This window comes from Kordia jejudonensis, from assembly GCF_001005315.1.
GTDB lineage: Bacteria > Bacteroidota > Bacteroidia > Flavobacteriales > Flavobacteriaceae > Kordia > Kordia jejudonensis.
The window spans coordinates 57,672-115,342 of sequence record NZ_LBMG01000004.1 but is presented as its reverse complement, the minus strand read 5'-3'; the positions used below and the strand labels follow the sequence as shown (position 1 = coordinate 115,342).

The window sequence follows — 57,671 nt, the reverse complement described above, 5'->3', positions numbered from 1 at the left end:
GCATTGAAAATATTACTACGCTCAGATTTGTAACAATCCATAATAATGATGCTTTGAGTTCCTTAGCAGATTTAGGAAATTTAACATCAATACTAGATTTAGATATCAATGATAATGATGCATTAATTAACTTGGAAGGAATAGGACAACTGCAAGCGAGAAGTCTTATAGTTTCAAATAATGATGCCTTACAAAGCTTAAATGGTATTGAAAATATAACCATTTCTGGAATAAACAATTTTTCAATAATCAACATTGGTGTCAGACAATGGGAAGGAGATTGTGGTGGATATATTGACGGTCCAAACCCAAACTTGACAAATCTATGCGCATTAGATCCAGTATTAATTAATTCAAATTGGAACAATAATTACTGTGTGGTAATCGTGAATAATGCTTACAATCCATCTGGACAAGACATTCTTAACGGAAATTGCAGTCAATAATATTAAAATTGCTAGAATTAGAAAAAGAAAAAGCCTTTCTCAAGTTTGAGAAAGGCTTTTTTTAAATCATATTTTTTTGGCTTAAAGCGACAAATCAAAAGCATTAACAGCATCTGAAATTTCATATCCCAAACGCAAACCTTCTGTGCAATCCATTCGTAAATGAACACCTAGCGGCAAACGTGAAAATCCATTTTCAGCTGCCATTTGTGTAAAAGTTGTGTAGGCTCTTGGCGCTCCGAGAAACTCTGTTCTTCCTTCGTGAGAACGATCGATAAAATCTGTATTGTTTCCAAAATGATGAATAAAAATTCCCGCTGCAGCTGATGCAAACGTAGAATGTCCTGACGGATAACTTGGAAATGAAGGATTTGGCCAAGAAATATACGGATACAAATTGGTCTGAAACGCTGGATCAATAAACTCTTGAATGTACACACTTGGACGCATTACCATATATTCATACTTATCTGCCCAAGTAGAAACAGCGGCATCATTTAAAGAAAAACCTAATTTTAATAACAATACCAATGCATTTTCATGATCTACGTTGTATTGTTGTATCAACTGATTTGCAATAGAAATTTGTCTTCCAGGCGGACTCATCATCAATCCTTCCACATCGTTTGACCAAAATTCGGCAATCCACAAACTTTCTGTATCTGTTGTTCTAGAAGCTTCACTTGAAGTATACACTTCTTGCATTGCTGTGTAAAATTCACTGGAAGTATCTTCACTATATACCAAATTTGGTGGAACAGAAGAAGTCGCTGCCGAAGAAATCACGAACGTTCGTACAGACGACCAATATGGAAACAAGGCGCGTTCTGCATCATCACTATATGTCCAAAAACCATTGCCAACTGGTGGTTCATATGATAACGGTTGTGGACTTCCTATTTGTGCTTCAGCCGCAGTATCTGTTAAACTATATGATATAATTTGATCTGCCACATAATTTCCCCAATCGTTTGAGTTTAAAACAACTTCTGCACTCAAATTTGCAGAAAGTTCAAGTTCTTTTTGTTGACGCAAAATTTCTATTTTACTATCAATATCTGGTCGAACATTATACATAAAATGATCAATAGCTCTCGCATAACAAGCATTTAAAGCCAAACCTACATTTACATTTGCTTCGCGTTGTGTAAAATCAATATTCAATTCTGTATATCTATCCTTATTAGAAGTATAGCCCAACATATCATCTACACAAACTTCAAAAGCTGCCAAGTGAATGTACGCCAAAGCTCGTGTAGAAGCATTCGGGCGCATTCCTGTGGCATATCTGTCCAACTCACACCATAACTGATTCCAATCCAAAATTACTTGTGTATTTACATCGGTGGCAATTGGTGTTGTCGGTTGTTGTACTGTAACGTCTATTTGTTCATTAGAGCAAGAACTCCATAAAAATAGTGTACATATGAATACTAAAATTGTGCGAAAAGATAGGTTCATGATTGGTATTGCTTAAAATAGGCTCCCAAATTAGTTCATTTTTTAAAAATTCACACATAAAACCGAAAGAATACCACTAAAAAATTAATCCATAAAAAAAAGCCTGAACTCACGCTCAGGCTTTTACATATAAGTTATATATGAAAAATTACTTCGACCATTCTTTGATAGAGTCCTTGTTCATTTTTACGTAATCTGCATTTCCTGCTGCTTCTGCTAACGACATTGATTGCTTCGCAATTTTGATAGCGTCTGCTTTTTTACCCATTTTAGCGTAAATCAACGACTGTTGTCTTAAGTACCAAAATCTTGGTTGCTCGCTTGTCATTTCGATAGCTTTGTCAATCCACATTTTAGCTTTGTCCATATCTTTTCCTTCTTCTAAGAAATATCTAGCTGCTGAAAAATAATCTCCAGCTCCAGGACCAGCCATCACTTTTTCAATACTTGCAGTAGTTTTTCTATCTGTTGGCACAGCAAAAGGAACAATTACATATGTTTTGTCCCAGCTAAATGCTAAATCAGCACCACCATTTGATAAATTCTCAATACCAATCGTAAACGATTCTGTAGTATATGGCATTGTATTTACAGGTGCTTTTGCAGTAGCTACTACTTTAGATTCATCCCATTTTCTTGGTGTTCCCCAGTTACTAGTATCGTTATAAAGCATCACTTCCCAAGTTTGAGCTGTTGGCTTTACAAAAATTGCATACGAACCAGCTTTTACAGAAGTTCCGCCAATAGTAATATCATCATTAAATGTAATTTTAGTATTTGCATTAGCTCCAGTTCTCCATACTTCTCCAAAAGGAACTAAATCTCCAAATATTTTTCTTCCTTTCTTTGCAGGTCTTGAATATTCAACACTTACTTCTGTTAAACCAACAGTTTGTGTAAATTTTGCACTAGGGCTAGGTTGTGGCGTTTCAATTTGCGCTTGAACACTAATTCCAGCAGCTAAAAAACACGCTAAAAGTAATTTTTTCATCTTATTATTATTTTGATTTTATTGATTTGACGAAGTTACGTAGAAACCTTACGTGCAAATGTTAACAAATACTTAAAATAAGAAATACTACTTTTGGGACAACAACACAATTGTTATGAAAAATTACATCGCTGAGTTTTTAGGCACATTCACCATGGTTTTCTGCGGAACTGCCGCTATGGTAGTAAATGATATTACAGGCGTCATTACACATCCAGGAGTTGCCATTACTTGGGGATTAGTTGTGATGGGAATGATATACGCTTTTGCTGAAATTTCTGGAGCACACTTCAATCCTGCTGTAACAATTGCTTTTTCATATGCCAAAAAATTTCCTTGGCGAGAAGTGCCAAAATATATCCTTTCGCAATGTTTAGGTGCTATCTGCGCTAGTCTGCTCGTATATATGTTTTGGCCAGAAAGCGAAACACTTGGCGCTACCATTCCTTCTATCGTGGTTTGGAAAGCTTTCATTTTAGAATTTTTACTCACATTTTTCCTAATGTTGGTCATCATTAATGTGTCTACAGGAAGTAAAGAAACTGGAACAATGGCAGGAATTGCTATTGGTGGAATTGTACTGCTTGAAGCCATGTTTGCAGGTCCAATGACAAAAGCGTCTATGAATCCTGCTCGATCGCTCGGTCCTGCATTAGTTTCTGGTCAATTATCAGAGCTTTGGTTGTACATTTTAGCACCAATTTTAGGAGCCATTGTTGCCGTGGTAAGCTGTAAGTTAGTCAAAGATGAAAACTGCTGTGATACAGACTGTTAATCACTAAAAAACACTTTTTCTATTGCTTATTTTTAGTTCTTTAAGTTCTCTTTAAGAAAACTTTAACTATGCTTTCATTTTTTTTGTTTAACTAATAATTAAAATCATTAAACAAAAATTGTACTTTTACATAGTTTTAAAATATATATCATGGCAAAGAAAAAAAATATAACCTCAGATGCTATTGTTTCCTTCTATATGGATTACGTTTTAGCGCACGGAGAACAACCGAAAAATGTATATGCTTTTGCAAAAGACAACAATTTTGAAGAAGCTAAATTCTATGAGTTTTTTGCATCTTTTGATGCTATTGAAGAAGAAATATTTACCATTTTTGGTGCAAATACAATTGAATTACTTTCCAAAAGCGAAGAATTTGAAACTTTTGATGCTCGAAATAAATTATTGAGTTTCTATTTCACGTTTTTCGAACAACTTACTGCAAACAGAAGTTACGTTGTACATAGTCTAACAGGAGAAAAGAAACCATTACAAGCTATGAAACGTTTGAAAGGACTCAGACATGTATTTTCAACATTTGTGGAAAGTCTAGATGTAAAAACACTCGATTTAAATCAAGAACGTCTGGAACGTATTCAAAATAAAGCAATTAAAGAATCTGCTTGGGTTCAACTCATGTTAACCATGAAATTTTGGTTAGACGATACTTCAAAAAGTTTTGACAAAACAGATCAATACATTGAGAAGTCTGTAAATGCAAGTTTCGATTTAATTGACAACACACCATTAAAAAGTATAGTGGATTTCGGGAAATTCATTTTTAAAGAAAAACTAGACATCAGATCGTAATGAAGACAATTGATAAAATTCCTATTAGTAAAATCCAGCGTGCTGGGAAACTCGTCACGACTGGTGCAAAAGTTGGTGTAAACTACTTAAAATATTACGGAGACAAGCTGATAAATTCGGAAGAAAAAGCAAAAGAACGCTTAAACGAATCGAATGCAGAAGATATCTATGATGGACTGAAAAGTTTAAAAGGAAGTGCGTTAAAAGTTGCACAAATGTTGAGTATGGAAAAAAATATTTTACCACGTGCGTATGTGGAAAAATTTTCATTATCTCAGTTTTCTGTGCCGCCATTATCGCCGCCGTTAGTCATAAAAACATTTAAAAAATACTTTGGGAAAGCGCCCAACGAAATATTTGACAAATTCAATTCTACTTCTTTAAATGCTGCGAGCATTGGACAAGTACATATCGCCGAAAAGGATGGGAAAAAACTTGCTGTGAAAATTCAATATCCAGGAGTTGCGCAAAGCATCTCCTCAGACTTGGCACTTGTAAAACCAATTGCGATTCGCATGTTTAACATAACCGGCAAAGGATCTGATAAATACTTTAAAGAAGTAGAAGATAAGTTGATTGAAGAAACAAATTACTTACTCGAAATTGAGCAAAGTAAAGCGGTTTCAGAAGCATGTAAACACTTGCCAAACATCAAATTTCCAACGTACTATGATGAATATTCTTCGGAACGCATCATTACAATGGATTGGATGAATGGCGAGCATTTATCTGAATTTACAGACAAAAATACCGATCAGGAAAAGGCAAACTTGCTAGGACAAACGCTTTGGGACTTTTACATGTTTCAAATTCATGAATTCCGCAAAGTACACGCCGATCCGCATCCTGGAAACTTCTTGGTTTCTGAAGATTCAGAACTTATTGCGTTAGATTTTGGTTGTATGAAAGCGATTCCTGAGGATTTTTACACTCCTTATTTTGAATTGGCAAACAAGAAAACAATTGACAATCCTGAGTTATTTACTAAGAAATTGTATGAATTGGAAATTCTTCGCGAAGACGATTCAAAAGAAGAATTGGCCTTTTTCTCAGAAATGTTTCATGAATTGTTGAGTCTATTTACAACGCCTTTCAATTCTGAAATTTTTGACTTTTCAGACGAAGAGTTTTTTGGAAGAATCGCAGACATTGGTGAGCGTTATTCAAAAAATACACAATTGAGAAGCATGAACGGAAACAGAGGTTCTAAACATTTCATTTACATGAATCGAACTTTTTTCGGATTGTACAACCTATTGCACGATTTAAAAGCAAAAGACATCAAAATTAACAACTTTAAAAATTTCGCATGATTGCATTGACACGAACAGATATTGACAATATGGAAAAGCTATATCGCATAAATCTTATCAATAGCTGTTCTGGTTACAAATCTGCCAATCTAATTGGTACACAATCTGCTGATGGACAAACTAATGTTGCGGTTTTTAGTTCGGTAACACACTTGGGATCAAATCCACCAGTGTTGGGTTTCATCACACGTCCAACAGTTGTTCCGAGAGATACATATGAGAATATTAAAAAAACTGGTTTTTACACTATAAATCATATTTATCAAGACATTATAAGAGATGCACATCATACGTCGGCGAGCTATCCAAAAGAAATTTCTGAGTTCGATCAAACAAATTTAGAAACCAAATACAGAGATGATTTTCATGCACCTTTTGTAAAAGGTTCTCATGTCCAAATTGGAATGCGATATCTAGAAGAATACAATCTTGAAGTGAACGGAACCATTTTAGTGATTGGAGAAATTGTACAATTACACATAAATAACAACATATTAGAAGACGACGGTTTTATCAATCTAGCGAAAGCAAAAACCGCCACTATTAATGGACTTGATGCGTATGCTATTCCACAAGAACATGCACGCTATCCATATCAACGTCCCAAATCAACTTAAAAAATGAAAATCTTACTTACAGGAGCAACTGGGTATATTGGAAAACGGCTAATTCCGATTTTATTGGAATTGGGACATACTTTAGTGTGTAGTGTAAGAGACAAACAACGCGTTCCTGACGAAATATCAAATCATGAACGCATTGATATTATTGAAGTTGATTTTCTAAATCCGAAAAGTTTACACAACATTCCCAAAGATATTGATATTGCGTATTACCTAATTCATTCCATGTCGTCATCGTCAAAGTTTGAAAAAATGGAATATGATTGTGCAGTACATTTTAAAACGTACATGTCACAACAGACGAAAGTAAAACAAGTCATTTATTTGAGTGGTATTGTGAATGATCAACAACTTTCTAAACATTTATTGTCAAGACAAAAAGTAGAACATACGTTACAATCTGATGCGTACGCGTTTACTACGTTTAGAGCTGGAATTATTGTGGGAAGCGGAAGTGCCTCTTTTGAAATCATTCGAGATTTAACAGAAAAACTTCCAATTATGGTAGCGCCAAAATGGATTAAAACCAAATCGCAACCTATTGCCATAAGAAATGTATTGGAATACTTATCAAAAGCCATTGGGAACGAAAAAGTATATAACAAATCGTTTGATATTTTTGGTCCAGACACTTTAAGCTATCGTGAAATGATGTTGCAATTTGCAGAAGTTCGTGAGTTCAAAAGAACCATTATTTCTGTTCCTGTAATGACGCCAAAATTATCATCCTATTGGTTGTATTTTATCACTACAACATCTTACAAACTTGCGGTAAACTTAGTAGACAGCATGAAAGTTGAAGTCATTGGGAAACCAAGTGATATAAATGAAATATTAGACATTGAACCAATTTCATATAAAGAAGCTGTACAACTCGCCTTTGCGAAAATTGAGCAAAACGGAGTCATTTCCAGCTGGAAAGATTCCTTAATTAGTGGACACTTTCGTGAGAAAATTTCAACCTACATTAAAGTACCAGAATATGGTTGTTTTAAAGATATCAAATGTAGAAAAGTAATTGATGAAGAAGCTACGCTTGATAAAATTTGGGCAATTGGTGGTGTAAATGGTTGGTATTATGCTACGTTTCTATGGAAAATTCGTGGCTATTTAGATAAAATATTTGGTGGTATCGGATTGCGACGTGGACGTACGGACCAAACAAATCTTAATGCTGGAGATCCATTAGATTTTTGGCGTGTTTTGTATGCCAACAAAGAAGAAAAAAGATTACTACTCTTTGCAGAAATGCGATTGCCAGGCGAAGCTTGGTTAGAGTTCAAAATTGTCAATAAAGAATTGCATCAAAGTGCCATTTTTAGACCGAAAGGAATATTAGGTCGTATGTATTGGTACGCTGTTTTACCTTTTCACGGAATTATTTTTAATGGAATGATTAACAAATTGGTAGCAAAAAAATAACTATGGGAAACAAAATAGACATCAATGTTGTTCTGCTAAAGCGCGACTTACGACTTCAAGACAATGAAGCGATATACAATGCGTTGCAGTCAGGAAGAAAAACATTGCTCTTATATGTTTTTGAAGATGCATTGCTACATGATCCGCATTACAGTGAACGCCATTGGAATTTTATAAAAGAATCACTCGTAGATCTGAACAATTCATTAAAACCATACAATAGTAAAATACTTATAAAACAAGGGAACATCAACCGAGCAATACAAATTATACAAGAAACGTATAAAATAACACACGTATACTCACACCAAGAAACGGGAATAAAAATTACCTATGATCGTGATAAAATGCTGAAACGTTTTTTAGCGAATAATATGATTACTTGGGTTGAAAACATCAACAATGGTGTATTTAGAGGTTTGCAAGATCGTTCTGACTGGATTGAAAAGTGGGAAGATTTTATGTCAACTCCATTAGTACCTTTTGCGCCTAAAGAAGGACAATTATTTACAATTGAAGAAGTTGAAAAATTAGCTACCTTTTTTCATGTTCCAAGTTTAGAAACTGATCCAAACACACCTTTTCAAAAAGGAGGAACAACCATGGCGATGAAATATATGACTTCATTTTTTAAAGATCGTGGAAAAAACTATGCTAATCATATTTCAAAACCACTACTTTCTAGAAGAAGTTGCAGTCGTTTGTCTCCGTATTTGGCTTGGGGAAATTTATCCGTACGCCAAGTATTACAAGAAAATACGCGCTGTATTCAACAAAATATCCACAAAAAACAAATGGAAGCATTTGGCTCACGTTTGCGTTGGCAAGCACATTTTATCCAAAAATTTGAAATGGAGGACGAAATGGAGTTTTTGAGTTTAAACAAAGGATATCACAAACTCAAAAAACAAGTGTCGGAGCAATATATTGAAGCTTGGAAAAATGGCTTGACAGGTTTTCCATTGGTTGATGCTTGCATGCGTTGCCTAAAAGAAACAGGATATCTAAACTTTAGAATGCGCGCCTTAATTGTTTCATTCTTTACACACAATTTATGGCAACCGTGGCAAAAAGCTGCGATCATATTATCGCAATACTTTTTAGATTTTGAACCTGGGATTCATTTTCCGCAAATTCAAATGCAAGCTGGCGAAACAGGAATTAATATGTTACGCATGTACAATCCTATAAAAAATAGTATTACACATGACGCAGAAGGTATCTTTATTAAAAAATGGGTTCCTGAACTTGCCGAATTGGATACACATTTTGTACACGAGCCTTCAAAAATGACCTTTATGGAACAGCAAATGGCTGATTTCATAATTGGAAGAGATTATCCTGCGCCTATTGTAAATCTTCAAGAAACTAGAAAACGTGCGAGTGATATTTTATGGCACATGAAAGATGAAAATACAGTAATTGAAGAAAACTTTAGAATCTTAAAAAAACATACGCTAACAAATCGTAAAAAAAGTTCGTAATGATTGTCAAAACTACATACAAAGACAAGGAAACCGAAAAACTCATTGCTACACATTTAGGTGAAACGTTTCCATTACTAAAACGTATCAAACTCAAAGGAATTGGTTCGAAACGAATGATTGTTCATGATGTAAGTCCAAAATTGAAACAATATTTAAACACCGTTGATGATTTAAATTACGGAAATATTGAATTGCGACCAAAAGGAATCATCGTTCACATTCACAAAAAGCTTGAAAGCTATTCATGGATCATTCCTTATTATAAATTGAATATTTACACTTCATCATTCTTTAGTATTCATGCAGATGGTAATTTTATTCAATTCAAAAAAAATAAACTCTTCGTAGAAAATAAATCTTTTATCCAAAAGATGGTTTCTCAGAAAAATGAAATACTAAACACTACAGAATATTACGGATAATGCACGACTTAAATCCTAGACAAATAGACCGAATCATTGAAATGGCATGGGAAGATCGTACCACATTTGATGCCATCAAATTTCAATTTGGACTCAAAGAACAAGAAGTTATTGACTTAATGCGAAAAAACATGAAACGCTCCAGTTTCAAACTTTGGCGAAAGCGCGTTTCAGGCAGAAAAACAAAGCATGAAAAAAAACGTGATTTTTTGCAAGGACGCTTTAAGTGTTCACGACAAAGAAGTATAAATAACAACAAAATCTCCAAGCGTTAAACACACTATAATTTTTATTTATGGAAGTATAAAAATTTTTATACAACAAACTTTTATTTAAATTTTATTTTGTTTAACTTTATAAAGAATTTATTAAACAACAAAAAATATATGAAAACTGCTGACGTTTTAAATCACCTGAATGGCAATGACGTTTCTCTAAATGGTTTCAGTTATGAAGAAGTTGGAGACGAGCATTTACTTACAGGTATGGAAACTCCCATGCGTTCAGATGCTTTCCAAATCTCTGATGAAGAGAAGAAGCAAAAAATTGCGTATCATTTCTCTGAAATCATGGAAACTTTAGGATTAGACCTAACAGATGACTCATTACAAGGAACTCCTTCGCGAGTTGCTAAAATGTATATAGAAGAAATTTTCTCAGGATTAAATCCAAAAAATAAGCCAAAAGTTGCCTTGTTTGACAACAAGTATCAATACAACCAAATGCTAATTGAGAAAAACATCCAGTTTTATTCAAACTGTGAACACCATTTTGTTCCAATTATGGGAAAAGCGCATGTAGCTTACATCTCTTCCGGTAAAGTAATTGGACTATCGAAACTTAACAGAATTGTACAATATTACGCAAAACGACCTCAGGTTCAAGAACGACTTACGAATCAGATTGCTATGGAATTGCGTGAAATTTTACAAACTGAAGATGTTGCGGTAATTATTGATGCGAAACATTTGTGCGTTTCATCGAGAGGCGTAAAAGACGATTCGTCTACAACAATTACTTCCTATTATGGTGGAGTTTTTAATACTCCAGAAAAAATACAAGAATTACAAAATTTTTTAAACAATTAAATTATGGCACCTATTTTTTCAGACGTGATGACCTTTGAAAATACAAAGTTCATATCAAGAAGTGACAAGATTACAGCTTCACGCGAAGCAAAACGATTAATCTTAGGATTAAACGAAATTTACAAACAAAAGAAAGATCCTTCTATCATGGAAGTGATGAAAAGATTAACGACTTTGAAACGAAAGTACGAGAAGCGTTTAAAATAAATCATCCCCCAAACAATGCGCAATAGTACTAGAAGTGTTTGCTACTAGTACTATTGCGCATTACTTTATATAAAAAAATACGCTATACAAATGAAAAACATACTAGTTATTGGAGGCAGTAAAGGTATTGGTGCCGAAATCGTAAAAGCACAATTAGAACATCACAATGTTATCAACATAAGTCGTTCTAATCCAACTATTAGTGCTTCAAATTTTACACATTATACGTGTGATATTTTAACCGACGAATTACCTGATATTGAATCAATTGACGCCTTGGTATATTGTCCTGGAAGTATCAATTTAAAACCTATTTCACGGTTAAAAATTGAAGACTTTAAGAATGATTATGAAATCAACGTTATTGGTGCGGTGAAAGCAATTCAAAAATATTTACCCGTACTCAAAAACGGGAACAATCCGAATATTGTGCTATTTAGCACGGTTGCTACCAAACTAGGAATGCCGTTTCATGCAAGTATTTCTGCAGCAAAATCTGCAATTGAAGGATTGGTAAAATCATTAGCAGCAGAATTGGCTCCAACGGTTCGTGTCAATGCAATTGCACCGACAATTACAAATACTGACTTGGCGAGTAAGTTGTTACGAAATGATAAAATGATTGAAAACATCACTGAACGTCATCCTTTAAAGAAATTTTTAGAACCTAAAGAAGTCGCTGACATGGCTGATTTTTTAATTTCTGATAAATCGCGTTCTGTTTCAGGACAAATATTTACACTCGATTGTGGAATTGTAAGTCTAAAATTATAACAAATGAAATTTTTTCTACGCCTTTTACTATTCTTAATTGTAAATTTTGGTGCACTTGGTATCGGAAACATTTTAATGAATGACGGACCAACTTTACCATGGTATCAAAATTTGCAACAAGCGCCATGGACACCTCCAGGTTGGGTTTTTGGTTTAGCGTGGACAACAGTAATGATTTGTTTTTCCATTTATATGGCAAAATTGACAGAATTTAGAAAAGATACACAAATTGTTATTCTTTTCTCCATTCAGTTTGTGCTAAATGTAAGTTGGGGATACATCTTTTTTAACCAGCACTTTATTGCGTTGGGCATGTTGAATCTACTTTTACTTTTGTTATTAATTGCCTATATCACATTCAAATTTAAAAAAGAATTAAAAATATATACTTTATTTATACTGCCCTACTTAATATGGCTCATAGTAGCTACATCCTTGAACGGCTATATTTTACTTAACAATTAATTTATGATGCAAAAATTTAGCACAAAAGGAATTGTGTATCGATTACACAGCAAACAAAATTTTCCCATATCTCTTGAAGAGGCATGGGATTTTTTGTCGGATCCAAAGAATTTAAAAACCATTACTCCTGATTACATGAGTTTTGATATTCTAACAGAAGATATTGGCCCCATGTATCCAGGACAAATAATCCAATACATTGTCACTCCTATTTTAAACATAAAAACACATTGGGTCACCGAAATTACACATGTAAAACACCAACACTATTTTGTTGATGAACAACGTTTTGGACCTTATACGATGTGGCATCACAAGCATTTTATCAAAGAAATTCCTGGTGGTGTAGAAATGGAAGATATTATTGACTATAAAATTCCATTGGGTTTCATTGGAAGACTTTTTCATCCTATCATAGTGAAACCAAAATTGAAAGAAATATTTGAATACCGTACTAAAAAACTAACTGAACTATTTGGAACTTATGAAGGATAATTATGTAATTTTCTGGCACCGTAGAGATTTACGAATTGAAGATAATGTTGGATTATATAACGCATTAACTTCTGGTAAAAAAGTAATTCCTTTATTTATATTTGATAAAGATATTTTAGATAAATTACCTAAAGATGATGCACGTGTAAATTTCATTCATGAAGAATTACAAAAAATACATACTACATTACTAAAACACAATTCGTCTTTACTAGTAAAACATGGACATCCCATGGAAGTCATTAAAGAATTGGTCGCGGCGCATTCTATTTCTGCCATATACACCAATCATGATTATGAACCTTATGCAACGGCAAGAGATAAAGAAATCAGTATTTTTTTAGCTTCAAAAAATATTGAATTCAACACCTTTAAAGATCAAGTGATTTTTGAACGTGCTGAAGTGGTAAAAGCTGATGGGAAACCATATACTGTATATACGCCGTATTCAAAAAAATGGCTTTCTAACTTAACTGATGAAGATTTTAAGAGCATTGATTGCGCTTCACACTATGAAAATTTTGCAAAACTAACCTTTGATTTTCCATCATTAGAAACTATTGGTTTTACTGAATCGAGTGTCAAAGTACTTCCGCATCAGATGACCAAAACTATTATTGAAGAATACGAAGAAACACGAAACTTTCCAGCAATTGATGGTACTTCAAAACTGAGTCCACACTTACGTTTTGGAACGATTAGCGTACGGAAATGTGTGCAAGAAGGTCTTAAACCTGAAAACAATACATTCTTAAAAGAATTAATCTGGCGCGAGTTCTTTATGCAAATTCTGTGGCATTTTCCAACATCTGTAACACAAAATTTTAAATCTAAATACGATGGAATTCAATGGCGAAACAATGAAGAAGATTTCAAAGCTTGGTGCGAAGGAAAAACTGGCTATCCAATTGTAGATGCTGGTATGCGCGAATTGAATGAATCGGGATATATGCACAACAGAGTTCGTATGGTCACTGCAAGCTTTTTGTGCAAACACTTACTGATTGATTGGAGATGGGGAGAAGCTTATTTTGCTAAAAAATTACTTGATTTTGACTTGGCACAAAATGTTGGAAATTGGCAATGGGTTGCAGGTACAGGTTGCGATTCTTCTCCATATTTCAGAATTTTCAATCCAACATCGCAAGTTCAAAAATTTGATAAAGCACATACATACATCGAAAAATGGGTTCCAGATTATCAAGAGCTCACCTATCCTACTCCAATAGTAGAACACAAATTTGCAAGAGAACGTTGCTTAACTACTTATAAACAAGGGATTAACAATTAATCAAGGTGTTTTTTGTTTAACCTTTGCGCTACTTTAACAAACAATTAACACGATTTGTTTAATCTTTATTAAAAATGTCTAAACAAAAATATGTATATTTGTATCGATCGTTAAATAAAAAAATTGTTATGAAAAAGAAAACAACATCAATCTTAATGGCTATCGTAATTTCACTATTCACTTTAACTTCATGTAGTGATGATGACAACACAATAGCTGTTCAAAGCAACACCATTGCAGATTTCGTAGTAGCGAATTCTGATTACAGTTCATTATTAGTAGCTTTACAGCGTACTAATTTAACAACAGTATTAGCAGGAACAACTGAATACACAGTATTTGCTCCTAATAATGCTGCATTTGATGTCTTCTTAAGCGCAAACGGATTTGCTAGCTTAGATGACGTACCAACAGATGTATTAACACAAGTACTATTAAACCATGTTGTAGCAGGAACAAACAATGCCGCTTCGTTAAGCACAGGTTACATTGAAACACTTGCTGAAGAAGCAACTACAGGTAACAACCTTAATATGTATGTAAACACAACATCAGGTGTTATGTTAAACGGACAATCAATGGTAACTACTGCTGATATTTCTGTAGACAACGGAGTAATTCATGCCGTAAATAGTGTAATTGAATTACCAACTGTAGTAACATTTGCAACAGCAGATGCAACTTTTGGAATCTTAGTACAAGCGTTAACTAGAGAGAACTCGTTTACTTATGTAAGCACATTATCTTCAACAACTTCACCAGCTCCATTTACTGTATTTGCTCCAACAGATCAAGCATTTGTTGACTTATTAGGAGAACTAGGAGTTATGGGATTAGGAGATATAGCAACAGCTACATTAGAAGCGACTTTAAACACACACGTAATAGCAGGAAGTAATGTTTTAGCAAGTACGTTAACAGACGGTATGACGGTTAATACATTAGGAGACAGCTTTACAATCAACACAACTGGAGGAGCTACATTTACAGATGCAAACGGAAGAATGGGTGACATTGTTGTTACTGATGTTCAGGCTGCAAATGGTGTAATCCACGTAGTAACTAAAGTAATCTTACCACAGTTATAATATTCAAAAAACGATTGGTAACGTAAAAATAATTAAAAACTTATACAACACAACCGGTGATTTTATCACTGATGTTTTAGGCAATGAATGGTGTAATTCATGTTGTTAATAAGGTTATTTTACCGGACTCACAAAAGTAAGTCCAACTTATTTTAAAACAAGTAAGGATAACTAATATTTAGTTATCCTTATTTTTTTGGTTTAATTTTGTACCTTTTTGATCCCAAATACAGCACAAATGAAACCATTTTTATCCATTATATCTTTTCTCATATTTTCTTTTTGTGCTGCGCAAAATATTGAATTTGATATTTATTTTGATTTGGGAAAGTATGAACTTTCAAAAACACATCAAAAAACAATACAGGAACACATAACTACTTTAGATACTACGGAAACCTACAATTTCTTGATTAAAGGATATACTGATTTTGTTGATACGGAAGACTTCAATTTAGAATTATCTAAAAACAGAGCTACTGCCGTTGCTGATTATTTGGAAGTTTCTTATAAATCGTTAATTAATAGTATCAAAAAAGAAGCAAAAGGCGAACTTCCGAGTACTGCTTCAAAAAATGATCGTGTAGGTGTAAAAAAACATCGTAAAGTTTCCATCATTGTTTCTATAAACGATCATAAACCGAAAATTACCAAACGAAAAGAAAATATTTACGCCATTCCGATAAGCGAACTCGAAGTTGGGAAATCGTATGAATTGGGTAAAATTAATTTCAAAACAGGAAGAGTTACACTTATAAAATCTTCAAAAAAACAATTGGAGCGATTGGTTCAATTTTTAAGAAGAAATCCCTCAGTTCATATTGAAGTTCAAGGTCATGTTTGTTGTGGTGGCAATGACGATTCAGATGCGTTAAATACGGATACGGGAACCATTTCACTTTCGGTAGATAGAGCTGAGTTTATATACAAATACCTCATTAGTAGAGGCATTGATAAAAATCGGCTAACGTACAAAGGTTATGCGTTTACGTCTCCCTTGTACTTTCCAGAAAAAGGACGCAGAGATCGAAGTGCCAATAGACGTGTAGAGATTATGATTACCAAAAATTAAAACTGTTCGTTATACGTTTTTCAATAACTTATATAATTAACGTGAATTCGGCGTAAAATTTAGTTTGATACTTTTCTTTTCCGCAGTATAGCAGGGGTTTTTCGTCAAAATTTTTGAAGCCTTGGAAATCGAAGATTCATGAACTCCTTGATTTAAAGTAAGAGATAGTGAACTAAAAAATTTAGAAAAATTCATGCAGTTTTAGTTTTTTCCAGAATGAAAAACTAAAAATACCTCTGGAAATGCTGTGCATTCATGAATACTTAAATTTAAAATGTAAATGATATGAACTAAAAGTTCCCTTTCTTTTGTTGATGCCTGTGCTGAACTTGATTCAGTATTCTTTGGGAAAGCAAAGAAATCGAAGATTCACGAATTCCTATTTAAGGAAATAAAGTCATATGAGCTAAAATGAAAATAAAAAACTGAAAATGTGATTTTTAGTAGAGAGTTTATAAACTTAATTATAAATCTGAATAGACTCAATTAAATCGAACGACGTTAATTATATTTATAAAAAAAGATTATCTAAAATGTTACTTTTCAGATAGTCTTGTTATGTTATTTTATATAGTTTGAAATTACAAACGAACAATCTTCGCTCCTATTGCGCGTAAACGTTCATCTATATTTTCGTAACCTCTGTCTATTTGTTCAATATTGTGAATCGTCGATGTTCCTTTTGCGGATAATGCGGCAATTAATAATGAAATTCCAGCTCTAATATCAGGAGAAACCATCGTTGTAGCTTTTAATTGCGATTTGAAATCGTGTCCAATAACGCTTGCTCTGTGTGGATCGCATAAAATAATTTTTGCGCCCATATCAATCAATTTATCCACAAAGAATAAACGACTTTCAAACATTTTTTGATGTATTAAGACGCTTCCGCGTGCTTGTGTAGCAATGACTAAAATAATACTCAATAAATCTGGAGTGAATCCTGGCCAAGGTGCATCGGATATTGTTAAGATAGAACCGTCAATATAATTTTGAATTTCATAACCATCTTTGTGTTCTGGTACGTGAATATCATCACCTTTACGTTCAACCGTAATTCCTAATTTTCTAAATACATCTGGAATTTGACCTAAATCGTCCCAACTTACATTTTTGATGGTTAATTCACTACGTGTCATTGCAGCCAAACCAATCCAACTTCCGATTTCAATCATATCTGGAAGCATTCTGTGTTCTGTGCCGCCTAGTTCTTCAACACCTTCAATTTCTAATAAGTTTGATCCGACACCTTTTATTTTCGCACCCATGCGATTTAACATCTTACATAATTGCTGTAAATACGGTTCGCAGGCGGCGTTATAAATCGTAGTTGTTCCTTCTGCTAAGACAGCTGCCATGACAATATTTGCAGTTCCTGTTACAGAAGCTTCATCCAACAACATGTATGTTCCTTTCAGCTTTTTAGCTTCTACACCATAGAAATAATCTTCTCGGTTGTAGCGAAACGTTGCGCCTAGTTTTATAAAACCTTCAAAATGTGTATCCAATCGTCTACGACCAATTTTGTCTCCACCAGGTTTTGGAATGTATCCTTTTCCAAAGCGAGCCAATAAAGGTCCAACAATCATAATAGAACCACGTAATCCGCGTCCTTCTTCTTTGAATTGCTCTGATTCTAAGTATTTTAAATTGATGTCATCCGATTGGAATGTATAGGATCCTGGTCCATTTTTTTGAATTTTCACACCTAAGTTGCCTAAAAGCATGATCAATTTATTTACATCAACAATATCAGGAATGTTGCTAATTGTAACCTTTTCGGGAGTTAACAAAACCGCACATAAAATTTGTAGCGCTTCATTTTTAGCTCCTTGTGGTTGAATACTTCCTTTTAACTGATGACCACCTTCAATTTTAAAAGTCCCCATAAAATATAGTACTGAATTTGTTAGTAACGTTTTCTGTTACTACGATTTTTATTGTTTCGTTGTTGATTTTTGTTGTTGTTGTTTGAAAACTTTTTCTTTTGTTTCAGAAGGTTTGAAGCTTCCGATAAGTCTTCATCTCTTGCGGCTAAGTCAATTTTTCCATTACTTAGTTCCAACAAGTGTTTAAAAATCACATAATCTTCTACTGTATCCTTGTTCCAGTTGAGATAGCATTTTTTCATATGATTCGCAATAGCGTACTCTAAGGCTACTTTCATTTCGCCTTCGTCCCAACTATTTGCTACATCAATCATTCGCTTAATATTATTTCCATAGAAACGATATTTTGGGAAATTCTGAGGATATCCTAAAGGTTCAGGACGCTCTTGCAATACTTCGCGGGAAGGTTTTGGAAATGGAGAATCAACATCGAGTTTAAAATCAGACATAATAAATAACTGATCCCATAATTTGTGTTGAAAATCTGGAACATCGCGTAAATGCGGTTGCAAATTCCCCATAACGCCAATAATTGCTTTTGCAATTTTGTTACGTTCTTCTACATCTTCTGTTTCTATCGCATGGTTGATCATTTTTTGAATATGTCGTCCATACTCAGGAATAATCAATCGTTTCCGCTCTGTGTTATACTCTAACTGGTCAATCAAAATGAAATTTGTTTGTAAGGTAAATATTGAAGTAAAATAAAGTTCTCGTGAAGATTATTTTGTGCTTGCAAAATAGTAAAAAAATCTATAAAATACGGTTGATTATAAAGAAATTATGCCTTCAACTGCACTTGCTTCCTTATATTTTTCAATTACGGCATCGGCACTTTTCATATTTACGGTAATAGTAACGCTTGTGTACGTTCCTTTTGAAGACTGTTTTGTATCAATTACAGCACCAATATTATCAAATATTTCGTGGACTTGCTTTATTTTCTGTTCATCAGAAGGCACTATGAATTTGTACATATATAATGCTGGAAATTCTGTTGTTTCGTCTAATTGTACTTTTAACTTGCTATAAAACGCTTGAGGATCGTTTTTTGAACTCATTTTTTCTTTTTTCTTTTGAATTGCAAAGATACGCGGAATGTTTTGTTTTAGAAAATTAGAATTGTAGATCGCTGACGCTGTTGGATTGTTAGATTGCTTTGTTATAGCAGTGCTGTTTTGATTTTTCAATCTTTCAATCTTTGAATCTTTGAATCTTCTAATTATATACTATCAATCAATTTTTGAAGTGTTTTTTTAAAGTTTCTACTGGCTTGAACATTGAACCTTGAATTTTTGAATCTTGAATCTTTCAATTGAGCGAAGCGATGTGAAGACTTTCATATTCCTTACAATTTGTGTAATTTTGTGAAATAAAATATTCAGATTGAACACAAAAAGAATACTCATCATCGGTGGTCCAGGTACTGGAAAATCTACGTTGATTACTGCATTAGAAGAAAAAGGATATACGTGTTTTCATGAAATATCTCGTGAAGTTACAGCCGCCGCTCAAAAACAAGGCATTGAACAATTATTTCTAACACAACCATTATTGTTCAGCGAATTGTTATTAAAAGGAAGAATTGAACAATTTAAAGCTGCTGAACAACTTGAGGCTGACTATGCTTTTTACGATAGAGGAATTCCTGATGTTGCTGCATATATGGATTACACGGGCGACACCTATCCTGAAATGTTCCGAGAAGCCTGCAAAAATCACACGTATGATATAGCATTTATGTTAGCGCCTTGGAAAGATATTTATGAGCAAGATAACGAACGTTACGAAAGTTTTGAACAAGCTGAAAAAATTCAGAAATACTTAACCTCAGCGTATGAAAGTTTCGGTTATACACTAATTGATGTTCCTTTCGGCACCGTTTCTGAACGTGTTGCCTTTATACTGAATACACTTAAAAACCACTAATGAATCAGCCGCTTGCGATTTTACAAAAATATTGGGGACATACTTCGTTTCGTCCGTTGCAAGCAGAAATTATAGCAGCAGTACTGCAACAAAAAGACACCTTAGCGTTGTTACCAACTGGTGGCGGAAAATCGGTTTGTTTTCAAATTCCTGCCTTGATGATGGACGGAATTTGCATTGTCATCTCGCCTTTAGTTTCACTCATTCAAGATCAGGTCGCTACGTTAAAAGCCAATGGAATTAAAGCAATTGCACTTACTGGCGGATTGAAAAATGAAGAAATTAGCAACTTGCTCGACAATTGTATGTATGGCGATTATAAGTTTTTGTATATCTCGCCCGAGCGTATTCAGCAAGAAATTATTCAGGAACGCATCAAACAAATGTCTGTAAATTTAATTGCTATAGATGAAGCACATTGTATTTCGCAATGGGGAAACGATTTTCGTCCTGCATACAGAAATATTCATACACTTCGCGAATTGCTTCCAAATGTGCCTTGCATTGCGCTCACAGCTACCGCTACTTCCAAAGTGGTCAAAGATATTTCAGACAATTTACACCTAAAAGATGTACAACACTTTCAACAATCGTTTGGTCGTGAAAATTTAGCCTATACCGTTTTAGAAACTGAAAATAAAATTCTAACGATTGAAAAAACAGTTCGCAAATATCCACAATCATGTATTGTATATGTTCGCAATCGGAAAAATACCGTAAAGGTTCACGAAGCATTGCAGCGCAAAGGATTCACGAGTTTATATTTTCATGGTGGACTTTCGTCAGAAGAGAAAAAACGTGCTTTACAAAGTTGGTTGCAAGGAAAAGTACAAACGATCGTTGCCACCAATGCTTTCGGTATGGGAATTGATAAACCAGATGTAAAAAACGTTATTCATATTCAACTGCCTGATAGTTTAGAAAATTATTACCAAGAAGCCGGACGTGCTGGACGAAATGGCGAATATGCAAACGCAATTATTTTAACTGATAAAAATGATGGCAAACAATTACAACAACAATTTATACACAATTTACCCGAAGTTGATTTCCTAAAACTTGTATTTAGAAAATTATGCAGTTTTTTTCAAGTAGCGTATGGCGAAGGGTATAATACAAAACATGCGCTTCCTTTTCACGAATTTTGCAAAACATATCAATTTCCCACACAAAAAACATTCGCTGCATTACAATTATTAGACAGACATAGTATTTTACAACTATCACAAAATTTTCATCGAAAAACCATCATTAAATTCATCCTAGATCAATACAATTTGATGAATTATTTGGACAAACATCCAAATTTGAGTTTAATTACACAAGCCATTTTACGAACTTATGGCGGTGTTTTTGAACAAAAAATAAACATCAACACAACCTATTTAGCTCAAAAATTAGGATTGCCAAAAGTAAAAATCAACGAGACTATTCAACAATTGGCAAAAGATGAAGTGTTACAGTTGGAAGAATTACAGACAGATGCAGAAATTACGTTTTTAGTTTCGCGTGAAGATGACAAAACTATTCATCCGATCGCAAAAGATGTGGTGCATCAAAATGAATTGAAAAAAAAGCGCATCAAAGCAGTTATTGATTATGTTCAAAATACAGAAGTATGCAAAAATACTCAACTACTCTCCTACTTTGGCGAAACTGCTAAAAAGCCATGTGGTATTTGTTCTGTGTGTAAAACACAAAAAGAAACATCGCCTGATAGCGAATTGCAATTATTAATTCGGGACGATGTTTTAAAAATATTAAAAACAAATTCGATGACTTCTACCGAAATTTGTGAAACATTACCCTATCGTGAGCAGCTTATATTAGCAATTATTCAATTACTTTTGGAAGCAGAAAAAATAAAATTAACAGAAAACAATACTTATACCTTATAATATAATGAGAGATCTTAGAATCGTTTTTATGGGAACGCCCGATTTTGCCGTGGCAACATTAAAAGCATTGTTAGATGCAAAATACACGGTTGTTGGTGTCATTACGGCGCCAGACAGACCCGCAGGACGTGGAAGAAAGGTACACCAATCTGCAGTGAAACAATTTGCTGTGACAAATAATTTAACCGTGTTACAGCCGACAAATTTAAAAAAGGAATCTTTTATAGAAGAATTACGTGCGCTTAACGCGAATTTACAAATCGTAGTTGCTTTTCGTATGTTACCAAAAGTGGTGTGGCAAATGCCTGCATACGGAACGTTTAACTTACACGCTTCTTTACTTCCAAACTACCGAGGTGCAGCACCGATAAACTGGGCTATTATTAATGGAGAAACAAAAACGGGAGTCACAACTTTCTTCATTGATGAGAAAATTGATACAGGCGCAATGATTTTTCAAGAAGAAGTAGCGATTGATCCCGATGAAAATGCTGGTGCTTTGCATGACAAATTAATGAACCTAGGAAGCGGATTGGTCGTAAAAACTGTTCAACACATAGAAAAGGATGATGTAACCACGACAATTCAGCCACAGCAAGACGATATCAAGACAGCGTACAAAATTCATAAGGAAACGTGTGAAATAGATTGGACAGCATCTTTAGATGACATTTATAATAAGATTCGCGGTTTAAGTCCGTATCCCGCTTCTTGGACAACATTATATAATGGAGAAGAAACCTTGTCTATTAAAATATATGAAGTGGCGAAAGTAAAAGAATCGCATTCGGATGCAGTAGGATGTATTATTTCTTCAAAAAAAGAAACCAAGGTCGCTGTAAAAGATGGCTACATATATTTAAAGGTAATTCAACTTCCAGGAAAACGTAAAATGGAAATTTCTGCACTATTGAATGGTTATAAATTTGAAAAAGATGCAAAAGTCGTGTAATCCCTTATGCCTAGTGATATTAGAGAATTACAACAAAAAATGGCTAGCTTTATTAACAATCGCCCTAAGTTATTAACAAAATGCGGCTTTTCCCGCGCTATTACTTGCATGGCAAGGAAATCCGTATAAATTTGTACTGCTTTTAAAAAATAATGTTTAACCAACAATTAATAATTCAACAATTATGAACAAAACAGAATTAATTGACGCAATGGCTGCTGACGCAGGAATTTCTAAAGCGGCAGCAAAGAAGTCATTAGAATCATTTTTAGGAAATGTAGAAGGAGCTTTGAAAAAAGGTGAAAGAGTTTCTTTAGTAGGGTTTGGATCTTGGTCAGTTTCAGAAAGAGCTGCTAGAGACGGAAGAAATCCTCAAACAGGAGCTACTATTAAAATTGCAGCTAAGAAAGTAGTTAAGTTTAAAGCTGGTTCTGATTTAGGAAATGCAGTAAACAAATAGTATTACTTTATTAAATAATATCAGAAAAAAGCGCTCAATAGAGCGCTTTTTTAATGCTCAAAATTGGCGTTAACTGCTTCAAATTTGATTATTCCATTTTTTTTTAATAGATTTAAGTAACCTAAAAATACGTAAATGATAGCCTTAAAACCCAACAAAGGACATCTTTTAGTTGCTGAACCATCTATTATTGGAGATGTATCTTTCAATAGATCAGTAGTTTTGCTCGCTGATCATACAGACGAAGGCTCTATTGGTTTTATTTTGAATAAACCACTCAACGTAACGCTATCGGACTTAATTCCACAGTTTGCCAACTTAAAAACGACGTTTAAAGTATACAATGGAGGTCCTGTAGAGCAAGATAATTTATATTTTATTCACAAGATTCCGCATTTAGTGCCCAACAGTATTGAAATATCTCTTGGTATTTATTGGGGCGGCGATTTTTCATCCATTGTCAAGCTACTAGAAGAAGACAAATTAAACGAGAATGACATTAAATTCTTCTTAGGATATTCTGGCTGGCATGCAAATCAGTTAAGTGACGAATTGAACTCAAATTCATGGATTATTGTGAAGAATGAACTCAAAAAAGAAATCATTTCAAAATCGTGTAAATCTATTTGGCGTAAAAAAATGATGGAATTCGGCGGAGAATACTTGATTTGGTCAAATGCTCCCGAAGATCCGAGTCATAATTAACAAAAATCGAGATTTAGAATTTATACGTGCAATGTAACAACTTGCGCGAATCATTCCATTCTTCAATCTTTTAATCTTTTAATATATCCATATATTACTTATCCCAATCGAATTCGCATATTTAACTTCGCAAGTAAATCTTTAGCGACGGTTGTTGCAAACTGCTTTTTTCGATACTTTGTAATCGGAAGTATGCCTTGAATTACGTTTGTGATAAAAAATTCATCTGATTTTTGAATTTCAAAAGGAGAAATACTTTCTTCCTTCAGTTCATAGTTGGGTAATTTTTCAAGCATTTCAATCAGTTGCATTCTCAAAATTCCTTTCAGACAGCCATCAGTAATTGGAGGCGTTTTAATCACGTTTCCTTTTACTAAGAATATATTACCATTTAAAGCTTCTACAACGCTTTTATCTTCGTTGACGAGTAAACAATTGTCCAAGTTATTTTCCTTGGCGTACACACTTCCTAAAACATTTATAATCTTGTTATTTGTTTTTAGTGTTGAAAGCAAGCCTTTGTTGATGTAAAAATCTTTGTATAAATCCACTTCATACGCAGTTTCCGATAGTAAATAGAATGGACTTTGTAATTCGGCGGCAGAAATGATGTATTCTACTTCATTAGAATCAGGCATGTACAATCCGCCATTTCCTCTAAAAATAGTACAGCGAACACGTGCATTGGTAAGTTGATTGGCTTCAAGTGTTTTTAGAATTTCTTCTTCCAGAAACTCCATGGTAAAATTCATCGGAATCTCCATTCTCAAAATTCGCATAGATTCCATAAGTCTAAAGTAATGATCTTCCCAAAAGAGAATTTTATTTGCGACGACTCGTAGTGTTTCGAAGAGCGCGTCGCCATACTTTACCCCTCTATTTTCAATATCAAGATGTATTGTATTTTTGCTAACATTGCCATTAAAATTAACCATAAAAAAAGCCTTGAATTTATCAAGGCAAATATAGTTCTTAAAAATGATTTTTTAGCGTGAACCTAAAACTTGTTTTAGACTTCCAATTTGATTTTCCCACAGCATTTTTCCTTCTTCTACTTCTTCGTCATCTGGTGCAAAATCTGTAATAATAAGAGAAACGTCTTTTGTAATTTCATCAACCACAATTTTCATTTCAAAATAATCTGAGGTATCTTCATCTTCTTCCCACTGGAAACGGATACGTTCGTTGCTTTTCTTTCCTAAAAGCTTTGCTGTTTCTTCACTTCCATCCCAAATAAAGGTAAAAACCTCTCCTCGTGAATTTACGTTATCTGCATACCATTCAGACAATCCTGAAGGTGTAGACAAATATTGGAATAAAAGCTGTGGCGAAGATTGTATAGGGAACTCCATTTCGTATTTAACTTTATCTGACATGCTTTATTTATAATTATGTTGCTGACAATATATACATTAATTGTTTAGTTTAAAAGAAAACAATAAAAAAAATAAAAATTCAGTATTATTTGTTCAAAAAAAAATTGTTTATATATTTGCACCCGCTAACACGGCGAGGTAGCTCAGTTGGTTAGAGCGTCGGATTCATAACCCGGAGGTCTCGGGTTCAATTCCCGATCTCGCTACAACATAACCCACTCATATTGAGTGGGTTATTTATTTCTTAACAGCTTCATTTTCAATACTCCAGTACGTTTAGGAGTATTGTTTTGTTCTTTTTTACTCATTCTACAAATCACTTAATCAGGCTTTTACAAGAGAGAGCTTTAGGGTAAGACCTCGGGGTTACTATCTTTTCTTAAATATTTCAACATCTCTCATAGCTTTCAATACTAGATTTTCATTAATATAATGCCTTCTTAAAACCTCTTTTGAAGTATGAGAAGATAAAAAGCCAGTATCTTCTTTCATCGTCATTGCCAAATAAGTTAGGTATGTTTTTCGCAAATGTTTGAATTGTAATTCTTTTCCCGTATCGAGAAGCTTATAGAAATGACTGAATCCTTTTGATAAATTATCTTTTAAAACATCAATTGTAATATTCCTCTCTGGAAATAAGATATGTTCATCAGTTCCAATTTTATCTTTATATCCCATTCTATTGAGCAAGTCAGACAAACCTTTTATCACAGGGATAATCTTAGGTGCAACATCAGCATTATAACCATCTCCCTTCTGACGTTCTACTTTGAAATTTCTTATTTCTATAAAAACTGGGATGTTATTTTCAACATGAATCATATTCCATTTTAATCGTACTATTTCTTCTCTCCTAGCTCCTGTGTATAAGCCAAGTTCAATTCCATTTTTTAAATACGGTTTATAACGCTGCTTACGATACGTTCTATTTTTTCCATGTATCATTTGAAATCCTATTTTTGGAGATATAATTTCTAGTAGCGCTTCATATTCTTCCAGAGTGATAATTTCTTTTCTTAATACACTCTTTCTTCTTCTTACCTTATCAAATGGATTATATAAATCAATTCTAAATTCTTGAATAGTCCAAGTGAAAAAGCTTTTTAAGTATTGCATTTTATTATTGTAAGACACCGCAGAATATGACATATTCTCTAATAAATGTGTGTGAAATATTCCGACGTGCCCATCTTTAATTAAATTAACTTTAAGTTTAGAGATATTCACTCGATTTTTCATCAATGCCCTGTTAAATAAATTTAGGCAATATTCAATCTCTTTGATATGCTTTTTTGTACGTTCTCTTTTTTGATGTGCTGGTATATTTACATTTAAAAGGTAATTTTTGTATTCCTTTTGCGCATCTAACAACAAAATTTCTTTTCCATAAGTTTTTAAGCTAGAATTCAAATTATGATAGCTTAGTTTTACTTCTTTTTCAAAAGATATAGCTGCTGAAACAGCTTGACTATAATTAGTAACTGTTAAGTTCTTCGTTCTATACTTCCCACCACTTCCAGGAATAAACACCTTAATTTTGAAACGGTGCATCTTAAAAAACTGACAGGAAGAAAATTTAGTTTTATCTTTTGCACATATAGGCTCTTTTGTGACAATTTTACCCTCCAAGTCTTTCTCACTTTTCTTAGTCCATGAGAAAGCTTTATTACATTTATTACAGAATATAATTAATCCTTTATGCCCTCGGTTAATAGGTAGTTTTATTCGTTTCATCTTCTAGGGGAATTAAGAGTTTTATTACCTAGAATTTATATAAAAAAGATATTTATTTATGATAATGATAGATCAATATCTTTAATGTGTAGTTGAGTTTTAGATTTATGTAGATGAATTATTCTTAAATATGAAGTTCTGTAAATATTAACAATTAATCAATTCATTACTAAACTCATATTACGTTTATATAAAAAAATAGTAAGGGTTTACAAACTAAATTACCTCTTCTCTTATATTCTATTTTCCTTGATTAAAATTTAAAAAATAATAATTATGGCACATAATGATTTTGCAGGTGAGGAACCTATTAATTACGAACAAAAATGTCCTTGTGTTCTTGTTTTAGACGTTTCAGGCTCAATGAGTGGAAAACCAATAAGACAATTAAACGAAGGCTTAAAAGAATTTAGAGAAGAAATACTAAATGATGAAACAGCCTGTGATAGATTGGAAGTTTCAATCGTAACATTTGGAAGTGATATTGATGAAGTTCAATCTTTTTCGTTACTGGAGAATTTTGAAATGCCTGAACTAAAAATAAATGGTAGCACTAGACTAGTAGATGGCGCTAAAGAAGGTTTGCGATTAATTGAAGAACGAAAAAAATGGTACAAAAGTACAGGACAGACATATTATCGACCTTATGTAATATTAATGACTGATGGATATCCAGATGGCGGTCAAGATATTGATGGTTTGTCTATTGAAGTTAATCAAGGCGTGGACAATAAAAAATTTAACTTTTGGGCTTTTGGTGTAGAGGGAGCTGATATGAACATGTTAGAAAAAATATCTCACCCACAATTCAAGCCTTTGAAATTAAAAGGATTAGACTTTGTTAAGTTTTTTAAATGGTTAAGCTCAAGTATGTCCTCCATTGCTGCATCACACGATGGCGACAATGTTGATATCAGTCCAAAATCCGAAAATGATAATCCTTTTCAAATAACAATTTAAGATATCAATTATGTCAAAGTCATTGTGGAAAATAGTTGGAGCTTCTTTAGTAGGAAAATCACATATTGAAAGTAGCATTCCTTGTCAAGATGCTCATAATTTTAAATTAATTAATGATACAACTGGTATTGCAGTAGTATGTGATGGAGCTGGTTCAAGTAATAATTCACATTTGGGTTCAGAGTTTATTGTCAAAAAAACTATTGAATATATAACCATTCTTATTGAAAAAACATCTTGTTTAAATAAAGATATTCAAATAACTCATGAAGAATGGCAGGAACACATGTTAGAGCTCATAAAAAAGCTACAGGAGGAATTATATGATTTTTCACAAGAACAAAAACTTGAATATAAATCTTTAGCGTGTACTTTTATTCTTATTCTTTTTTCTCCGCATAGAATATTAACATGTCATATTGGTGACGGAAGAGCAGGTTATGCCGATGTTTCAGAAAACTGGAAAAGCTTATTCATCCCATTTAAAGGAGAACAAGTAGGTCAAACCGTATTTATTACTTCAGACTTATTAAATGATAATGAACACTTAATAGAAACTTCTATTATAAATGATAATATTAGTTCATTTACTTTGATGTCTGATGGATGTGAATTAGCATCTTGGGAATGCTACAACAAGAAAGAAGATGAAGAATCATACTATGATCCTAACCTTCCATTTCCTAAGTTTTTCAAACCATGTGTAAACGCACTAAAATCAATGTATTTTGATGAATTATCAGATGGAGAAATACAAGAAAAATGGAGTTCTTTTTTAGAAAATGGCAATACAGCATTACAAAAAGAAACCGATGATAAAACTATGATTTTAGGTACTCTTATTAACACTTAAATCATTCATTATATGCCAATAGAGTTAACTACAGATAAAGGTAAAACAGTGTACATTGAAGATAAACCTTTCAAATCTGGAGGCCAAGGAGGTGTTCACTACTTTACGAGTAGTCAAAAGAATATTGTTGCAAAAGTTTTTTATCATGAAACGAATGAAAAATTAATAAAGGCAAAAAAGCTAGAACACAGAATTAAATTTATGGTGAGAAATTCTCCTATAAAGAATAGTTCAGCGGAAATTCAAAATACCCTCATCTGGCCTTTAGAACTTTTGTATCGTAAAGGACACTTTGTTGGCTTCACTATGCCAATTGCAGGGGATTCTAAATTAAATGAAATTCCTATTAAATTAAGTTGTTTATGCAAACTAAAATTACATCATAGCATTAAAACAGAAGGTAAATGGCAGAAATTTGCTCGCCATAAAACGAATACTTTAAAAACTAGATTAAAATTATGCTACAATATTGCTAATGCAGTGAATACACTTCATAAAACCAAAAACTATATTCTAGTAGATTTTAAGCCTGATAACATTTTAATAAGCTCGAATGGACTAATGTCCATAATTGACTTAGATAGCATTCAGATAGCAAAAAACAATAAAGTTATATTTAATGCAGAAGCATTCACAGAGGAATATATTCCTCCTGAACATCAAAAAAAATTATCTACAATTTCTCATACACATAAAAATGAATCATGGGATAGATTTTGCTATGCAGTTTTAGCTTATCAATTATTATTAGGGATACATCCATTCACTGCTTCACATAAAACATTGCACTCAACATCAGAATTTATTAGAGAAGGACTTTTTCCTAACGGAAAAAAGCTAGGTAAGTTTTTATCAATTCCTGCTCCTCACAAATCTTTTAAATCTCTACCAAAGGAGATTCAAAATTTATTTTTGAGGTGTTTTGAGGTTGGATATGATTACCCTACTAGAAGGCCATCACTACAAGAATGGGCAGCGACATTTGCTACTATTTTATTTAAGCCTCCAAAAATACATTGGTTCAAAGCAAATAAAACAGTACGTGACAATTTAGACCCAATTCTACTTTCTTGGAAGGTAAATGATTGTCAAAAAACACGTATCAATGGTAAAGAAATAAAGAATCAAAACCATATCAATGTAACTCCGATCAAAAATACCGTATACACCTTAGAAGCTATCAATGGAAATAAGTCTGTTAAGGCTAAAGTTGCTATACAAATAGACACAACACCTCCTAAAATTTTATTTTTCAATTCTAATAAAACTATGTTAACAGATCATCTTCCTGCTAAACTCAGTTGGCAAGTTGAACGCGCTAAAAAAATTGAAATCACAAAAGTAGGCGATGTAACCAATAAAAATAATTGCAATGTTAATCCTAAAAAAGATACTGAATATCATCTAGTTGTCTATGGGTATTTTGGACAAAAAATACAGCAAAAGTTGCAATTAAGAGTATCAAAGAAACCTCCAATTATTAAGTATTTCAAAAGTAGTATCAATCACCGTGAAGATGACTCAAAAGTATTTTTAGGCTGGCAAGTTGAAGGAGCATTTAAGCTATACATTGATGGAATTGGAGAAGTTACACATTTAAAATACATTCAGGTTGATCCAAAAAAAGATACCGTATATAATTTAAAAGCTGTCAGTTACTTTGAGGTTACAACTATTGAAACACTAAAAGTCACAGTCTCAAAGGAAGCACCAACAATACATAGTTTTACAGCAAATATTACCTTTTTAGAACATCTGATTCCAGTACATCTAAAATGGAATATTTCAAATGCTTATTCCTTGCAATTAAGTACTGGAGAAAACTTAACTAACTTATCAAGTTTTACAACACATCCAAAAAAAGACACCATTTATACTATATATGCAAAGAGTTATTTCGGAGTGCTATCAAAGAAGAGTATTCAGATAAAGACCTCTAAAGCTCCACCAAAAATACTATTTGAAATAAGTAGATTAAAATCTTCAACTTCAGCAAAAACTATACGGCTTGTATGGGATGTTAGCAGTTCCAAAGAAGTTATTTTAAATCAGAATATAGGAAAAGTAAATGCTAAAGGACATTTAGATAAAGTAATCAAAAAAGATACTGATTTTACAATTACAGCAAAAAGCCACTTCGGTGTGATTGGTAAAAAAACTATAAAAGTTGGAGTTATCTCTAAACCTTCTTTTTCTAAAAAAAATGATAGAAACAATCAGGCTCTACAAAAAAGAACAAACAAACTAGATACTTCAAAACGCAAGTGGAATCGTAAAAAACAATAATTATGAATACATTATTTTATTTCTTATCAAAAACAAATGCAGCATTGATTAAAGGCTGTAGCAAAAAGGCAAAATACAGTCAAGCTTCTATGGGCATGTTCGTTTTATTTACAGGTATTTTAGCATTTATATCCGGAACGTATGCATTAAAAATGGCTTTCGATTATGATACTGATAGTTATACTACTGCTATTTTAGGAGGCTTACTATATTGTGCCATTATTATGGCTTTTGATAGAGAAATTGTTGCAGCTAAGAGTAAATGGGCAGTAGTGACAAGAATTCCTCTAGCCATTATGATTGGATTGATAGTATCTATTCCTTTAGAGCTTACTATTCTTGAAGGAAGAATTAATGAGCAATTGGCTGATGAACTTAAACAAAAAAATGCTCCTAACATAGAGAAGATAAAAGAAGAAACTGATCGTTTAAATGTCATTGAAGCTAATATTAGGAGAAGGATTTCTATTCAAGAAGCAGAAATAAGAAAATATGATAGTATTAAAAATGATCAATTAACAGGAAGTAATGGGGCAGTTAAAGGATGTGGAGAAATTTGTGAAAATGCTATAAAGAAATCGTTAGAAGCTTCCGAACAATTAAAAAAAATAAAAGATGAACAAAATGATTTTGCTAAAGAAAAAACAACTTTAATTAAAGAGGTAAAAGAAACTTATAAAATAGATTCCTTATCATCCCAAGACTTACTTTCAAGATATATAGCATTACAAAGACTAAAAACAGCTAATATTACAAGTATTCCTGAAAAAGATCATTCTGATATTATTGAACGTGCAAATTCTACTAAAATTATCTCTTGGGCTTTGGCAATATTGATCATTTTTATCGAAATTTTTCCTGCTTTAATGAAAGCTTTTAAGGAGAAAACCGATTATGATGAATTGTTAGAAGCACAATCCGAAATAAATCGAGGGCTTATTTTTGTTAAAACGGATGATATACTAAATGACATAGAGCAAAACCCAAAACAAGTTTTTCCTGCTGATGCCATTGAAAAAATCCAAAAACAAATGCAGGTTGTTTCTAAAAATAAAACTAGCCCTTGATTATATTTTTTTCTAATTTATAGAGAATATAATATTTGAATTTTCATAAGAAGAAGCCTCTACCAAATTGTTTAAACAATTTGATGGAGGCTTCTTTATATTTTGAGATATTTAAACTAGCTCTATTTAAAACTTACTCAATAGCTTTGCCGCATTTTTAATGTCCCCACTAACTCTCTTCCATTTTTTTATCACTACTCTTTTATATCTTCTACTAGATAAATAGTCTTTTGCAATTATAGGCATAACAGCATCTAAAATTTTAGCAGTTCCTTTTGAAATAGTAATTCTAATGAAAATTCTATAAAATAAATTTATAACTGAAAAGTATCCTCGTATTAATGGAGATCTAAAAATAACTATTGACATAATCATTTCTCTTATTTTTTCAAAAAATGCTTTTAATTTTTCAACTATTCTCAACCATCTGTGTTTCTTTTTTTCTTTATACTCAAGCAGCACTGAAAACTCAATAAATGCTAATGTTGCTAATTGCTTTAATTTCTTAGAATCCTCTCTGAGCCAATCGAACATTAATTGCTCTATTTTTAAAAATGGTCTATCCATAAACCTCCAACTATCATAAGTTATGTTGTCTACCTTTATTTTAAGGTCTCCACCATATTGCTCTTTTCGTTCTTCCATATATTGTGCCCCAATTACGGATACAATATAGTTTCTTTCTTGTTTTGACAATTTAGGCAATAAAATTTTTATCGGTTTTTTATTCTTAGTACCTACTAATGTTAATTGCATAATTGTATCTACAAATACCCTTTTTATGATATTATTTTTTTCTTCTAATCTTATTCTTTTAAGAATATCATATATTAACTTACCATTAATTGAAGTATGTATACCGTTCATTTCAATAATTTTACCTAAAGTTATTACCATAGCAGCCATTAACTTATCTCTATCAGTAAGCTTTGTTTTTTTACTATCTGAAAACTTGTTTGCGCAATGTTTTAAGCAAGAAGCTATTATCTTTTCAGTAACATCGGGATTTTCAGTATAAGCGAAAGCTAACCCTACTGCAACTGGGTATATTAAATCTTCTTTTTTTAAAAATTCTTCTAATGGAACTATTGTCTTTTTCCCTAATTGTAAAGGCTTAGTAAATTGTACTGCATGTAGTCTTAAAATATCCGATATTGTTTGTCTAAACCTATCTCTCACCAAATCGTTTGTATCATCGATAAATGAAAATAATAACTCAATCAACTCAATAGATAGTTTATTTGGAGTATCGTATTTAGCAGCTTTAGCGATAGTCAAAATAATTGTTGCTCTTAGATAAACAGCATGCGACAAGACTTTTTCTCGTCCCTTAATTAATTCTATGATTATTGGTTTCCATTTAGAAGTTTCTTGCCAATTTGATAGAAATTCAAATAATTGTTTTTCTCCGCCAGGTATTTCTTTCCATTTTGCTATTGCTTCTGCAGCTACATTTTGAGAAGCAATAGAGTCTTGAGAAGCTAATGTTAAAAGAGGTGTTTGAATCAAGGTCTTTGAGACTCTTCCCAAATCACTAAGCAAACTTGTGACTGATTTTCTTAACATTCTTCTTCTATTCTCATTACCAAACAGTTCTGAGTTTAAATAATTTTCTTTTGACGATTCAATGACTAGGTCTATTCCCATATCTACAGCCATTTTTATGTGTCTTCTATGGCTATACCAAGAAATTTTAAATAGTTCAATTTGTTGATTGGGATATTTGTTTCTTATAAGTCTATGTTCCCTATCAACAATATCATATTTAAAAAAACTAAATAGTTTTTCAATATCTCTATAATCTAATGCTTTTAAACCATTATGGCTGTACTGCCATTCTTCTTTAGATAATTTTTTTGCAACTTCAAAATACTGATCGTCATATAAATCACTAAACAATACCATACTTAATGCGACGTATTGTTCTAATGCAGGTAATGAATGGAACCACTTGTACATTAGAGTATCTTGTTTACCTAGTGTATCTTTTAAACAGTCCATAATTATATTAATATCAATATTCCCTTTTTGAAGTGTAAGTGTTTTGACAAAAAAGTCTATCTGTTCGGGAGTGGAGAAATTTTTCGCTAATTGAGTAAGACTTCCACCTGGTAATTGTGAATTAGCATCAACTTTATTTAGCCCATTAGCAAACGAAATTTCTTTAATATTTTTATTTAGTTTTTTTGCTAAATACTGTTTTAATTCTACAGCATCATAGCTTATTTTTTGTGAATCTAATTGTAACCAATATTTTTGTTGTAATACACTGGACAGTTGCCATGCGTTTTGAGGAATATCAGTACTAGTTAAGAATATCAATTGGTTTTGCTGTGCAATCTTTTCTAATAATAGTAAATCATAATTCAAATGATGTGGTTGTAATTTTTGAAATATAACAATACCGTCTTTCAGCCCTTTTAATGACGATATAAAACTTTGTCGTTCAGCTACTCCTACCCATTCATAAACATCAAAACTTGTTGATTGATGTAATTGCTCAGCTAAATAATTTAAAAGACTGCCTTTATCAAAATCGTAATCACCTCCAATGAGTATTAATTTATTATTAACTCGCTGTAAGATACTAGATGCGATAGTTGGTTTGACATAGTTTTTAGAAAAGCCCGTGAGATTTACTTTGCTGAAGAGTTCTTTGGGATTGTTATTTATAATATTCCCTTTAAAATCTCGCCCAACACTAATAATATTTTTTCCAATTTGTAATGTAGATGTTCCCATATTTTAATTGTTATTTATAATGCCATTATTAATATCACCTTCTATTTTATTAATATTTTTTCCAATTATAGTTGTTTGGTTATTATCATTTCTCAACGTTTGTTTATTGTTCTTTTTGTTACCAGTATTTAGATCTTCTTTAGATTCAATTTCATATTGACTGAAATCTCGAAGATCAAGAAATTGAGCTAGCCTATTAATATAAGTAGGGCTAAATGCAATACTTTCTTCTTCATTTTTGATTGCAACTTTTATTTTTCGCTGTGCTTCATAAATGAATTTACCAGTTAAGGAAACTCTTGGTTTTTCTCCGTAATTATTAATTTCTTCTGCAAGAAGTTCTGCATCAGAATGTTCGAGTGTTAATCCTGCCTTTTTTGCAGTGTCAATAAAAAGATTAATAAGTTTTTTTGGATTGTATGCCATGATTTTTCTTGTAAAAGAATCAACTCAAACTCTCTAAACAAAATCATTTTTATAAAAGTGACTGTGTAATTTCTAAACACTCTAAAATATTTTATGACCACAATATTAAAATCAATTTTCTAAGGAAAAACGCCAAATAAAACTACTAAGGAAAAATCAGAATAAGAAAGGAATTCTATGCAAGAAAAAGATAAAATCTCTTGTAGAATAGCACCAAATTTGCCTCATACAAAACAAGTATTAGTTCTTTGAGAAATAGGTTTTTATAAAAATTAGAAGTGCGCACAATGCATCAATTATAAATGTAGTCTTGTATTTTATTGTAAATACTAATTATCATTTTTAGATGTGTTCCTAATCTACATTGAAATCTATCGAAAGCATTAAAACTTAATTGTATAAGAAATAAGCTGGAAGAGTTCTAGTTAAAAAATCTTTAAAATCAAAATTATGATTACTATAAAATTAAATCTTTTATTAAATGTTTCTTTGAATAATAAATTATTAGAAAAATTGAATCCTTTTTTTTCTAAGCCATCTGTCAGCACAACTGCTAAATCTGACAAAAGTAGCGGAGAAGATGTAGCCGATCCATCAGTAACTCCGCCTGATGAAAATTAGTTTAAATAACTAGTTTAAAAATGGCAGGGAAAATTCCCTGTCATTTTTTCATATCTTCAATCTTGATAAATTAAAAATATGTTTTTTCTTTCAAAAAAATATCTAAAAAACGTATATAAATTAATAGTTGTAAATTAGGAATTATTAAACATCAACTGTTTTAACACAAATGAGTAATATAAAACTATTTCTGATAGTCATCTCTTTCCACATCACTAATGTCTTTTATGCACAGAAAAATGGTTTAGCAAAACAGCAGATTGATTATTATCAAAAAGGGAAAGAATTCCACAAAGAGAAAAAGTATGATAGTGCAATTTCTTATTTTGAAAAATATAAGTCAGAAGCATTACTTAATAATGATACGATAAAAGCGGCTAATGCTTTTTATAGGATCGGTTTATGCTATCTTACTAAAGAAAATTATAAAAAGGCAGAAGACTATTTTAAAGAAACTCTAAGTTTAGAAGTTCAAATGAAAGATTCACTTAGAATTGCCAAAGGATATAATAATGTCGGAATAGCAAAATACTATTTATCACAACTTGATAGTTGTTTATTTTACTACGATAAAGCACTAAGTATTTACCGAATAACATCAAAAAAGAAATTACCACAATTTCTAAAAAATATTGGTCTTGTTCACAAAAAAAAAGGCGATTACTTAAACGCATCAAACTATTTATTTGAAGCAGCTCAACTATTAGAAAATGAACATAAAAAAGCGGAAAGTGCCTCTACATATAACATCATTGGAATGATGTTTAATGAATCTGGTTATGATTCATTATCTCTAAATTACCACAGTTTATCGTTAAAAATAAGAAAAGAACTTCAAGATACATTAGCAATAGCTAAGTCACTAAATAATATTGCGAATGTTGCTAAAAGAGTTTATGGCTTAGATTCTTCATTAACTACATACAACAGAGCTTTCAAACTGATCGAAAGATTTGAAAATGATAGAATCAAATCTAAGATTCTTAATAACATTGGAGAAGTTCATTTAGAATTAAAAGATTACAAAAAAAGTAAAAGCTACTTCAAAAAATCATTAGTATTGAAAGAAGAACTCGGTGATCAGTATGGAATAGCATATTCATTATTAAATATTACCAAAATCTTATTACATGAAAAAAAAATTAGAGAAGCTGAAAAGCTCATCAATAGAGGTTTAAAGATTTCAGAAGAAATAAATTCTTTAACTCTACTAGTTCAATATCATGGTATTTATTCTCAATTATTAACGACAAATAAAGAATTTGAAAAAGCAACCAAATATTATAAATCGTATCTACAGCTTAAAGATTCTTTATTAAATGAATTAAAAATTAAATCATTATCAAACGCAGAAGTTAAATACAGAACAGCAGACTTAGAAAAACAAGTAGCTTTTTTGGAACCACTAGAAGGGGAAATTAAAATTTTAAGCCTAGAAAACGAAAATCAAAAAGACAAAATAAAATTTCAAACAACTATTAATTGGTTCTTGTTTTTTATTGTGTTGGCTATTTTATTTGTTCTAATACTATTATGGAGATTAGGAAAACAGAGAAAGCAAATAAATGAACTACTTGAATTAAAAAATGAAGAAATAACACATAGAATTAAAAATAACCTAGAAATTCTTACTGGTATTTTTAATAATCAACTTCGAGTGACAAATAATGAATCAGTAAAGGAAATACTTACTCAGAATAAACATCGATTAAAAGTTATAAATCATTTACATAATCGTTTATCTAGTGAACCTAATAAAGATATTTCTGCTAAAATTTACTTTGAAGGTTTGATTGATGATCTATTATTTAGTTTCAATTTTTCAAAAAGTAAATGTGATTCATCAATTGATGAATTACAAATTAGTACAGACACAATACTTCATGTAGGTTTGTTAATGAATGAATTGATCACAAATGCAATAAAACATGGACTAAAAGAAACAAAAGAGCCTAAACTTGAAATTTCACTTAAAAACTATGACTCCTACCTAGAATTAAAAGTCAAGGATAATGGTCATGGTTTACCTGAAAATATCGATTTAGTAAGCATAGAATCATACGGTATGATTCTAATTGATAAAATCGTAAATCGTCAATTAGATGGTGAATTAATTTACGCTTATAAAAATGGTGCTCTTTTCACAATAAATATACCAATATGAAAATCAAAATATTAATAGTAGAAGATGAAGTTATCTTAGCTGATGAAATTGAATATTCATTATCTGAAATAGGATATAATATAATAGGCAATGTAACCAATGGAGAAGAAGCTATCCAAATTATAATAGAAAATGATGTTGATATTATCCTTATGGATATAAAATTAAAAGGTGATCTATCGGGGACAGAAACAATGAAAGCTATTCAGAAAATAAAGGATATTCCCGTTATATATCTTACTGATATTACAAAAAAAGAAATTTGGAAAAAAGCAGAATCAACAAATCCTGTTGCCTATTTAATAAAGCCTTTTAATGCCTTACAAGTAGATATTGCTTTCCAAATAGCTTTGAAAAATGCTACTAAGAATAAAGGTTATAACTTAAATCCAACACAAGATTTAGACAATTCAAAATTTCAACATTACACTGTTAAAGATAGAGTGTATTTAAGAGATGGTACAAAGTTTATTCGTGTCTTAGAGGAAGAAATAGTATACGTTAAAGGAGCAGGTAGTTACTGTGACATTTTTAAGGAAGAAAAAAAGCATACTATGAGTTTAAACCTATCCCAATTTGAAAGAGAAATTCCATTTAAAAATTTATTCAGAATTCATAAATCATATATTGTAAATGTAAATAGAATTACAGCTATAGAAGGAAACATAGTTTATATTGATGAAATCAAAATTCCTATTGGCGCATCATACAAAGAAGAGTTTTTTAAGAAAATCAAATTTATTTAGATGCGGGTAAAAATAGAAATCAACTTTCAAGCTTGTTTTCCAAGTGAAACTCCTAAAGAATTATCAGAGTACTTATCAGGAATTGCAAAATCTGACTTACTAAAAGCTTGTTCATTCTTTTTAGGTTTTGAAACTGGACATTCAAAATATTCCTATGTGCCTAATTTTTTAAAAATGTTTTTTAGTCCTGAAAATTCAGATTTCGTAGAGGAGGTATTTTCAAACATTTTAGAATATGTAAAAGAAAGAGAATATCCATTAGAACAATATGATATTACCTATGTTATATCGATCTTGCATCTTTTTGAGTTCATTTTTGACAAAATACCTGACGATCAAATCACTACCAAAACTACCAAAGAAATTGAACAGGATATTTTTAAGGCTTATGTCCTTTTGAATCAAAGAACAATGACTGATAGAGATGCTAAAATTTTTAGTGAAAGCAATAAAGAGACTTTAGATGATAGAGTAAATAATTTGCGCCAAGCTGAAAATGCTGTAAAAATAAGTTTTCATAATTATGATCTAATTAACCCAGACATCTATAAACTTTTTTATTGTCAATTTCTTAGAGCTTATTACTATTTTGAGTTTTTATCAACCAAAGATGAATGTAAAATCCTATTAGAAAGTTTTTACGACAACTACTCTGTCAAAAACTACAAAGAGTACTTAAAAAAGTTAATTGGAATTATACACAGAGTACTTATAAGAAATGAAGAAGCCTATATTGATATATTGATTAATAATACTGAAGATTGTCAATTCATAGACAAACATATTGCAAATAGTAACGATAAATTAACCGAGACTGATTTCATAAATATAAGAAGTACACCTTTATATAAGTTTGAAGAAGGTAAATATAGAATCATCTTCCCTCCTTTTGTTATTGAGATGTTATATAATGGTTTATATTTTCGATTGAAATCAATTAATGATTCGCTACCAAAAGTAGATAAAGTAAAAAATCTTTATAATCTGAAAACGTATGAATATAGTGAACAGTATGTTTTATCGAAACTCTTAAAAGAAATATTTGGAAAACGTTACATTCAAAAATCAGGAACTGAACTAGATCAAATTATGGATGGTGCGCCTGATTACTATGTTAGAAATGGCAAATATATACAGGTATTTGAATCTAAAGATATTCTTATCAGTAAAGAGGGTAAACAATACGAAGATTTCTCAGATTTAAAAAATGAACTTAGCATAAAGTTGTTTGAGAACGAAAAGGGCAATAGAAAAGCAATTAGACAACTTGCAGAAACTGTTCGTAAAATACTTTTCAATGAAGCTGAATATGACTCGAAAATTCCAACTAAAAACGTTCAAATATTTCCAATACTCGTTGTACACTCTAGAATATTTTCTTCTCCAGGTCTAAATAGATACATAAATGAATGGTTCAGAAAAGAATTAAACAAACTAAACTGTGATATACCAAGAGTTCACGATGTAATATTAATAGATATAGATACTCTTATTCTCTACAAAGACGCATTCAAAAATAAAAAAGTTTCTCTTTGGAAACTCATGCTGGATTATGAAAAGTATTATATTAATTTCTCTCCCGAAAATTTAAAGACTAAGCCTAAAAGTATTCAAGAATTTCACATGATGTGTGATGAATCTGTTGATCCTTTTTCTTTATTTTTAGATAGGGAATTAAAAAGTATACGATACATTCCAAACTTTAATGAAATAGTAGAAAAGCTAACAACTCTTGAAAGTGATATAAATGAATAAAGATTGGTTTACATTAATTGAAAAACATACTCTAGCTGGAGCAAGAGATAAGTTTGAAAATATCTGTGGTTCTCTTTTTAAAAAAGTTTATCCTGGTAAGAATGGTAGAAATGTAGAAGTAAATCCAGGTGATGGAGGTATTGACGTCTTTATTGGGGAAATTGGTTTAAAGCCAATACATGTGATTCAATGTAAATTTTTTCCAACTGGACTTGGAGATTCACAGAAAGCACAAATAATAAATTCTTTTAAAACTGCTATTGAGTCTAAAAAATATGAAATGACTAAATGGTCATTATGTATTCCTAGCAAACTTAACATAGATGAAAATATTTGATGGAGTAAATGGAAAGACAAAATGATAGGGGAATATGGTCTTACTAAAAACTTCATAAAGCTAATTGACGGAGATGATATAATTGATTTATTAAAAGAGCATGATTTATATAATTCAGCTTTCGAAAAAGAAAACTCTCTCAAAATTGATAAAATATATAAAAGTGTACTTCCTGATATATCCTTAGAAAAATTAAAAAAGAGTATTCATAAAGCTTCTTCATTTCTAATTAGAGTTAAAAATTATTTTGAGAAAAAGCGAACAACTCATATTGACAGAAAAGAAACTTCCACCATCATTAACTGGGTTAAAACTGATTTACAGCCTAAAAAGAAAAATCTTTTAGTTCTTGAGGGCGATAAGGGTTTAGGTAAATCAGTAATTCTAAAGGATGTTTATCAAAAATTAACTAAAGAAGGATATTTAGTCTTAGGAATCAAAGCCGATAATTACTATGCTTCTACTCCTAGAGATTTAGAAAATAAATTATTCCTGAATAATGATATTTCTTTTTCAAGCATAATAGATACAATCAATACAAACAACGAAAAACTTGTTGTCATTATTGACCAAATTGATGCACTTTCACAAACTTTATCTTCAAATAGAGAGTTTATCCAAACATATAATAGAATTATAAATGAACTACTTGATGAAAGAAACATCAGAATAATCATATCTTCTAGAACTTATGACCTCAAATACGATGCTGAATTAAGTATATACAATTCAAATGAATATAAAAATATTAAGGCTACTCCATTAAATGAAAATGAGGTTACTAAAACACTACAAGCTTTTAGTGTACGATCTCCTTCAAAGAAAATAATTCAATTACTCCAAACTCCTAATCATTTGGAAATTTTCTGCAAACTACCAAATAAGGAAAAAATTAATCTTAATACTTTATCATCCTTAAAGGATCTATATGATAAGTTATGGGAAACATTAGTACTTTCTAAAGAAGATTTAGCATTAGAAAAAGTATTGCATTTGATAGCGGATGAAATGTACAATAATCAACAAATTGTAATTAGAAAGCGATTTGTTTCAAAATATAATTCTGAAATTAATTACCTTCTAAGTAATCAATTATTGGTTAGTGATGAATCAAACATTCAGTTTTTTCATCAAACTTTTTATGATTATTGTTTTGCTAGACAATTTGTTGAGAATGGTCTTGATATTTATGATTATCTGAGTAAGAATCAACAAAATCTTGAAATCAGATCAAATATTAAAATGGTATTTGAATACTTAAGGGAATATAATCCTAAGAGGTATCTTAAATATTCTAAAAGCATTTTAAAATCTTCTAGGTGTAGGTTTCATCTAAAATTACTTATTATTAACAACTTAGGTTTTTTTGAGCCATCTAATGAAGAAAAATTACTTGTTCAAAAACATATATTGAAAAATAAGCTTTATGAAGACATATTCATTAACTCAATTTCATCAGAGAAATGGATTGAGTATCTAATTGAAAATAGAATTATTGACAAATATTTATTTGTAGAAAAAAGCTTTAAAAATTATTGCTATGATTTGTACAAAAAACAATCATTTTTTAAATCAAAATATCTTGAAAGTCTTAATGCAGAAAAAGTTATAGAAAAAAAGAGAGAAAGTATCTGGGTTTTATTTAGGAATAATATCAATAAGTGCCCTCATTTAATTATATCTTATCTAGATCAATCAAACAACTTTCCTCTTAAACATAACTTTATTGAAAGATTGTTATATAACTTAGATCACTGGGATGATGAAAAAATGCTAACCTATTTTGATAAGTATATACCTTATGATGCAAAAGGAAAACGAAGAGATAATTTTTGGTTCTATCAAATCATTCCCAAAATATTTGAATATCACAGAGATTATGCATTAAATAAAATCGAGTATGTCCTGAAGAATGTTTTTACAAATAAAGAGAACTGGCACAGCAAAAGGTTTTCTCATGATCAGGAGAAACTATTTGATGATATTTATAAACTAAGTCCCGATGATTTTTTTGATCTTATAGTCAAAATATACAATGATATCTTAATGAATAACCCAAGTACTGTTTCACTCAAAGAAACTAACTCTCTTCTACAAGGTTGCTCATTATTCTTTGATTATATTGGAAATCACTCAAAAGATGCACATGAATTTATTGAAGAGTTTATCGTTAGCATTTAGCTACAAAAAATGATCATAAAGAATACATACTAGATTTTTACAATACATACAAAAACTCAAATTCTATATACATTATACGAATTATTGTCCTATTCTTTATTAATTATCCTAAATCATATACCGAAGAAGCTTTTGAACTCATTTCAATAGTAAGTTCAAAAAATGGATTCAACTCCACTGATGATCTATTACAGTTGAATTTTAGACTATTAATTGGACAAATATTTCCACATTTATACTCAAATCAAAAAAATGATATCATAAATATTATTCTTGAAGTTAAAAACCCTTACGAACAACCCTATTCTTATGAAGATAATGAGAAAAGAAAAAGAGTAGTCTATCCAGGTGTAGGTAAAAAACAATATGCCTTTTTAAAAGTATTACCCAAAGAAGAAATTGAAAAAAGTTTTATTCTAAAGAAAAAATTTAATGAATTTAAAAGAAGTTTTGGTGACATAAACGAAAATAAAGCTAGTAATGTTTCTTCAATGTCAACTTATGGAGTTGGTGCTCCCTTAGAACAACATGCATATTCAAAAATGGACTTAAATAGTTGGAAAAGTAGTTTTTTGAAATTTAATGATAATTACAGAAGAGATCGTGGACCAAAAGGAGGAAAACTACAACACTCAAGAACATTTGAAGCACAAGTAAAAACAAATCCTGATAAATTTTATGATTTTATACTTGAACTTTTTGAAAATAATAAAATTTCAGTCGATTATATTTCTTCAGGATTAAATGGCTTAATTCAAGGTGAATATATTCCTGAAAAGATAAAAATTATTTATAAAAAGTTAATAAAACTCAAGCTAGATAAAAGTAACACTTTATACTCTATTTGGAAAGTTGAATATTTAATAAAACATCATCTAATTGATTACGATATTATTATGTTCATATCTCACAATGCATTAAATCATCCAAGTCCTGATTGTCCTCTGAACGAAAATGATCCAGATTTTGATAGTATAAATACTGTTAGAGGAGCTGCAATACATAAACTAATTCAATGTTATGAACATAAAGAATTTTCAGAAATAATATTTGAAACTGTTGAAAAAGCTGTCAATGATCCACAAATTTCTGTTAAGGTCGCAATCATTCAGGAATTAGCATATCTCAATTATCTAGAATTAGAGAGAAGTTTCAAAATATTTCAATCATTAATTGAAAAAGATGATATACAAATACTAAAGAACTCATTTAGAACCTCTCAATATTTTAATACCAAGTTTCATCATCAAATGCAATCGTACTTTGATAAGATCATCAAGTATGAAGAATTACATGAAAATGGTAATGTCTTAGTATTAAGCTGGATAAATGATAAAATTAATAACAAACCATTATATGATAAGTTTGTGAAATCTAGTGATAACGCAAAACTTTGTGCCTTAAAGATTGCTGAAGCTAATCTTTTTGATAGAGATGATAATTCAATTGTAAATGAAAAATCACTTAGTATAATCAATGCCTTTTTGAATAAATCTGGAGATGAATTCTCTCATGCCTATTCAGGCTTGATATTAAGGAAAATAAAACCCATAAAGTTTAAATTACTATATGATTTCTTAGTTAAATATTCTAAAAGCGAGTTATGTATGGATGAACCTAGATACTTTTTACAACTATTATTAAGTTCTGCCAAGGAACATCCTAAAAAATGCTTAAGATTATTACAAAATATGAACTTTAGTAATAGACCTGATATACAAGAATCTGGCTATTATGATAAAGAACCTGTTCAACTAATACTTGCTATATATTCTAAGCTAAATATGGACTCGAAAAACAATAAAAAGTATATTAAAATAGCTCTAGATATTTTTGATTCAATGTTAAAACATAATCATTTAAGAAATGCTGCAAATGATGCCATTGAACTGTCTATGAAGTCATAGAAAACCCCTAATAATTTAGAGTATTGTTTTCGAGTATGGATTTTGATAGTTTTGATAGTTTTTCAATACTCCGATTTTCACTAAACAACTGTTTACCAAACACATAACAGGCGAGCAATTTGTATTCATAACCCGGAGGTCTCGGGTTCAATTCCCGATCTCGCTACAACAATGAGGTCGTCTAAAAAGTAATTTTTAGGCGATTTTCTTTTAAGTATAATGTTATTTTAGGAAGTTGCTTTTTTGAGTTATGTAGTTAAGAGTTAAAAGTTTTAAAAGTGCTCTTATAGTGCTAAACTATACTTTTTTAGGTTATGTGCCATTGCGATAAGCCCTATTTCTACTTCTACTTTTTCTAATGATCGCAATAAGAATCGCTTAAAGTTCATGTTGTGTTTTATATTCCCAAATACAGCCTCCACATCCCAACAACGTTATTTTCGTTTTTCGATGCCTTTCTCACTAGTAAGTAAGTTTTTAGCTTTAGCTTTGAGTCGGCTTAGATTGTAATTACGCTCTATAATCCGATTGTATTTGGATTTGTGACATAGACTTCTAAGCGAACAACCCTTGCAGTTCTGTGCCTGATAGCGATGCAGGGTTTGTACAAATCCTGTTTTGGTCTTTTTTTGATAACTTCCTACATATCTCATGGCTTGTCCCATAGGACAGTAATACGTGTCTGTATCTTTATTGTAGTAAAGCTGATTAGCTGCAAAAGGATTGACTTTTCCTTTCTTCTGATCTTGTTGCTCTTTATGGAAGTAGTTGTATTTAACAAAAGCCTCGATTCCTTTTGCTTCTAAGTCTGTATAATTCTCTTCACTTCCGAAGCCTGCATCTGCAGTGAGCGTATCGGGTGTTTGCTGATAACTCTCCACTAGATCTTCTACATGATCTTTTAGCAGTGTAGTATCAGCAGTAGTTTGCCCTAACGTATAATTAACTAAGTACTGGTTGTTGGTAGAAGCTAAAAAGTTATAGCCTGGCTTTAGTTGTCCGTTTTGCATGTGATCATCCTTCATCCGCATAAAGGTAGCACTAGGATCAGTCTTACTCATCGAGTTTCGTCCACCTAATTGTTTTTCTTGATAATTATACTTGGCAATCTTCTCAGGCCAGTTCTTCTTAGCATAACCTAATTTTTGTTTGATCTTTTTATCTACTTGCTTGCCTGATAAAGCTTGATTGATACTATCGATAGTCTTGGCTACCTGATCGGGATCAACAGCGTCAAAATTATCAGGCTCATTAGGGCGTTGTTCCTCTTCTGCATACACCGTTTCTACATAAGCCCAAAGTTCTTTAAGTTGTTTACTGATACGAGCGCGAGAAGTCTTGATGCTCTTACCCCAAACAAAGGTATAACGATTGGCATTAGCTTCCAGTTTTGTACCGTCAACATAAACATCCTTTATATGAAGGATACCTTCGGAAGCTAACAGTAAAACAACCTGATTGAAGATCTGCTTGAACTTACCTTTGAGTCTACCCGAACGAAAGTTAGCAATGGTATTATGGTCGGGTTGCGCTCCACCAGAGAGCCACATAAAATGAATATTCTCCGCTAAAGCCTGCTCTATCTTACGTGAAGAATACAAATTACGTAAGTACCCATAAATTAATATCTTAATCAATACACGAGGATGATAACTAGAAGTGCCACCGCCTTTGTAAGTGCGTTCAATAGAACTAATATCAACTCGATCCAAAATAGAATTCACTAAGCGAACAGGATGATTTGCAGAAATAAAATCATCATAACTCGGAGGAAGAAGACTCAACTGAGACTGGTAATTGGTCTTCCAAACAGGATTTACTTTCATAACTTTAAAATACAAAATCTTAAAATTAATTCATAAAAAAAGACTGCCTTTTTAGACAGCCTCATTTATTTTCAATAGTTTCATTTTCCATAGCAGAGTACTGTTTTTTCCATTCTTTTACACCCTATCAATCTCTTAATGAGATACTTATAAAAATTATTCTTTAGGGTAAAATCTCAGCGTTAGGATTTTTATTGAAGATTTAAACATCTCTCATAGCTTTCAATACTACATTTTTATTAACATGATGACTTCTTAACACTACTTTAGAATTTTGAGAAGACAAAAACCCTATATCTTTTTTAAACATTATAATTGGATACGTATTTAAGAAATGTACCTTCATGAAAAAACCAAAGTCCTAAGTCTTCTCTAAATTTTCCTTGAGGTCATCAAACATGGTTAATTTTAGTGTACAAGCTAATAATTTTACCAAATGAGCTAACTTATCAATTCTAAATAATGGAATTTTGTTACTAATTAAAATAATCTAAACTAACTACACATGAACAAGACAATCAAATTAATTTTACTCTTTGCAGGAATTATTCTAATAGGATACGGAATTTATACAATGATCGCACCAGAAGCTTCTCTTAGTGTCGGTCCCTTAAATGCAGAAGTGCAAGATAATAACAGTGCATACATCACTATCGGATTAGGAGTTGTATCTTTGCTTATTGGATTAATCGCAGGAAAAAAAGCATAATATATGTTCAAAAAAATTACCCTTTTTCTTTTTCTATTTTCGTGTATTTTAAATGCACAAGAAAAATCTACCGCTCAAATCAAAAATCTTATTGAGCAATACAAAAAAGATCGTCGTGGTCCCTACAACGGAATCAAATGGTTTTGCGACGATAATAGTATCAGAGAAGCACGAGATCCATGTCCAGACAGTATTGGCGGCGGTATTCAGCATGCTAGTTTTAAAAGTAGCGCAAAAGATTTACGAAAAAGTAATCATTTATTTTTTGGAGAAATCTTAGCATCTTTACATCCAGAAGAATTTATAGATGAAAAGAATAATTTTAGCCGTTTGAAACAATATCAAATAGGAAAATACCTTTCTAGTATTGACGATGGCTGGGTTTTACGACGCGCTCAATATTATCGAGGTGCTTTTCAAAGTGAAGATGAAGAAGCATGGGGAAAAGACTTTTTCGAAACCCTATTGAGAAATGATGATCTTATCTTTAGCAATTATTTTCTATTTCGTCAGGCTTTAAAAGATATTCCACACAATGGCGATAGCAATCTTGCGCAAAATATGCGAAGCGAATCTAAATTATTAGCAGAAGATATTCCTTCCTTTATGGATGTCAGAATTAAAATTCATGGACAACCGGATGTTACGGATATTAAATTGGTTGAAAATTACATTTCCCAGCATAACTCAAAACTTTCTGACAAACAAAAAAGAGAATTTTCAAAGTTACTAGCTACCATGCGTCAATATTATGCTCCTATCGATTTTGAAAAGCTGAATAACGACGTAAAAGCAATCTCAGAAAAAAATAATATAACACGCATACTGACTGATTTTTTTACTTCTCAAAATACGGAAACCACTACCAAAAAATTAGTCACAGATATCTCAAAATTATTATATGAAATTCGTTTAGGTGTCAACAACTTTAAAAGTAGTCGAGACCGATTAAAAGTATTAGATATTTCAATTCAATTGGAAAATATTTTACTCAAAGAAGTTCAAAATTGGGACGCACTAACGCTACAAGACAATTTGGATAAAATAAGTGCGTTAGCATGTGCTTCCGCAGGAACAGGATTGATTGAAAATTGGGAATATGAAGCTATTAATACTTTACTAAGTGATGAAATTCACAATGATGAATTAAGCATCAAAACTCTAAATAGCATTTTGAGCCACAGCCGAAGTATTGTGGAATGGAGTACGTCCATGGTCAAAGCAACCTACCAAAGTGATGTTGACAAATACACAGCGTTTGAACCGATAACTTATAGTTTCATCGACGACAGAGTTCGTAGTAGTGTAGCGCTAAATTTTGGAGAAACGGTAAGTAATTTAGGAATCTTTGTTTCTAAAGTATCAAAAATTAACAACCAAGTAATGAAGATTGAAAACCAAACCGCAATCAGAGGATTAAATCCTGGATATGCATTTGGCGAATTGGTCGTTGTAGATGGAAATCCTGATGAAGTTGAAGTGCAAACAAATAAGATATATATTTTTGAAAAACCACCACACGATTTAAAACCTGTGGCAGGAATCATGACGGTTTCAGAAGGGAATTTAGTCTCGCACGTACAATTGTTAGCGCGTAACTTAGGAATCCCAAATGCTGTATTATCCTATGATAATTTAAAAGCATTGAAAAAATATAATGGTAAAAAAGTATTCTACGCCGTTACAAGCAAAGGAAATGTTGTCTTGAAACTTGAAGACGCAATGGAAGCCAATGAAACTGCGCTTTTCAGTAAAAATGAACGCAGTAAAAACGTCATTGAAGTTCCTATTAAAGATATTCGATTAGATGTTTCTAAAGTAATTAACATGCGTGATGTGAATGCTACAGATTCTGGAAAATTATGTGGACCGAAAGCTGCTAATTTAGGCGAATTGAAACAGTTATTTCCAGATCAAGTTGTGGAAGGATTAATTCTTCCTTTTGGCGTGTTTAAATCGCATATGAATCAACTAATGCCCAATAGCAACATGAGTTACTGGACATATTTAAATAGTACGTTTGCAGAAGCTGATCGAATGCGAAAAGAAAATATCTCAGAAGAAAAAGTAGAAGCTTTTCAACTTGCAAATTTGAAAAAATTACACGACGCAATTATTAAAATGCCTTTAGACAAAGCGTTTAAAGATGATTTATACGCGAGTTTTTCATCCATTTTTGGGAATACTATCGGAAATGTTCCTGTATTTTTAAGAAGCGACACCAATATGGAAGACTTGAAAGAGTTTACTGGAGCTGGATTAAATTTGACGCTATTTAATATTAAAAACGAAGACGAAATCATCAAAGGAATTAAGCGTGTTTGGGCTTCTGCCTATACAGAACGCAGTTTTAAATGGAGACAGAAATACTTATCAAATCCTGAAAATGTTTTTCCTTCCATCCTAATAATCCCAAGTGTCGATGTCGATTATTCAGGTGTCATGATTACCAAAGGAATCAACTCTGGAAACGATGAAGATTTAACAGTTGCATTCAGTCGTGGTGCTGGTGGTGCTGTTGATGGACAATCTGCGGAAACGCGCCTAATTACGACAAAAGGAAATACATTATTAGCTCCTGCAAGACAGCCTGATTATATAAGATTGCCTGATGATGGCGGTACAAAACATCATTTTACATCGTTTGAAACTCCTATTTTGAATGAAAAAAATATAGAAGATATTAGAACAATCGCGAAAAGAGTTCGTGAAAAAATGACTGAACACACCGCTTCACAACATCAAGCCTATGATGTAGAATTCGGATTTAAAGATAACAAACTGTGGTTGTTTCAAATACGTCCATTTGTAGAAAATAAAAAAGCAAAAAGTTCAAACTATTTACAATCAATAACACCAAATATAGATACTGATAAAAAGGTTTCTGTAAATACTAAATTATAAGATGAAAAAATTACTTTATGTAGCCGTTTTCCTTTGTATTATTATATCATTCGGATTTATTTCATATCCAATAGATGGTTATAAACGTACAGGAATCAAGCGTTTATACCAAATACGACAAATGCAATTAGACAGCGTAAAATACACTCGTATTCCTGCTGGAGCATATAAAATGCTCGATGAAATTAAGTTGAACTTAGCGAATATTAAAGAAGACAGCATCAACGATTTATTAGTTGATAACGCCGAATTTATGCGCGAAGTAAAACGTTTAATTCCAGGTGGCGCATATTCTGTAGCCGTAATGGATATGACAGACGTAAACAATTTAAAATACGCTTCACACAGAGAAAATGTGGGATATCAACCAGGAAGTGTTGGTAAAATTGCCGTATTAAATGCGGTATTTACACAAATGGCAAAAGTATGTCCAAACTCATTTCAAGACCGTATTGACTATTTAAAAGGTATTGAAGTTTCAGCTCGCTATTGGGGAACTGGCGATCATCATACGGTTCCTATATACGATATGGAAAATGACAGATTGACCAAAAGACGCGTTCGTGCAGATGATAAATTTTCGTTATTCGAATGGCTAGATCACATGGTTTCTGTGAGTAATAATGGGGCGGCAAGCGTTATGTACAGAGAAGCAATGCTCATGGCTGCTTTTAAAGAAGATTATGTAAACTTAACAGAAGAAGAAGGCGAACGTTACTTTAAAGAAACTCCAAGAGATTCCTTGACAAATTTGGCAAATACTGTAGTAAATGAACCATTGCGTGAGTTAGGAATTACAGAAGACGATTGGCGTTTGGGCGGAATGTTTACACGTCCTGCTGGAAAATATGTTGGTCGTAAAGGCGGAAGTATTGGAACTCCAAGAGGTTTAATGAAGTTTTTAGTAAAACTAGAACAAGGAAAGGTTGTTGATCAAGAATCGAGCTTGGAAATGAAACGTTTGTTATACCTTACTGACAGACGCATTCGCTATGCGAGATCTAGAAAATTAGACAGCGCAGCAGTATATTTTAAATCGGGAAGTTATTATAAATGTGACCGAGAGAAAAATCCTGATTGTAAAAGTTATGCAGGAAATGTATTTAATTATATGAATTCTGTCATTATCGTAGAACATCCAAACGGCATCAAATATATTGTGTGTTTAATGAGTAATGTATTGAATAAAAATTCAGCAGGTGCACACATGTATCTGGCGAGTAAAATTGATAATTTAATCACAAAAAACAACGATGATAACGAAGTTTTAAACGAAAATTATAAAGATCCTGAAGATGAAGGTGATGGAAATTGATATGTTCGTTTCTTAAACTCAATTTAAATTAAAAAGATAAAAAAAAAAGGCTGTCTAAAAAGTACAGATTTCGTCAAACCGGACTCGATTCGGTTTCTCATAACAGTTGGAAATCAACGTAATGAGATTCTGAGTCAAGCTCAGAATGACGGTTTTGAGTACTTTTGAACGGTCTCTTTTTTTGTATTTCTGAGAATCTTGGCACTGCAAAAGTAGTTGTTTCACAATGATTCAAAATTTACTTTAGCTTTTTTCTTGAGCCAATAAATAAAAGTATATTATCTCAACTCTACTGTAAAAACAAACGATTGTCAGTTCAAGCATTATCATAAATACCAAACATAGCTCATGAGAACAGCTTAGAACTTGTAATTTCAAAAGAATCTCGACTGCGCTCGATTTGACATATGTATAGTTTATTGATAATTACTGTTTTGTATGAAATCATAAATTGAACTCAGGTTTATAGGAGAATTGGTATTACTTCAAAGCAAGGTTTTGCAAGTGTTTCAATGTTTGCGTAGCTGCATATTTTACTTCTACACTTTTATGTTTTTTCAATGCTTTTACAATGGCACGATATTGATTATCATTTGAGATTCTGATGAGTTCTAAAACTTCAAGTTTAATGCGTTTGCCCCTATTTTTAACCAATAACGTAAGACACATTTTTTCGTCCACAATTTTAGTTCGAGAAAGCATATGTTGCAACGAATCATTTTCATTAACATAATGTTCTAACAAGGGAATTAATTTAAACTTTAACTGTCCTTTGAGCAAATTGTCTAAAAATTCCAAGGCATTTATTCTGGCTTCATTTACATCACTTAGCAAACCAGAATAGGCAATTTTAATATCATTTTCTTCATATATAATCGCTAGAAGTTTAAAAATGGTTTTCAAACTGATGTCTAGTTGTTCTTCCAAAACTTCCACAATGTTCTGTCTAGCAAGTGTTAACTCAGGCACATTCACGGTTTCAATTGTTTCTTCAGTATCTAATTCAATAAGTTGATTTAGGAAATATTGTGCTTCTAAGGCTTCTTTGTAATGCTTCGTTTCTTTTAAAATTAAACTTTTAATCAATCGTGTACTGAAAACTAAGCGTTCTCGTTTTTGGTTTAGTTTTAGAAGTGAACGAGACGCTTCTAATCGAATTATGAAATCGCGACTTTTCATTAAACTCAATAACATATTAACGGCATTTTGAGTTTTGAAAGCTTCAATAATTCTAGGTACAAAACGCTTATTTTTAGCTTTTAATGCCTCTCGTTTGTCTAAATTTAGAATTGTCGTTGTAATTCCAGGTCCATAACTTTTTAGAGCTTTGATGGCTTTTTTTCGATATTCCTTTTCAGAAAGACATTCAAATAATGCATCAATAAATCGTTCTCCTTTGATAATTCCTGCTGCTTTTATCGCGTGGGATTTTATCGTATTGTTGTGACTTTTGAGGTATTTTTCAATGAAATAGTAATGTTCGGGCAATTCGGCATACGCAATTGCTATTAACAAATCGGCAACTGCTGCAGCTCGTGTATCCACTTCTGCCCCATTTATGGAATTTATCTTTTCAGTAATTCTATTGTTGAGTTCAAATTTTGAAGCCAATTCTTTGTTGCTTGAAGCTTCTTTTGCCAAACAGAATAAGGCTGCGTTGGCAATGTATTCGTTTTCATTATTTAGATAGGTTTCAAAAAATTCTGTTTCAGATACGGAATGATGCAACACATAATCGAGCGCAGCTAAGACAAGATCGTCGTCTTTTTCATAAATTAATTTAGTAACTTTTTCAAGCTCAATGGCATCATCATACGTGTATAATTGTTGTATGGCTTCCGTTTTTACTTTGTTTGAAGGATGCGTAAGTAATTTAACAATACTACTTTTTAATGATTTTACTTTATAATTACTCAATCTGTCCAACAAATTTAATATCGCAACCTCATCATCGCCGCTTAGAATACGACGCGCAGCAGTAATGGTTGTTTCTGGCTTGCGACCTTCATCAAGCGAATCATCATTTTTAAGAATGGTACTTTCAATGTTTTTTCTGAATGAATTGTAATACGCTTCGCGAAGTTTGTAGATGAGAAGAATCCAAATAAAAACAAAAAAGAGGACAATAATTGTTATATAGGAAGTGTCTAAATCTAATTTTCTGATCAAAAATATAAGCATAAAACCTGACAATCCTGTTGCAATACTATCTACCACAACATCTATGTATGATTTTGCCTGATTTTTTATGTTGAGCGGAATTGGCATAATTGACAACTCAAAAGCAGCTTTGTTGACCGATTGTTTGAAGCTTCCATCAATTCCTTTGATGATGACCAAAACCCACAACTCTGGAAACGTTAGAAATAGTAAACATCCTAAAGCAATTCCTAATGGTAAGATGAGTAATGTGCTAGAAACACCCAATTTACTCAATACGCGATTAGTAAAAAAGAGTTGTAATATTAACGCCAATACATTGAAGGTTGAAAACCAAAATCCAAAAAAGGCGGCTAATTCTTCAGGATTGTTAATGGCTTTGTTTGCAAAATCACTAAACTGAAAATCAACTAATTTTGCAACGACAACACTAATTCCTGTAATGAGCGCCAAATAAGTGAGATGTTTGGATTTTGATATGATTTTTATAGAAGCTTCTTCCGTGTTTGTTTCATTAAATTTACGCTGATTACGCACATACATGTTCATTACTTTTAGTCGTATTTTCCATACTTTTTGAATGATGGGAATACAACAGAGTAATAGTGCTGCCGCGAGTAATACCACCGTTTTGTTTCCAAAAGCTGAAACTACTAAACTGGTAAGATAACCGCCAAAAACACCACCAGCAATAGCGCCAGCGCCGATAAATCCAAATAACCTTTTGGCTTCCCTGGAATTGTATACCATGTTGGCAAGAATCCAAAATTGTGAAGTTGCAACAACCGCAAATAGCGAAACGCCTAAATAATATACGTATAAAATCCAGTCGTTAATTAATGAGAAATGTAGTAAAGCACTTAGTATGATGAATCCGAGACTGAAAAAAAGTATCGAGGTCACTGTCACTTTTATGAGTGAAAATCTCCTAATCGCTTTGTTGTAAAAATAGGAAGTAATAACAGCGATTAGCGCAACTAATAAGTATCCGTATGGTAAATGTTCGGCTCCTAATTGTGATAGAAATATGGCATTTACAGTAGGCTTTACAATAAGTAATACAGTTATAATCAAAAAGATATATAACTGCATTAAAAAAGAGATGTATATTTCACCATCTCTTAATCCAAATGTTTTGTTCAAAAAGCCTTTCAGCATTTACTATTTTTTAGTTTGTTAACGTTATCTCTTTAGCAACACGTCCAACGGTTTTACGAGTTTTCTCATAATTTGTTCTCCTTGTCCATCTTCTACCAAAGCGACAATAATGTATTTACGATTTGGTCCCCAAACCATTGCGGAATCGGAATGAAAATTTTTCCAAGAACCAGATTTTCTGTATACTGTTGCTTTTGGAGCTATTTCGTCTAATACGTTTACAAATTTATGGTGCAACGCAGGATCTTTCATAATGTTTAACATTTCTTTTGAGCACTGCGTAGAAACCAAGTTTCCCATGGCTAGTTGGTAGTAAAAACTACATACTTGTCGCGTAGTTGCGGCATGACTAAGTCCTTTCATCGGATCTGGATTTCGTTTTCCTCCAGCTGCATATCGCTTTCCAACCCAAAGTCCACCACCCGTTTCTTCATCGTATAGTTTTGTTTGAGGCGAACGTAAAACGGCTTCAATTTTTTCATATCCTAAACGATCTATCATTCGTGTAGACGCTTTGTTGTTAGATTTACTAATCATTAGACGTAAATCTTTTTTGACTTCTTTTGTGTATTTTAATTCTCCTTTTTCAATAGCATCCATTGCCGATAATAAGATGGCAATTTTAGGCAAACTTGCAGCATACATCATTTCATCATCGTTGATTCCTGCGTATTTTATGTTTGTAGGATCGCTTAAATCGACAATACCGATCGACAACTTTTTGTTTCGCGCCAAGGCTTTCCATTTCGGATTGCTTTCTACTTGCGATTCTAGTAATAGCTGTAGTGTAGCATCTTTTAAATCTCCTATGGGCTCAATTTCTTCTGCATGACTTATTGGCAATTTCTGCTGCTGCGAGAAAACACCAGTGCTTACGAGTAAGAAAAAAAGTGTGAGTACGTTGCTTATTTTTAAATGCATAAATTTATCAAATGTTTTCATGGTATATATAGTGCAATTAACATACCAAAATGCTTTCAAGTTAGGTAAATTTATGTTGAAATGCTATTTAAAAATATATTCTTTATTTTTTATGGTAACTAACTGATTTTTAAGCTGTCATTCTATACGAAGACTTCATATCTTGATATTCTTTTGGACTACAATTGTATCTTTCTTTGAAGATTTTTGAAAAGTAGCTTCTACTGCTAAAACCAATTGTATAAACTATTTCTGAGATACTTAAATCTGAAGTTTTTATGAGTCGTTCTGCCAATTCTACGCGTACGTTTTTTATGAAGTTTGAAACTGTTCTTCCAAAAAGTGCTTTGAAACCTTCTTGCAATTTAGCTGGCGTTAAACCTGACTTTTTGCTTAGATAGTTAAGATTGAATTGATAGTCTGGATAGTTTTTGATGAATTCGCTAATGTCTTTTACCGTTTCCATTTCGGTTTGTGTTAATACATTGGAACTTTTAGCATTGTTTTGTACATCATCAAAGTATTGATTTACGATCATTGAAAGCGATACTTGCAATATTCCTTTTTTGAGTAGTTGGTCTACAATGCTATTGCTTGATACTGCTTCAATTTGATCTAATCGTTCTTGTATTTTTAAGTTGTATGAACTTATGTATGCAAATTTTCCTTCTACTTCTTTCGATTGGAATAATTGCATTAATTGTGTTGTAAATTCGTCGGTTGTTTCTGAGACTGGCTTGCTTGCCAAGAAACTAATCATTGTGAATTTTTGGTATGTATCTTTTTTAAAGTATAAATGATTTGCTTTTCCGATAGAGTTTGAAAAGATAGCTGTTTGCATTTCCGCGAAACTTACGTTCTCGTTAGTTTCTCCAAAACTGTGACGCAATTCTCCTTGTGAGCAATATACATAATTGAGGGATTGCTCATTTGCTTCTTGATTGAATATTACTACTGTATTTTCGCTGAACTTTACATCATACGTTATGTATGCAATGTTGTTATTAAAGTTAAAACCCGTAATGGTTCCTGCGCCAATGTGGTTTTCAAATTCTAATGATCTTTCGGTTTCTACTTCTTTTAAATTACCCTGACATTCTCTCTCTAAACTATTAAAAGTAGCCTCAATGTTACTAATGTTTATTTGTATAGTTTTCATCTTTAAAGGTTTTAAGTTAGCATTTCGTATATACACCTATTTCTAAGTACATTACAAAGATGCAAAGAAGAAGCCCTTTTTGTGTTATACAATTTTTTGAAACTGTTATATAATTTTACAATTCCGTTAAACGAAAAAAATCTATTTGATAATTAAAATAGCCTTTTATCAATACTTACATGACGAAACTGTTATATAATTATACAATTTTGTTAAACAAAAAAAAGGCTATTTGATAATTCAAATAGCCTTTTGTCAATACTTATATGATGAAAATTACTGCTTATCTTTTACTTTAATT

50 protein-coding genes, 1 tRNA gene and 1 pseudogene (2 of these 52 cut by a window edge) are annotated in these 57,671 nt (G+C 31.9%); 37 read left to right on the top strand and 15 right to left on the bottom strand.

The features are described from left to right. A protein-coding gene (locus tag AA089_RS03255) for a leucine-rich repeat domain-containing protein (RefSeq protein ID WP_046755477.1) crosses the window boundary here: on the top strand, positions 1-446 show its 3' end. The gene continues 1,987 nt to the left of window position 1, outside the view; only the last 446 of its 2,433 coding nucleotides appear in the window; its start codon lies beyond the left edge, outside the window; the stop codon is at positions 444-446. Between the two features lie 81 nt (positions 447-527). Here the strand turns inward: AA089_RS03255 and AA089_RS03250 are convergent, their stop codons facing one another. Together AA089_RS03250 and AA089_RS03245 are read right to left on the bottom strand one after the other, a co-directional pair. Continuing rightward, the gene (locus tag AA089_RS03250) at positions 528-1,907 is read right to left on the bottom strand and encodes a vanadium-dependent haloperoxidase (RefSeq protein WP_046755476.1); all 1,380 of its coding nucleotides are present in this window, start codon (positions 1,905-1,907) and stop codon (positions 528-530) included. A 148-nt stretch (positions 1,908-2,055) separates the two neighbouring features. Further along, entirely contained in the window at positions 2,056-2,898 is an 843-nt protein-coding gene (locus AA089_RS03245; RefSeq protein WP_046755475.1) for a DUF2911 domain-containing protein, read from the bottom strand. Positions 2,899-3,013: 115 nt separating this feature from the next. On the opposite strand from AA089_RS03245, the gene AA089_RS03240 reads away from it, so the two are divergent. The 16 genes from AA089_RS03240 to AA089_RS03165 all read left to right on the top strand — a co-directional run bounded on the left by AA089_RS03240 (position 3,014) and on the right by AA089_RS03165 (position 16,230). After that, positions 3,014-3,673, top strand: a complete 660-nt coding sequence (locus AA089_RS03240; protein ID WP_046755474.1) for an MIP/aquaporin family protein — start codon at positions 3,014-3,016, stop codon at positions 3,671-3,673. Positions 3,674-3,823: 150 nt separating this feature from the next. Next, entirely contained in the window at positions 3,824-4,483 is a 660-nt protein-coding gene (locus AA089_RS03235) for a TetR family transcriptional regulator C-terminal domain-containing protein (protein ID WP_046755473.1), read from the top strand. Then, positions 4,483-5,796 (top strand): ABC1 kinase family protein, encoded by a 1,314-nt coding sequence (locus AA089_RS03230; RefSeq protein ID WP_046755472.1) that lies wholly within the window; start codon positions 4,483-4,485, stop codon positions 5,794-5,796. The genes AA089_RS03235 and AA089_RS03230 overlap by 1 nt, the downstream gene beginning before the upstream one ends. Continuing rightward, on the top strand, positions 5,793-6,413 hold the full coding sequence (locus tag AA089_RS03225; protein ID WP_046755471.1) for a flavin reductase family protein: 621 nt from the start codon (positions 5,793-5,795) through the stop codon (positions 6,411-6,413). The genes AA089_RS03230 and AA089_RS03225 overlap by 4 nt, the downstream gene beginning before the upstream one ends. A gap of 3 nt (positions 6,414-6,416) precedes the next feature. Then, positions 6,417-7,841 (top strand): SDR family oxidoreductase, encoded by a 1,425-nt coding sequence (locus AA089_RS03220; protein ID WP_046755470.1) that lies wholly within the window; start codon positions 6,417-6,419, stop codon positions 7,839-7,841. Between the two features lie 2 nt (positions 7,842-7,843). Continuing rightward, on the top strand, positions 7,844-9,325 hold the full coding sequence (locus AA089_RS03215) for a cryptochrome/deoxyribodipyrimidine photo-lyase family protein (RefSeq protein ID WP_046755469.1): 1,482 nt from the start codon (positions 7,844-7,846) through the stop codon (positions 9,323-9,325). Continuing rightward, positions 9,325-9,750: a hypothetical protein gene (locus tag AA089_RS03210; protein ID WP_046755468.1), complete on the top strand. Its 426-nt coding sequence runs from the start codon at positions 9,325-9,327 to the stop codon at positions 9,748-9,750. The genes AA089_RS03215 and AA089_RS03210 overlap by 1 nt, the downstream gene beginning before the upstream one ends. Further along, the gene (locus AA089_RS03205; protein WP_046755467.1) at positions 9,750-10,025 is read left to right on the top strand and encodes a TIGR03643 family protein; all 276 of its coding nucleotides are present in this window, start codon (positions 9,750-9,752) and stop codon (positions 10,023-10,025) included. Before AA089_RS03210 ends, AA089_RS03205 begins: the two co-directional genes overlap by 1 nt. 111 nt (positions 10,026-10,136) lie before the next feature. Then, positions 10,137-10,838, top strand: coding sequence for a GTP cyclohydrolase I FolE (folE, locus tag AA089_RS03200; RefSeq protein WP_046755466.1), 702 nt, complete (start codon positions 10,137-10,139; stop codon positions 10,836-10,838). A gap of 3 nt (positions 10,839-10,841) precedes the next feature. Further along, on the top strand, positions 10,842-11,045 hold the full coding sequence (locus AA089_RS03195) for a hypothetical protein (protein ID WP_082113184.1): 204 nt from the start codon (positions 10,842-10,844) through the stop codon (positions 11,043-11,045). 90 nt (positions 11,046-11,135) lie between these two features. After that, on the top strand, positions 11,136-11,819 hold the full coding sequence (locus tag AA089_RS03190) for an SDR family NAD(P)-dependent oxidoreductase (protein WP_046755465.1): 684 nt from the start codon (positions 11,136-11,138) through the stop codon (positions 11,817-11,819). A 3-nt stretch (positions 11,820-11,822) separates the two neighbouring features. Beyond that, positions 11,823-12,284 carry a TspO/MBR family protein gene (locus AA089_RS03185; protein WP_046755464.1) on the top strand — a complete coding sequence of 154 codons (462 nt, stop codon included), beginning with the start codon at positions 11,823-11,825 and terminating at the stop codon, positions 12,282-12,284. Between the two features lie 3 nt (positions 12,285-12,287). Next, positions 12,288-12,779 (top strand): SRPBCC family protein, encoded by a 492-nt coding sequence (locus AA089_RS03180; RefSeq protein WP_241479966.1) that lies wholly within the window; start codon positions 12,288-12,290, stop codon positions 12,777-12,779. Beyond that, positions 12,769-14,070 carry a cryptochrome/photolyase family protein gene (locus tag AA089_RS03175; protein ID WP_046755463.1) on the top strand — a complete coding sequence of 434 codons (1,302 nt, stop codon included), beginning with the start codon at positions 12,769-12,771 and terminating at the stop codon, positions 14,068-14,070. The genes AA089_RS03180 and AA089_RS03175 overlap by 11 nt, the downstream gene beginning before the upstream one ends. Before the next feature lie 128 nt (positions 14,071-14,198). Further along, positions 14,199-15,158: a fasciclin domain-containing protein gene (locus AA089_RS03170; protein ID WP_046755548.1), complete on the top strand. Its 960-nt coding sequence runs from the start codon at positions 14,199-14,201 to the stop codon at positions 15,156-15,158. 238 nt (positions 15,159-15,396) lie between these two features. Continuing rightward, positions 15,397-16,230 carry an OmpA family protein gene (locus AA089_RS03165; protein ID WP_046755462.1) on the top strand — a complete coding sequence of 278 codons (834 nt, stop codon included), beginning with the start codon at positions 15,397-15,399 and terminating at the stop codon, positions 16,228-16,230. A gap of 581 nt (positions 16,231-16,811) precedes the next feature. Here AA089_RS03165 and murA read toward each other — a convergent pair. From murA to AA089_RS03150, 3 genes are all read right to left on the bottom strand, one after another. After that, entirely contained in the window at positions 16,812-18,119 is a 1,308-nt protein-coding gene (gene murA, locus AA089_RS03160; protein ID WP_046755461.1) for a UDP-N-acetylglucosamine 1-carboxyvinyltransferase, read from the bottom strand. Positions 18,120-18,139: 20 nt separating this feature from the next. Then, positions 18,140-18,787 carry a DUF4290 domain-containing protein gene (locus AA089_RS03155; protein WP_046755460.1) on the bottom strand — a complete coding sequence of 216 codons (648 nt, stop codon included), beginning with the start codon at positions 18,785-18,787 and terminating at the stop codon, positions 18,140-18,142. A 102-nt stretch (positions 18,788-18,889) separates the two neighbouring features. After that, on the bottom strand, positions 18,890-19,180 hold the full coding sequence (locus AA089_RS03150; RefSeq protein ID WP_046755547.1) for a DUF493 family protein: 291 nt from the start codon (positions 19,178-19,180) through the stop codon (positions 18,890-18,892). A 325-nt stretch (positions 19,181-19,505) separates the two neighbouring features. On the opposite strand from AA089_RS03150, the gene AA089_RS03145 reads away from it, so the two are divergent. The 5 genes from AA089_RS03145 (at position 19,506) to AA089_RS03125 (ending at position 24,063) form a co-directional block, all read left to right on the top strand. Continuing rightward, positions 19,506-20,048, top strand: a complete 543-nt coding sequence (locus AA089_RS03145) for an AAA family ATPase (RefSeq protein ID WP_046755459.1) — start codon at positions 19,506-19,508, stop codon at positions 20,046-20,048. Next, positions 20,048-21,946, top strand: coding sequence for a RecQ family ATP-dependent DNA helicase (locus AA089_RS03140; RefSeq protein WP_046755458.1), 1,899 nt, complete (start codon positions 20,048-20,050; stop codon positions 21,944-21,946). Before AA089_RS03145 ends, AA089_RS03140 begins: the two co-directional genes overlap by 1 nt. A 4-nt stretch (positions 21,947-21,950) precedes the next feature. After that, complete coding sequence (gene fmt, locus AA089_RS03135) at positions 21,951-22,898, top strand: methionyl-tRNA formyltransferase (RefSeq protein WP_046755457.1); 948 nt, start codon at positions 21,951-21,953, stop codon at positions 22,896-22,898. Positions 22,899-23,079: 181 nt separating this feature from the next. Then, positions 23,080-23,358 (top strand): HU family DNA-binding protein, encoded by a 279-nt coding sequence (locus AA089_RS03130; protein WP_316936941.1) that lies wholly within the window; start codon positions 23,080-23,082, stop codon positions 23,356-23,358. Positions 23,359-23,493: 135 nt separating this feature from the next. Next, on the top strand, positions 23,494-24,063 hold the full coding sequence (locus AA089_RS03125) for a YqgE/AlgH family protein (RefSeq protein WP_046755455.1): 570 nt from the start codon (positions 23,494-23,496) through the stop codon (positions 24,061-24,063). Positions 24,064-24,161: 98 nt separating this feature from the next. Here the strand turns inward: AA089_RS03125 and AA089_RS03120 are convergent, their stop codons facing one another. Together AA089_RS03120 and AA089_RS03115 are read right to left on the bottom strand one after the other, a co-directional pair. After that, positions 24,162-24,998 carry an aminotransferase class IV gene (locus AA089_RS03120; RefSeq protein WP_046755454.1) on the bottom strand — a complete coding sequence of 279 codons (837 nt, stop codon included), beginning with the start codon at positions 24,996-24,998 and terminating at the stop codon, positions 24,162-24,164. 51 nt (positions 24,999-25,049) lie between these two features. Continuing rightward, entirely contained in the window at positions 25,050-25,439 is a 390-nt protein-coding gene (locus AA089_RS03115; RefSeq protein ID WP_046755453.1) for an START-like domain-containing protein, read from the bottom strand. Between the two features lie 132 nt (positions 25,440-25,571). Between AA089_RS03115 and AA089_RS03110 the strand changes: the two genes are divergently transcribed. Next, a tRNA-Met gene (locus tag AA089_RS03110) sits at positions 25,572-25,645 on the top strand. Positions 25,646-25,808: 163 nt separating this feature from the next. Here the strand turns inward: AA089_RS03110 and AA089_RS03105 are convergent. Then, on the bottom strand, positions 25,809-27,173 hold the full coding sequence (locus AA089_RS03105) for a tyrosine-type recombinase/integrase (protein WP_046755452.1): 1,365 nt from the start codon (positions 27,171-27,173) through the stop codon (positions 25,809-25,811). A gap of 276 nt (positions 27,174-27,449) precedes the next feature. Here AA089_RS03105 and AA089_RS03100 point away from each other — a divergent pair, with 276 nt between their 5' ends. From AA089_RS03100 to AA089_RS03085, 4 genes are read left to right on the top strand one after another with little or no spacing between them, the layout of a single operon-like run. Continuing rightward, positions 27,450-28,133, top strand: a complete 684-nt coding sequence (locus AA089_RS03100; protein ID WP_046755451.1) for a vWA domain-containing protein — start codon at positions 27,450-27,452, stop codon at positions 28,131-28,133. A gap of 10 nt (positions 28,134-28,143) precedes the next feature. Continuing rightward, complete coding sequence (locus AA089_RS03095; protein WP_046755450.1) at positions 28,144-28,986, top strand: PP2C family serine/threonine-protein phosphatase; 843 nt, start codon at positions 28,144-28,146, stop codon at positions 28,984-28,986. A 12-nt stretch (positions 28,987-28,998) separates the two neighbouring features. Then, positions 28,999-31,272 (top strand): protein kinase domain-containing protein, encoded by a 2,274-nt coding sequence (locus AA089_RS03090; RefSeq protein WP_046755449.1) that lies wholly within the window; start codon positions 28,999-29,001, stop codon positions 31,270-31,272. 2 nt (positions 31,273-31,274) lie between these two features. Beyond that, complete coding sequence (locus AA089_RS03085) at positions 31,275-32,339, top strand: DUF4407 domain-containing protein (RefSeq protein ID WP_046755448.1); 1,065 nt, start codon at positions 31,275-31,277, stop codon at positions 32,337-32,339. 126 nt (positions 32,340-32,465) lie between these two features. On the opposite strand, the gene AA089_RS03080 is transcribed toward AA089_RS03085, so the two are convergent. Next, complete coding sequence (locus AA089_RS03080) at positions 32,466-35,081, bottom strand: hypothetical protein (protein WP_046755447.1); 2,616 nt, start codon at positions 35,079-35,081, stop codon at positions 32,466-32,468. A gap of 3 nt (positions 35,082-35,084) precedes the next feature. Further along, a complete protein-coding gene (locus AA089_RS03075; protein ID WP_046755446.1) occupies positions 35,085-35,507 on the bottom strand; it encodes a hypothetical protein in 423 nt (140 codons plus the stop codon). A 450-nt stretch (positions 35,508-35,957) separates the two neighbouring features. Between AA089_RS03075 and AA089_RS24510 the strand changes: the two genes are divergently transcribed. From AA089_RS24510 to AA089_RS03050, 7 genes are all read left to right on the top strand, one after another. After that, positions 35,958-36,128, top strand: coding sequence for a hypothetical protein (locus tag AA089_RS24510; protein ID WP_156168880.1), 171 nt, complete (start codon positions 35,958-35,960; stop codon positions 36,126-36,128). A gap of 169 nt (positions 36,129-36,297) precedes the next feature. After that, entirely contained in the window at positions 36,298-38,292 is a 1,995-nt protein-coding gene (locus AA089_RS03070) for a tetratricopeptide repeat-containing sensor histidine kinase (RefSeq protein ID WP_046755445.1), read from the top strand. Continuing rightward, entirely contained in the window at positions 38,289-39,038 is a 750-nt protein-coding gene (locus AA089_RS03065) for a LytR/AlgR family response regulator transcription factor (RefSeq protein WP_046755444.1), read from the top strand. Before AA089_RS03070 ends, AA089_RS03065 begins: the two co-directional genes overlap by 4 nt. Further along, positions 39,039-40,793 (top strand): hypothetical protein, encoded by a 1,755-nt coding sequence (locus AA089_RS03060; protein WP_046755443.1) that lies wholly within the window; start codon positions 39,039-39,041, stop codon positions 40,791-40,793. Continuing rightward, positions 40,786-41,130, top strand: coding sequence for a restriction endonuclease (locus AA089_RS03055; RefSeq protein WP_053002178.1), 345 nt, complete (start codon positions 40,786-40,788; stop codon positions 41,128-41,130). The genes AA089_RS03060 and AA089_RS03055 overlap by 8 nt, the downstream gene beginning before the upstream one ends. Before the next feature lie 21 nt (positions 41,131-41,151). Further along, positions 41,152-43,311, top strand: a complete 2,160-nt coding sequence (locus AA089_RS23440; RefSeq protein ID WP_053002177.1) for an NACHT domain-containing protein — start codon at positions 41,152-41,154, stop codon at positions 43,309-43,311. A 194-nt stretch (positions 43,312-43,505) separates the two neighbouring features. Next, on the top strand, positions 43,506-45,218 hold the full coding sequence (locus AA089_RS03050; RefSeq protein WP_046755442.1) for a hypothetical protein: 1,713 nt from the start codon (positions 43,506-43,508) through the stop codon (positions 45,216-45,218). A gap of 284 nt (positions 45,219-45,502) precedes the next feature. On the opposite strand, the pseudogene AA089_RS03045 reads toward AA089_RS03050, so the two are convergent. Further along, a pseudogene (locus tag AA089_RS03045) lies at positions 45,503-47,044 on the bottom strand (IS1182 family transposase). 505 nt (positions 47,045-47,549) lie between these two features. Between AA089_RS03045 and AA089_RS03040 the strand changes: the two are divergent. The 3 genes from AA089_RS03040 to AA089_RS03030 are packed head-to-tail and all read left to right on the top strand — an operon-like array spanning position 47,550 to position 51,972. Then, positions 47,550-47,753, top strand: a complete 204-nt coding sequence (locus tag AA089_RS03040; protein WP_046755441.1) for a hypothetical protein — start codon at positions 47,550-47,552, stop codon at positions 47,751-47,753. Positions 47,754-47,756: 3 nt separating this feature from the next. Further along, positions 47,757-50,657: a PEP/pyruvate-binding domain-containing protein gene (locus tag AA089_RS03035; protein WP_046755440.1), complete on the top strand. Its 2,901-nt coding sequence runs from the start codon at positions 47,757-47,759 to the stop codon at positions 50,655-50,657. Position 50,658: 1 nt separating this feature from the next. Then, positions 50,659-51,972: a serine hydrolase gene (locus tag AA089_RS03030; RefSeq protein ID WP_046755439.1), complete on the top strand. Its 1,314-nt coding sequence runs from the start codon at positions 50,659-50,661 to the stop codon at positions 51,970-51,972. Positions 51,973-52,452: 480 nt separating this feature from the next. On the opposite strand, the gene AA089_RS03025 is transcribed toward AA089_RS03030, so the two are convergent. From AA089_RS03025 to AA089_RS03010, 4 genes are all read right to left on the bottom strand, one after another. After that, a complete protein-coding gene (locus tag AA089_RS03025) occupies positions 52,453-55,290 on the bottom strand; it encodes an Npt1/Npt2 family nucleotide transporter (RefSeq protein WP_046755438.1) in 2,838 nt (945 codons plus the stop codon). 24 nt (positions 55,291-55,314) lie between these two features. Beyond that, positions 55,315-56,232, bottom strand: a complete 918-nt coding sequence (locus AA089_RS03020) for a serine hydrolase (protein WP_241479965.1) — start codon at positions 56,230-56,232, stop codon at positions 55,315-55,317. Positions 56,233-56,341: 109 nt separating this feature from the next. Then, positions 56,342-57,370, bottom strand: coding sequence for a helix-turn-helix domain-containing protein (locus AA089_RS03015; protein WP_046755436.1), 1,029 nt, complete (start codon positions 57,368-57,370; stop codon positions 56,342-56,344). A gap of 276 nt (positions 57,371-57,646) precedes the next feature. Beyond that, a protein-coding gene (locus AA089_RS03010) for a hypothetical protein (RefSeq protein ID WP_046755435.1) crosses the window boundary here: on the bottom strand, positions 57,647-57,671 show its end. It continues 206 nt past the right edge of the window; the window shows 25 of its 231 coding nt (coding positions 207-231); the start codon falls outside the window, past its right edge — the gene reads right to left on this strand; it ends in the stop codon at positions 57,647-57,649.

Bases quoted from the DNA above. Each gene is read 5' to 3' on its own strand.
- AA089_RS24510 (WP_156168880.1), top strand. From the start codon at position 35,958: ATGATTACTATAAAATTAAATCTTTTATTAAATGTTTCTTTGAATAAT.
- AA089_RS03040 (WP_046755441.1), top strand. From the start codon at position 47,550: ATGAACAAGACAATCAAATTAATTTTACTCTTTGCAGGAATTATTCTA.
- AA089_RS03230 (WP_046755472.1), top strand. From the start codon at position 4,483: ATGAAGACAATTGATAAAATTCCTATTAGTAAAATCCAGCGTGCTGGG.
- AA089_RS03180 (WP_241479966.1), top strand. From the start codon at position 12,288: ATGATGCAAAAATTTAGCACAAAAGGAATTGTGTATCGATTACACAGC.
- AA089_RS03120 (WP_046755454.1), bottom strand. From the start codon at position 24,998: ATGGTTAATTTTAATGGCAATGTTAGCAAAAATACAATACATCTTGAT.
- AA089_RS03195 (WP_082113184.1), top strand. From the start codon at position 10,842: ATGGCACCTATTTTTTCAGACGTGATGACCTTTGAAAATACAAAGTTC.
- AA089_RS03170 (WP_046755548.1), top strand. From the start codon at position 14,199: ATGAAAAAGAAAACAACATCAATCTTAATGGCTATCGTAATTTCACTA.
- AA089_RS03150 (WP_046755547.1), bottom strand. From the start codon at position 19,180: ATGAGTTCAAAAAACGATCCTCAAGCGTTTTATAGCAAGTTAAAAGTA.
- AA089_RS03115 (WP_046755453.1), bottom strand. From the start codon at position 25,439: ATGTCAGATAAAGTTAAATACGAAATGGAGTTCCCTATACAATCTTCG.
- AA089_RS03105 (WP_046755452.1), bottom strand. From the start codon at position 27,173: ATGAAACGAATAAAACTACCTATTAACCGAGGGCATAAAGGATTAATT.
- AA089_RS03215 (WP_046755469.1), top strand. From the start codon at position 7,844: ATGGGAAACAAAATAGACATCAATGTTGTTCTGCTAAAGCGCGACTTA.
- murA (WP_046755461.1), bottom strand. From the start codon at position 18,119: ATGGGGACTTTTAAAATTGAAGGTGGTCATCAGTTAAAAGGAAGTATT.
- folE (WP_046755466.1), top strand. From the start codon at position 10,137: ATGAAAACTGCTGACGTTTTAAATCACCTGAATGGCAATGACGTTTCT.
- AA089_RS03140 (WP_046755458.1), top strand. From the start codon at position 20,048: ATGAATCAGCCGCTTGCGATTTTACAAAAATATTGGGGACATACTTCG.
- AA089_RS03190 (WP_046755465.1), top strand. From the start codon at position 11,136: ATGAAAAACATACTAGTTATTGGAGGCAGTAAAGGTATTGGTGCCGAA.
- AA089_RS03235 (WP_046755473.1), top strand. From the start codon at position 3,824: ATGGCAAAGAAAAAAAATATAACCTCAGATGCTATTGTTTCCTTCTAT.
- fmt (WP_046755457.1), top strand. From the start codon at position 21,951: ATGAGAGATCTTAGAATCGTTTTTATGGGAACGCCCGATTTTGCCGTG.
- AA089_RS03220 (WP_046755470.1), top strand. From the start codon at position 6,417: ATGAAAATCTTACTTACAGGAGCAACTGGGTATATTGGAAAACGGCTA.
- AA089_RS03225 (WP_046755471.1), top strand. From the start codon at position 5,793: ATGATTGCATTGACACGAACAGATATTGACAATATGGAAAAGCTATAT.
- AA089_RS03075 (WP_046755446.1), bottom strand. From the start codon at position 35,507: ATGGCATACAATCCAAAAAAACTTATTAATCTTTTTATTGACACTGCA.
- AA089_RS03240 (WP_046755474.1), top strand. From the start codon at position 3,014: ATGAAAAATTACATCGCTGAGTTTTTAGGCACATTCACCATGGTTTTC.
- AA089_RS03085 (WP_046755448.1), top strand. From the start codon at position 31,275: ATGAATACATTATTTTATTTCTTATCAAAAACAAATGCAGCATTGATT.
- AA089_RS03125 (WP_046755455.1), top strand. From the start codon at position 23,494: ATGATAGCCTTAAAACCCAACAAAGGACATCTTTTAGTTGCTGAACCA.
- AA089_RS03030 (WP_046755439.1), top strand. From the start codon at position 50,659: ATGAAAAAATTACTTTATGTAGCCGTTTTCCTTTGTATTATTATATCA.
- AA089_RS03055 (WP_053002178.1), top strand. From the start codon at position 40,786: ATGAATAAAGATTGGTTTACATTAATTGAAAAACATACTCTAGCTGGA.
- AA089_RS03080 (WP_046755447.1), bottom strand. From the start codon at position 35,081: ATGGGAACATCTACATTACAAATTGGAAAAAATATTATTAGTGTTGGG.
- AA089_RS03065 (WP_046755444.1), top strand. From the start codon at position 38,289: ATGAAAATCAAAATATTAATAGTAGAAGATGAAGTTATCTTAGCTGAT.
- AA089_RS03095 (WP_046755450.1), top strand. From the start codon at position 28,144: ATGTCAAAGTCATTGTGGAAAATAGTTGGAGCTTCTTTAGTAGGAAAA.
- AA089_RS03090 (WP_046755449.1), top strand. From the start codon at position 28,999: ATGCCAATAGAGTTAACTACAGATAAAGGTAAAACAGTGTACATTGAA.
- AA089_RS03015 (WP_046755436.1), bottom strand. From the start codon at position 57,370: ATGAAAACTATACAAATAAACATTAGTAACATTGAGGCTACTTTTAAT.
- AA089_RS23440 (WP_053002177.1), top strand. From the start codon at position 41,152: ATGATAGGGGAATATGGTCTTACTAAAAACTTCATAAAGCTAATTGAC.
- AA089_RS03060 (WP_046755443.1), top strand. From the start codon at position 39,039: ATGCGGGTAAAAATAGAAATCAACTTTCAAGCTTGTTTTCCAAGTGAA.
- AA089_RS03020 (WP_241479965.1), bottom strand. From the start codon at position 56,232: ATGAAAACATTTGATAAATTTATGCATTTAAAAATAAGCAACGTACTC.
- AA089_RS03165 (WP_046755462.1), top strand. From the start codon at position 15,397: ATGAAACCATTTTTATCCATTATATCTTTTCTCATATTTTCTTTTTGT.
- AA089_RS03205 (WP_046755467.1), top strand. From the start codon at position 9,750: ATGCACGACTTAAATCCTAGACAAATAGACCGAATCATTGAAATGGCA.
- AA089_RS03210 (WP_046755468.1), top strand. From the start codon at position 9,325: ATGATTGTCAAAACTACATACAAAGACAAGGAAACCGAAAAACTCATT.
- AA089_RS03070 (WP_046755445.1), top strand. From the start codon at position 36,298: ATGAGTAATATAAAACTATTTCTGATAGTCATCTCTTTCCACATCACT.
- AA089_RS03025 (WP_046755438.1), bottom strand. From the start codon at position 55,290: ATGCTGAAAGGCTTTTTGAACAAAACATTTGGATTAAGAGATGGTGAA.
- AA089_RS03035 (WP_046755440.1), top strand. From the start codon at position 47,757: ATGTTCAAAAAAATTACCCTTTTTCTTTTTCTATTTTCGTGTATTTTA.
- AA089_RS03185 (WP_046755464.1), top strand. From the start codon at position 11,823: ATGAAATTTTTTCTACGCCTTTTACTATTCTTAATTGTAAATTTTGGT.
- AA089_RS03245 (WP_046755475.1), bottom strand. From the start codon at position 2,898: ATGAAAAAATTACTTTTAGCGTGTTTTTTAGCTGCTGGAATTAGTGTT.
- AA089_RS03250 (WP_046755476.1), bottom strand. From the start codon at position 1,907: ATGAACCTATCTTTTCGCACAATTTTAGTATTCATATGTACACTATTT.
- AA089_RS03175 (WP_046755463.1), top strand. From the start codon at position 12,769: ATGAAGGATAATTATGTAATTTTCTGGCACCGTAGAGATTTACGAATT.
- AA089_RS03100 (WP_046755451.1), top strand. From the start codon at position 27,450: ATGGCACATAATGATTTTGCAGGTGAGGAACCTATTAATTACGAACAA.